37 protein-coding genes and 3 tRNA genes are annotated in these 45,621 nt (G+C 54.5%); 8 read left to right on the forward strand and 32 right to left on the reverse strand.

Features of this window, described 5'->3' with window-relative positions:
* Positions 1 to 180: 180 nt before the first annotated feature.
* The 5 genes from IK012_RS13325 to IK012_RS13345 form a co-directional block, all read right to left on the reverse strand.
* On the reverse strand, positions 181 to 6,930 hold the full coding sequence (locus tag IK012_RS13325) for a hypothetical protein (RefSeq protein WP_290955412.1): 6,750 nt from the start codon (positions 6,928 to 6,930) through the stop codon (positions 181 to 183).
* 9 nt (positions 6,931 to 6,939) lie between these two features.
* On the reverse strand, positions 6,940 to 8,304 hold the full coding sequence (locus IK012_RS13330; protein WP_290955414.1) for a prepilin-type N-terminal cleavage/methylation domain-containing protein: 1,365 nt from the start codon (positions 8,302 to 8,304) through the stop codon (positions 6,940 to 6,942).
* Positions 8,305 to 8,339: 35 nt separating this feature from the next.
* Positions 8,340 to 8,840 (reverse strand): type II secretion system protein, encoded by a 501-nt coding sequence (locus IK012_RS13335; protein WP_290955416.1) that lies wholly within the window; start codon positions 8,838 to 8,840, stop codon positions 8,340 to 8,342.
* An 8-nt stretch (positions 8,841 to 8,848) separates the two neighbouring features.
* On the reverse strand, positions 8,849 to 9,412 hold the full coding sequence (locus tag IK012_RS13340) for a prepilin-type N-terminal cleavage/methylation domain-containing protein (protein WP_290955417.1): 564 nt from the start codon (positions 9,410 to 9,412) through the stop codon (positions 8,849 to 8,851).
* Positions 9,413 to 9,639: 227 nt separating this feature from the next.
* Positions 9,640 to 10,143, reverse strand: a complete 504-nt coding sequence (locus IK012_RS13345; RefSeq protein ID WP_173378417.1) for a hypothetical protein — start codon at positions 10,141 to 10,143, stop codon at positions 9,640 to 9,642.
* Between the two features lie 109 nt (positions 10,144 to 10,252).
* Between IK012_RS13345 and IK012_RS13350 the strand changes: the two genes are divergently transcribed.
* A tRNA-Leu gene (locus tag IK012_RS13350) sits at positions 10,253 to 10,335 on the forward strand.
* Between the two features lie 21 nt (positions 10,336 to 10,356).
* A complete protein-coding gene (locus IK012_RS13355) occupies positions 10,357 to 10,782 on the forward strand; it encodes a hypothetical protein (RefSeq protein WP_290955419.1) in 426 nt (141 codons plus the stop codon).
* Here IK012_RS13355 and IK012_RS13360 read toward each other — a convergent pair.
* Genes IK012_RS13360 through IK012_RS13385 form a run of 6 tightly spaced genes read right to left on the reverse strand, consistent with a single transcriptional unit; the run spans position 10,779 to position 16,292 of the window.
* Positions 10,779 to 10,904, reverse strand: coding sequence for a hypothetical protein (locus IK012_RS13360; protein WP_290955421.1), 126 nt, complete (start codon positions 10,902 to 10,904; stop codon positions 10,779 to 10,781). The genes IK012_RS13355 and IK012_RS13360 overlap by 4 nt on opposite strands.
* Positions 10,892 to 11,413 (reverse strand): hypothetical protein, encoded by a 522-nt coding sequence (locus IK012_RS13365; RefSeq protein WP_290955423.1) that lies wholly within the window; start codon positions 11,411 to 11,413, stop codon positions 10,892 to 10,894. Before IK012_RS13365 ends, IK012_RS13360 begins: the two co-directional genes overlap by 13 nt.
* 6 nt (positions 11,414 to 11,419) lie before the next feature.
* On the reverse strand, positions 11,420 to 13,117 hold the full coding sequence (recJ, locus tag IK012_RS13370) for a single-stranded-DNA-specific exonuclease RecJ (protein WP_290955425.1): 1,698 nt from the start codon (positions 13,115 to 13,117) through the stop codon (positions 11,420 to 11,422).
* Positions 13,117 to 14,241 carry a DNA polymerase III subunit delta' gene (locus IK012_RS13375; protein ID WP_290955427.1) on the reverse strand — a complete coding sequence of 375 codons (1,125 nt, stop codon included), beginning with the start codon at positions 14,239 to 14,241 and terminating at the stop codon, positions 13,117 to 13,119. The genes recJ and IK012_RS13375 overlap by 1 nt, the downstream gene beginning before the upstream one ends.
* The gene (locus IK012_RS13380) at positions 14,238 to 15,482 is read right to left on the reverse strand and encodes a peptidoglycan DD-metalloendopeptidase family protein (RefSeq protein WP_290955429.1); all 1,245 of its coding nucleotides are present in this window, start codon (positions 15,480 to 15,482) and stop codon (positions 14,238 to 14,240) included. Before IK012_RS13380 ends, IK012_RS13375 begins: the two co-directional genes overlap by 4 nt.
* A 3-nt stretch (positions 15,483 to 15,485) precedes the next feature.
* Positions 15,486 to 16,292, reverse strand: a complete 807-nt coding sequence (locus IK012_RS13385; protein WP_290955430.1) for an ABC transporter permease — start codon at positions 16,290 to 16,292, stop codon at positions 15,486 to 15,488.
* Between the two features lie 125 nt (positions 16,293 to 16,417).
* On the opposite strand from IK012_RS13385, the gene IK012_RS13390 reads away from it, so the two are divergent.
* From IK012_RS13390 to IK012_RS13405, 4 genes are all read left to right on the forward strand, one after another.
* The gene (locus tag IK012_RS13390) at positions 16,418 to 17,437 is read left to right on the forward strand and encodes a YbbR-like domain-containing protein (protein ID WP_173344408.1); all 1,020 of its coding nucleotides are present in this window, start codon (positions 16,418 to 16,420) and stop codon (positions 17,435 to 17,437) included.
* A complete protein-coding gene (gene tsaD, locus IK012_RS13395; RefSeq protein WP_290955433.1) occupies positions 17,434 to 18,441 on the forward strand; it encodes a tRNA (adenosine(37)-N6)-threonylcarbamoyltransferase complex transferase subunit TsaD in 1,008 nt (335 codons plus the stop codon). Before IK012_RS13390 ends, tsaD begins: the two co-directional genes overlap by 4 nt.
* Positions 18,442 to 18,530: 89 nt before the next feature.
* On the forward strand, positions 18,531 to 18,977 hold the full coding sequence (locus IK012_RS13400; RefSeq protein WP_290955435.1) for a hypothetical protein: 447 nt from the start codon (positions 18,531 to 18,533) through the stop codon (positions 18,975 to 18,977).
* 9 nt (positions 18,978 to 18,986) lie between these two features.
* Positions 18,987 to 19,925, forward strand: a complete 939-nt coding sequence (locus IK012_RS13405) for a biotin--[acetyl-CoA-carboxylase] ligase (protein WP_290955437.1) — start codon at positions 18,987 to 18,989, stop codon at positions 19,923 to 19,925.
* 179 nt (positions 19,926 to 20,104) lie between these two features.
* On the opposite strand, the gene IK012_RS13410 is transcribed toward IK012_RS13405, so the two are convergent.
* The 5 genes from IK012_RS13410 to IK012_RS13430 all read right to left on the reverse strand — a co-directional run bounded on the left by IK012_RS13410 (position 20,105) and on the right by IK012_RS13430 (position 25,045).
* Positions 20,105 to 20,335, reverse strand: coding sequence for a hypothetical protein (locus IK012_RS13410; RefSeq protein ID WP_173378431.1), 231 nt, complete (start codon positions 20,333 to 20,335; stop codon positions 20,105 to 20,107).
* On the reverse strand, positions 20,322 to 21,215 hold the full coding sequence (locus IK012_RS13415; protein ID WP_290955440.1) for a UbiA-like polyprenyltransferase: 894 nt from the start codon (positions 21,213 to 21,215) through the stop codon (positions 20,322 to 20,324). The genes IK012_RS13410 and IK012_RS13415 overlap by 14 nt, the downstream gene beginning before the upstream one ends.
* Positions 21,209 to 21,832, reverse strand: coding sequence for a UbiX family flavin prenyltransferase (locus tag IK012_RS13420; RefSeq protein WP_290955442.1), 624 nt, complete (start codon positions 21,830 to 21,832; stop codon positions 21,209 to 21,211). The genes IK012_RS13415 and IK012_RS13420 overlap by 7 nt, the downstream gene beginning before the upstream one ends.
* Positions 21,829 to 22,542, reverse strand: a complete 714-nt coding sequence (locus IK012_RS13425) for a ubiquinone/menaquinone biosynthesis methyltransferase (protein ID WP_290955443.1) — start codon at positions 22,540 to 22,542, stop codon at positions 21,829 to 21,831. Before IK012_RS13425 ends, IK012_RS13420 begins: the two co-directional genes overlap by 4 nt.
* Positions 22,543 to 22,714: 172 nt before the next feature.
* On the reverse strand, positions 22,715 to 25,045 hold the full coding sequence (locus tag IK012_RS13430; RefSeq protein WP_290955445.1) for a CotH kinase family protein: 2,331 nt from the start codon (positions 25,043 to 25,045) through the stop codon (positions 22,715 to 22,717).
* 371 nt (positions 25,046 to 25,416) lie between these two features.
* Here IK012_RS13430 and IK012_RS13435 point away from each other — a divergent pair.
* Positions 25,417 to 25,489 (forward strand) — tRNA-Phe (locus IK012_RS13435).
* Positions 25,490 to 25,574: 85 nt separating this feature from the next.
* Here the strand turns inward: IK012_RS13435 and IK012_RS13440 are convergent.
* Positions 25,575 to 26,738: an HD domain-containing phosphohydrolase gene (locus tag IK012_RS13440; protein WP_173378436.1), complete on the reverse strand. Its 1,164-nt coding sequence runs from the start codon at positions 26,736 to 26,738 to the stop codon at positions 25,575 to 25,577.
* A 96-nt stretch (positions 26,739 to 26,834) separates the two neighbouring features.
* Between IK012_RS13440 and IK012_RS13445 the strand changes: the two genes are divergently transcribed.
* Positions 26,835 to 26,915 (forward strand) — tRNA-Ser (locus IK012_RS13445).
* A gap of 170 nt (positions 26,916 to 27,085) precedes the next feature.
* Here IK012_RS13445 and IK012_RS13450 read toward each other — a convergent pair.
* From IK012_RS13450 to IK012_RS13520, 15 genes are all read right to left on the reverse strand, one after another.
* On the reverse strand, positions 27,086 to 27,811 hold the full coding sequence (locus IK012_RS13450) for a ComF family protein (protein WP_290955448.1): 726 nt from the start codon (positions 27,809 to 27,811) through the stop codon (positions 27,086 to 27,088).
* A 65-nt stretch (positions 27,812 to 27,876) separates the two neighbouring features.
* A complete protein-coding gene (gene rodA, locus IK012_RS13455; RefSeq protein ID WP_290955450.1) occupies positions 27,877 to 29,130 on the reverse strand; it encodes a rod shape-determining protein RodA in 1,254 nt (417 codons plus the stop codon).
* The gene (mrdA, locus tag IK012_RS13460) at positions 29,127 to 30,980 is read right to left on the reverse strand and encodes a penicillin-binding protein 2 (protein WP_290955452.1); all 1,854 of its coding nucleotides are present in this window, start codon (positions 30,978 to 30,980) and stop codon (positions 29,127 to 29,129) included. Before mrdA ends, rodA begins: the two co-directional genes overlap by 4 nt.
* Positions 30,973 to 31,464 carry a rod shape-determining protein MreD gene (gene mreD, locus IK012_RS13465; RefSeq protein WP_290955454.1) on the reverse strand — a complete coding sequence of 164 codons (492 nt, stop codon included), beginning with the start codon at positions 31,462 to 31,464 and terminating at the stop codon, positions 30,973 to 30,975. The genes mrdA and mreD overlap by 8 nt, the downstream gene beginning before the upstream one ends.
* Entirely contained in the window at positions 31,454 to 32,284 is an 831-nt protein-coding gene (mreC, locus tag IK012_RS13470) for a rod shape-determining protein MreC (RefSeq protein WP_290955456.1), read from the reverse strand. Before mreC ends, mreD begins: the two co-directional genes overlap by 11 nt.
* 19 nt (positions 32,285 to 32,303) lie before the next feature.
* Entirely contained in the window at positions 32,304 to 33,326 is a 1,023-nt protein-coding gene (locus IK012_RS13475) for a rod shape-determining protein (RefSeq protein WP_173378442.1), read from the reverse strand.
* Positions 33,327 to 33,377: 51 nt separating this feature from the next.
* Complete coding sequence (locus tag IK012_RS13480) at positions 33,378 to 33,758, reverse strand: hypothetical protein (protein WP_290955457.1); 381 nt, start codon at positions 33,756 to 33,758, stop codon at positions 33,378 to 33,380.
* Positions 33,759 to 33,824: 66 nt separating this feature from the next.
* The gene (locus tag IK012_RS13485) at positions 33,825 to 35,117 is read right to left on the reverse strand and encodes a hypothetical protein (protein WP_290955458.1); all 1,293 of its coding nucleotides are present in this window, start codon (positions 35,115 to 35,117) and stop codon (positions 33,825 to 33,827) included.
* A gap of 122 nt (positions 35,118 to 35,239) precedes the next feature.
* Complete coding sequence (locus tag IK012_RS13490) at positions 35,240 to 36,175, reverse strand: AgmX/PglI C-terminal domain-containing protein (RefSeq protein WP_173378445.1); 936 nt, start codon at positions 36,173 to 36,175, stop codon at positions 35,240 to 35,242.
* A gap of 3 nt (positions 36,176 to 36,178) precedes the next feature.
* Positions 36,179 to 36,727, reverse strand: coding sequence for a biopolymer transporter ExbD (locus tag IK012_RS13495; protein WP_173378446.1), 549 nt, complete (start codon positions 36,725 to 36,727; stop codon positions 36,179 to 36,181).
* A gap of 2 nt (positions 36,728 to 36,729) precedes the next feature.
* Entirely contained in the window at positions 36,730 to 37,623 is an 894-nt protein-coding gene (locus tag IK012_RS13500) for a biopolymer transporter ExbD (protein WP_290955464.1), read from the reverse strand.
* Between the two features lie 39 nt (positions 37,624 to 37,662).
* Positions 37,663 to 38,283 carry a MotA/TolQ/ExbB proton channel family protein gene (locus tag IK012_RS13505; RefSeq protein WP_290955466.1) on the reverse strand — a complete coding sequence of 207 codons (621 nt, stop codon included), beginning with the start codon at positions 38,281 to 38,283 and terminating at the stop codon, positions 37,663 to 37,665.
* Positions 38,284 to 38,475: 192 nt separating this feature from the next.
* A complete protein-coding gene (locus IK012_RS13510) occupies positions 38,476 to 42,318 on the reverse strand; it encodes a tetratricopeptide repeat protein (protein WP_290955467.1) in 3,843 nt (1,280 codons plus the stop codon).
* A gap of 80 nt (positions 42,319 to 42,398) precedes the next feature.
* Entirely contained in the window at positions 42,399 to 44,636 is a 2,238-nt protein-coding gene (locus IK012_RS13515; RefSeq protein WP_290955469.1) for a tetratricopeptide repeat protein, read from the reverse strand.
* 11 nt (positions 44,637 to 44,647) lie between these two features.
* Positions 44,648 to 45,621 (reverse strand): OmpA family protein (locus tag IK012_RS13520; RefSeq protein ID WP_290955471.1); only part of this gene is annotated, 974 nt, incomplete at its 5' end.

A 45,621-nucleotide genomic window follows, 5' to 3' on the forward strand; every position in this document is an offset into this window, starting at 1 on the left:
ATTCATTTTAAATCCTTTGAAATTGTTGTGATGCAGTTGGCAGACCGCATTTCAATAATAGTCAAAGGATTTTTTTCATGACCGCCAGAAGGCTTTTACGGAACTACCGGCGTAGCCGGTAGTTTTCTTATACACAAAAAAAGCTCCCCGAAGGGAGCTTTTAAAATTTTCGTTTATCAATTAATCTTGATAACCTCCAAATGCGCAATTCAATGTTTGCGCACCAGTGGTCGAATTCACGCACACATTACTGACGAACGTCGTTTTGGTGTTTGTGTAGGTGATAGGGACATTCAATTTTGCTTCTACGGAGTAATCACCACTCGTTTCCTTAGAATTGTACGTGATAACAATTCCTTGCGTGCTGCCACAACGAAGCAAAAGTTTCGGCAAATAATGTTGGTTGTTCCAAGTTCCCGTCAAGGAGAGGCACGAACCAACGGCGACATCCTTTGCCTGTGGGAAGTCTTGTCCATTGGCAATTTCAAACTCCACAGTGGTTGACGTACTAGAAGTACTACTGCTACTTGCAGCAGCCACATCCACGTTCCATTCGCACTTGAACGGTCCAGCAGTCTTTCCATTGTTTTGCAGTTTAACCTCGTAGGTATACTTCAGCGATCCCGAACTACTCGGAGTTACCGTTAAATCCGAATTGAACCTGCTTGCACCGTTGTAGCAATCGCCTCCCGACACGTTATTTCCCGTCAATTTACAATCTGTCGGATCCCCTACAGCATCGCTTGCCTTGGAGGCCTTCACCGTAAAGTTTCCACCCAGCGTAATATCATCCGGATCACTGGAGCAAACAATCGGGTTGTTCACAACCAGCGTACCACGGCACATTTCCTGCGATCCAATCTTTACAGAATACGTGTACGTACCAGGAGCCTGCGTGAGGTACGCATCATCCATCGACGGACAATCATTTTTCGAACAATTCTTGGAACTAATTCGTTCGTTTCCGACATAAAGGACCCTTTCCAGAGTCTCGTTATTGCCCAACGTGCTTTCTCCCGAAGTCGTAATTCCCCAGGAAGTCCGCTTGACAGGGTACGTTTCAACTTGGTTGGGACATGTCACCGTAATCATTCCCGGAACCGCAGAAGAACTGCTCGAAGTCACCGCAGAAGAAATCGGACCCGCGGAAGACGAAGACTGCACCGTACCGGAACTCGTACCAGCCGTCACCGTGAATTCCTTATAGCATTCGGTAAATTTCGCCGTAGCACCGGCATCATTCTTGAAATAAATCCTGTGGCTGCTATTGACAGCGAAGGAATTCGCACCCGTGTTAAAGGCATTACGCTTATTAAGCGGAATACTTGTAAACCCGGTCGTAGTTCCCGTTCCCTTATAGACTTCTTCCGAACCATCCAGAGAAATGACCCACTTGCAGTTGCCGCCAGCACAATCACTCAGCTTGTACTGGAAATCAGGCAAGCCGGTACCCGGCTGAACCACGACAGAACTGGCTCCGCCACCCCATCGGCATTCAGCCGTAATCGGGCGAATCGTCAGTTCCGGAGTCGTGCACGGAGAATTTTCTATCGGCTGGCCATCAGTCCCGAGAGCTTCAACAGTAAAGACATACGCCTTTTCCGTTCCAAGGCCACCCTCATACGGATTATACGGTTCCGTATTGAATGCAATTCTTCCCATAGGATCAGGCACGCGACATCCGCCACCAGGCAAAAGTCCTCCCATCACACCAGTATTCTCGCATTCATATTCCAACTCCAGGCCCGAAACTGACGAGCCATTTTCCTTCGCGGTAATCTTATACGACTTCACGCCTTCGTGATGCTTCACGACAACATTCACCTTGAACTTGCCACCCACATATTCGGCCTCCTTGCACTGGATACTCGTAACGTTGTCGCAAGCGCTCTTAACTTCCTTGATGGTCACATTGGAACCGCCATGATTCCTTATAATGACCGCTGTTACCTTTTCAGGGTCGAATCCGGTACTGGTCGCAAGTTCTTCCACATTGATCAAGGCCGCATGTTGCGCCCTAGTCACCGCAGAACCGCTGAACTTAGGCGACGTATTGTAATATCCCGTCTCGCTACGGAGATAGACTTCCAGTTCTTCGCCATTCGGGTTGTCCATCGAAATATTGATGGATGCCGACCTGAGATTGGCAACCTGGTTTGCTTCCAGGGCAAAGATTTCGTCAGACGAAATCGAGCCAGTGCTGTACGGAGGAAGAGTCCTTCCGCCGAGATCGTCGCTAAAGAACAAGTAGTTGTTCCTACAGACATTTATCTCGCCGACCCAGAACTGGCCGCAAAGAGCCTCTTCGGCACGCAAGAGATCCAAATCCGTCGTTGACAAGAATGTACCGAAGCACTGCTGTATCTTTACCTTGGCCATCTTGGTTTCGACACCGTTTTCTATCGTTCCGTGGACGCCACCATCCTTGAACTTATAATCCGGCATGCACTTCTTATATTCCGACGTTCCAGGAACATTGCATGCATCGTCTCCGTTGTAATAGTAGTCGGGAGTACAGCCCTTCTCGTCGAACCAGCTGGAAAGTCCAATCCACGGTTTAGCCTTCTGGTTCTGCGGCACGATACCGCCCAGATATGCGGCACTGAAGGAACACTTGATTGTCGGATACGTGTCCCAGCATTCCGCATTGTAAGATTCACTCTTCCACCCGACATCGTACAACTTGAAATCAGGATCGGCAAGGCTGAATCCAACATATTCGTACTCGGGGCCCGTAAGGGCAGCATATCCTTCGATATCAGAAAGGATTATCGTCGCCTTAGCTGTCGCATATCCGCCAAGCTGGCCTTTCACGACCGTAACAAGCAGGACCTCTTTCGTTCCATCTTTCTTCAACTCTGCGCTCAAGGTGAAGATATCCGTGTTAGAGATTGTACCCATCGCCTGTCCACCCATCATCGGTCCGCCCATTCCCGGTCCCTGCCGCGTGTTGAGCAATGTCTCCGTAGTGCAGACATCCCCGATGCACACCTTCGCCGCCAATTTTCCGTCCTTATTCGCATAGACGTTCAGCATTATATATGACGACGCATCGTTGTTCGAATGCAGCAAGAACCCGGACTTGTCCACATTGGCAGAAGCGTCATTGTCTCCGCGTCCCTGTTGCGGAAGCTGGAACTGCGCACGCAACGTGCCAAAGTGACCGGCCTGAACCGTACTCAAGGCCCGCAGAGCCGCAAAATCAGACTGTTTCTTATTTCGGTTATATTCGCGATCCAGCCAGATCTTTCCATCTTGGTACTGAAGCTTGTTTCTCAAGGCTTCGTCACCCAAAACGATCCACTTTGCCTCATTCGTATTGGCGGCATTGCCGACACGGCAATCGTCGGTATTCTGGCAGTAATCGAAGCAGTATTTCCAATCTTCGCCATAGCCTGTGCATTCCCTAGAAGTCAGGAATTCATCGAAGAAGCAATGTTTGTCGTTCTGGCCGAACCACGCGACAATTTCATTATCGCCGTTCACCTTTTCGATAGAGAAGGTATTTCCCGTGACCGCTTCCGCCGTTCCACAATTTACGCTGGTCGTAGGATCACACTTCCAGTACGAGAAGTCCGCCCTGTCGCCGGTACTGACTGTCAAATGGATATCGTCGCCCGTAAACAGTTCATAGTCACATCCGGCATCAGAATACAAGCAACCTTGGTCCGTAGAGAACCTTGACGATGCAACATAGATTGTCTTTCCAAGAAGATTGTCGCCTGCGAACTTCACACGCACATGGACCTTCTGGGCCTTCAGTTGCGCATACAGCGGAGCTTCGCCACCCGACGTCAAATCCGTCTTGGACAAAAAGTTCTTGTCTTCGGGAGGAATGACAGCCTCGCAGCCTACCGGCACCCCGGCCGCAAGCACGTTCAACTTCAAATCACTCGAGATTCCGCAATCCCAGGATTCATTGATATCGTAAGCGGTGCAGTTGTTCGTTATGGGGCTGTTGAATCCCACTGCAGCCACCCAAGACCTATCGTCTTCGACTTCGCAATCGGGCCAACTCGCCTGCATCATCTTGTAATACGTTCCATCCGTTTCGCATTCCTCGGTGCCCGAGCCCGGACCGCCACAATACTGCATCAAACCTTGACGGTTCACCCTGAACGAGCTCGACATCGTGAACTGTTCCTGGTTTGTCGTACCAATAGTACAGCCGGTGCATTCCAGCATCTGGAAAACCGCCGAGCCATTTTGAGCATCATCCGTCGTCACCCGGAACAACTGCTTCAGAGAACCGCAATCCGTCTCGTTGGCATAAAGTTTGAACGTACACGACGGGGAGTCGTTATCACAGGTTCCTTCATACGTTGCCACCGGAGTTATTATCCAGTTTGCCGGCATGTCGGTCGGTTTTGATATCTTGACCTTGAATTCTTCACCCGAGCCCACCTTGCACTTCACTCTCGCATAATCCGTAGAGTTCGCCCCAATCTCCTTAAATTGAGTTTCGAAATTCACTTCCGGCTTTGAACCCAATTGTTCGCCAGTCACATATATGAAGAACGGGACATTCTCGCCATCGTCGAAGTAATTACATTCATGCAGTCCCAAAGGCAACTTCGAAGCCGTAGCCGGGTTTGCACGATCATAGAGAAGGGTCGTCTTGGGAATGCTGGTGCAGCCGCCCACCTTTGCCACATTCTTCGTCTTGGTGGAGCCATTCAAGTTGACCAGGTTTATGTAATCTTCCAACTTGCCATAGGGGTCGACAGGCAAGAAGATAATTCTCGGCAAAATAATGAACGACGGTTCCAATTCAGCCTCGTCAGCCGCACTCGGAAGTGGTTCGTTATTTTCGTACATGGATTCCAACGTAATTTTCAGCTGCGGAGCCGAAGCGATGAAATAATCATCTTGGCCGCCAGCCGATGCGACACCATGGCTCGTTGCAATGGAACCATCCGAAACAAGACTCGTGAATTCCGGATTCTCAGTAACAAATCCAGCAGTGACCAAAGCCCTAAGAACGTCTTCCTTAAAGTCCAGCCTGTTTCCGCCCTGGAACTTTTTCATTTTCTTGCCTTCGGCCAAGAAAACCGTTCCCTGGATATTGAAATCATTCAATTCATTGATATCGTCATCGGAATAGATGAAGTAATTATAGACCCAGTCCGGATTCTCCACATGGCGTCCCTTCAATTGGGCGTTGCCGTCGGTACCATGCTCCAGATAGAACATGACCACAGCATCGGGCTCCGTCGCCGGCAAATAAGTATTTCCAACAGGAGTCGACGCATATATGACAAATTTTCCGTCCAACTTCGTCGTCTTGGGCTCATCATTCTGGTTGTACTGCCATTCTATCGGCAAGAAGCCGTTGTACAGTTTTCCATCATCTTTTGCCATAGCATAGCAGCTATTCAGCTTTTGAATGGTCTCGTCATTCATCAGCCAATTCTTGGACATACCGCAATACGTATTGTTCTTTTTGGCCTCGGTTTTCCATGCCGTCTCGTTTCTCAAAAGGAGTTCCTGCGGAATAGTTCCATCGCTCCTGATTATTTTCCCGTAATTATTCATTCTGGAAATACGCTGCCAGTATTTGTCGCTCACGTTTTTCAGAACATTGTCAGTCTTGGACCATTCATGGATGCGGTCGGCCTTAATGCGGCCAGCATCTTCAGGAGAATGGAAAGAAAAATACCTGTCTGCACTGTTTCCAACATTAACATTTGATCCCGCAGGCTTATGACATTGCGAGAAGAACCCTTCGCAATACCCACTAGGACAGCGCGCAGTTTTTTGACAACTCAAATCATGATTAGCATTGTCACAAGCATTCTGGCAGTACTTAATATCATTCGGGAACGAATCGTAAAGGTAAATTTCACTTCCGAGATTGATTTTCCTTTTTCCCTTTTCATTTTGACCAGAAATATTTGACAAATACGACTTTTTGCCAACACCCGTTCCATAGTCGCCACCCGTTCCATACGAGTTCTCGCTAACATCATTATTACCAGACCAATTGAATACGGCATCCCTCTTGAAGACCAGGTTCTTCCCAACCGTGAATTTCTTTGTACCCGGGTTGTCTCTTACAATCGCGCCACCAACCGTCAAATTACCGCTAACTTCGATAGCGCACTTTCCCAAAATTTTTCCGTCGACAAGCAAGTCTCCGTGCACCTTCAAAGACTGGTTGTCCGCGCAAGAGATGTCACCCCCAATATAAACGACAGCCGTATCAACTCCGGCCAAGCCGAATTCGTACCCGCCATTTTCAGATTTAATATCGCCCTTTACGTACAAATCACCATAAGCATGCAATGTTCCGCCAAAGGCCGCATTACCAGACACGACAAAATCCTTCGTCAATGTCGGCGTGTTGTTCTGATCCTTAAAGTCACCATGAATAATACCCGACTGCAAGGTATCCGTATTCGTCAAACCAGTCGTAGCACCGGCAAAAGCCTGATTGAAGTTCAGCGTGCCCGATTCTTCGGGTATCTGCACCCGGTAAAGGCCATCCACATTGAAAATCGCTATCTCATTATGAACCGCATTCCCGCTCGCCTTTCCGGAAGAAAGTATTTTCAACTTGAAGTTGTGAGCTGCTCCCGTATTCACGCCGGCAAGCCATACATCGTAACGCTGGTTCGCCCTTGCCCACGGAGCGAGCCTGTCATTCAGCTTAATCTTTTTCCCGGTATCCTTATACTGCTTAACCAGGGCGCCCACATCGTTCGCATTGAACGTCATCCATGCGCGCACATTCTCGATACCGGCCATGGAACTCTGGTACGCCTCCTGCTTCTGCAGGCGCGAGCCCGAAGAACGGCCTTCGGAAGTCAGCCACTTGTACGTGGCGGTCGCGGCGATAGTCGCCACCAGCATGAAAATGAGGACAGTAACAAGCGACACACCCTTTTTCAGATGCAGGCCGTTATTCCCATATCGCATTTCTGATTTCATAATTTCCTCCTAATCTTTCCGGCCATTGCTCGGAATAGGAACAACAAGGGAGTCAGTACCTTCTTCCCCGTTGCGCTTAACACCAAAGACAAGCAGCAATGCTTTTGCGTTTGCCCTGTCCTTGAGATTCAATGTGTCTGCAGGATAATCAAACTTGTAGTTCGCCGATTCCACCTTCTTCAGGCGCAATTCCGAAATCGTCACCTTTCCATTTACCGCCAAGGGCGAGTAACTCACAAAGGTAAAAGCGATGCACAGTCTCGTCAGCTTTTTGGGGACGCTGAAGCGCACCAATCTCACGCCCGAGGCGCTTTCATCCGTAGGAGGATAGAAGAAGAAATCTTCCAGTTCTGCAGGCCTCGAACCGTCCTTGGTCGAACGGAAACCGACGGACATCTGGTCCCTGCCGGGAACGAACATTCTCATTTTTTCAAACGTACCCGCATCCGCCAGCGAGAACGAAAGTTCGTATTCCGTCCTGGTTTCAAGCGTAATTTCCTTGCACTGATTTCTCCAACCCGTTCCGGAAGGATCCGCATTCTCCGTCGCCACCACCTGATTCCGAAGCGTCCCGGAAGCATTCTCACTGTTGTTGGCTTTATCGTAATTCGTCGTGAAACCCGTGAGTTCCGCAATCTTGTAATCGTCCGCGGGGGTTATCGTGGTTGCCATGTAGTCCGCTTCGCCGATACGCGACACCAGGCGGAATTCCTCGGGGCAAACACCGCTCAAATCGCAGGGAGGGAATACCTGGGCCGGTTTACCCGTGGAAGACACTCCCGGCAAACCCGCTTTCACCTTGAACTTGGAAATGCCCGTCGCGATTTCTACAGCGCGGCCTCTCGCTTCGGCGGAGGATCCGCTCTTGCAGTCATCGGCATCTTCGGTTCCCGTAACCGTACGGCAGCTGCGCTTGAGCGTATCGCCCTGCACGAACCAGTTCACTTCTTCGACCGCCACGTAATGACCTTGATCGTCATAGCGAATACGGCGCATTTTCAGATCACTGAACCCATCCGTCATTTTCACATGGAACGACGAAAAGTCCTTCTTGTCGTCATCCATATTGGCCGGATCCATGTACACGCTGTCGTTTATCGAACTGAATACGTCACCACCGAAATCGCTACCCATTTCCATCGAGCTCTTCGCGCCGGTCTGCGCCGCGTCGGTCTTGAACAACGATGCGACATTCTCGGCCACCTCGGATGCCTTGAGCATGCTCTGGGTGCGCACGCGCATCTTTGTGGAATTGCTGAACGCCTGGCCCGCCACGATGACCACGATACCCACGATGGCGATATACACCAAAAGTTCGATGAGCGTGAAGCCCGCCTTGCGGAGTAATGCCTGGCTGTGACTGGCCTTTTTCATCTTTTCCTCTTCTGCCGTAAAAATTCCGCTTTCACCTACCGGATAACCGTAGACATGTTGATGGACTGCCTGGACCCCTTGAACTGCCAGGAAACTTGAACATTCACCTGCTTGGCGTACACATGGCTCACCGTCTCGAGGTTAGATCCATTTGTCGCAGTATATTCCGTCGTCGGCGATACGGTCACGGTTGGGGTATAGGCTATAGTCGTCTGGCCACCGCCGACCTTGCTGCCGCGTTCCCAGGAACGCTGGATCGGGTCCCACGTCCACACGTAGTTTCCGTTCTGGACATGCTCATCACCGGCAGCGGCGCTTGTCGGATCGGGAATGGAGGCTATCCCTATGCGGTTCAGGGAATCGATGACCTGCTGCGCCACCTCGATGGCGCCGTCTCTACCGCGTATACGCAAAAGCGCCTCGCGGTTACCCGTCTGCATATGGAGGATAGCCATATACAAAAGGCCCAGAACCACCGCGGAGACAAGCACCTCCGTGATTCCAAAACCTTTCTTGTTCTTCAGTTTCTTTTCCATAACACCACCTAAAATTCAAACCAGGAATCGGCCGCACCGCTATTGTAATTCAGTTTGTAATACATCGCGAACTTCGTCGGGGACTTGATGGATACGGCATACCTGTCGGAACTGGCATAACGCATCATGAGGCAGCCGTTGGGAATTGGAGAGACCCCGATTTTCGGGACCAAAGTCATCTGGCTCGACGGACTCGTCTTGGAACCTGGCTGGTCCGGGCAACTCTTGTCCGTCACGAAGGAATTCGGCGATTCAAGCTTCATTTCGGCAACGACAGCGCCCAGGTTGGTGCACGCCCCGTTGGATGCGTTCACGGCCAGGCACTTGTACAGCTTCAAGGTCTTCTTGTCGCTTTCCACCTTCACGCTCATCGTCGAGTTCAACCGCGTGGTTTCGTTCGCCGCGCGTTCCATGAATGCAGTCACGTTGATACCGGCGTCCTTGATGCGGCTGTTAGCCACGGCAGCCCTGAGGCTTGCCACCCCAATACCGGAGAGAATCCCCATGACGGCAACCACCACGAGGGCCTCGACCAACGTAAAACCGCTTTTTTTCGAACACACGTTCAACATACCTTGTCTCCTGCAAAACCGCAACTTATTGATATGCAACAAGTTAGCAATTTCCCAGTTTTTCTAAATACCACATAACACGCAAAAGGCGTCATTCGACGCCCCTGCTCTCTTCGAAAATATATATAAAATCATCGAAAGGGGTAAAATTTTATTTACCCGTGTGAGGAAATTCGCTTCAAACCGTCAATTTTGGCTTTTTTGAAGAAATTTCGGGGTTTTGGCCCCTATTTTTTGAGTTTTCCGAAGGTGGACTTGCCGTTGTAGCAGGCCACTGCGCCCTTCGAGCATTTCACGGGGTAGTCCGACTGCTCGTTCACGAAAACTTCCTTCGCGACCAGCTTCGCATCGGCGGTCGTGTCCTTGCGGTACGTGATGGTGTACTGGATATCGGAATCCCTAGTCCATACGACCACGTCGGCATCTATCCAGTAGCTGCCGCGGCCGCCCGAAAGATGGAACCCGTAGGGAATTTCCTTGATTTTGAAGATGGATTCGGGCGGTTCGAAGTCCAGATCCTTCCAGGTGGCGGCAAGGCCCTCGGAGCGCATCCAGAACCAGCCGGCAGGGTCGCCCCCGCTGGTAGCGTCTTCCATGGCCATGTTCACGCAGGTCACGTAGCTGTCGCGGACGGAAGCCAACTGCTCCTTGAAGTAATCATATGTATCGCCGGCGAATGCGGAGCCGGCAGAAAACAGGAATAGGGCTACTGCAATTGCAAAACGTTTCATGCCCACAATCTAGCAATTTGTCTTCACTCGGGGGTAGCGCCCTGCGCAAATAAGGCCCCGAGCCCTACCCCACATGCCGTTATTTTTTGTATATTTGGCGAGCACACCTGCCCGGGTGGTGGAATGGTAGACACTGGGGACTTAAAATCCCTTGGGGGCAACCTCGTGCGGGTTCAAGTCCCGCCCCGGGCATTACAACCAGTGGGGCAAACCATGATAGAATTTTACCCGAACAGCATCTACTACCCCCGCGAAGCGGTAGAGGAAAAGCTCGCAAAAGGCGAACTCGAAAGGACCGAGAAGCACCTCATGGGCTGGACGGAACGCCACCGTGGCGAAATCTGGGATTGTGCCCGCGACGATTCTGACAACCCGAGCGACGAAATTCTGCTCGACAACCTGCGCGCCCTGCTGCTGTGCAAGGGCAGCCTCCAGCCTGCCGCCGAAATGGGCGACATGATCAAGGAAATCACTAAGGAAGTGTGGTACAGGAACGAGGACACGACCGAAGCCCCGGACCTCGTCGCCGACGACTGGAGACGCAAGTACCTCACCAAGTGGCGCGAAGCCCGCATGTTCGAAGCGTTCGTGCTCATCGAGAAGCGCGCGCAGGACCTGCTGAAAATTCTGAAGGCCTAGTGGATGCCCTTGCCCCTGGCGGGGCTGCGGCATGACGACTGGATTGAACCGTTTACAGGTGGTTCCTGGATGAGCCGGAGGGCAATGCGGGTCTGCGGGCTGCGCGGGCCTATTTCACCCATTTTGATTTGAAGCGGACGGGAAGCCAGAGTTCCGTATATCCCGATTCGCTCTTCCGGTAGCGCCAATAGGCGTCGATATGGCGCCTCAGCGACTCGCCCAGGGATTCATCCTCGGCGTTGGTGAACTCCATCTCCTTGCAAGCGAAATTGCCGAGCGAATCTATCGCAAGGCGGAGCCCTACCACCACGTCGTCGGAAGGGCGGTACTTTTTAAAATAGGGCTGCGCTATCCAGTGGAGGCCGGCCGACCTGGCTTCAAAATAAGTGGCGAGTTTTTCGATGTCGCGTTCCGCGCTGTTCGACAGCACCAGGATGTCCTCGACCGCGGGCAGTTCGACCCGACCGTGAAACGGCTGCGGCTCTTCTTCGGGCTCGATTTCCTCGACCACGGGTTCTTCGGGAGGCGGTTGCGCTATCCGGCCAAAATCTCGGGAGCCCTCATAAATGATATAAGCCGCCGTGACGGCGACCGCGATAAAAGAAAAAAGATAGGGCAACAAGCTGCGCATGCAAATCTACTCGATAGACTTGATGCAGAGCTGCATGGTCTTCTTGTTGTTGAAATAATTCCACGTGGGTTCGAACACCACAGATGCCCTGCGGGTCTCCTTGAGGCGTTCCTTGCACTTGCCGAGCCCGAACGCGATCGCCGAGAACACGGGGCTACCCGCCTGCGAGATATCCATCTGGAGGTGCCCGCCGCGGAGTTCCTTGACCTTGTGGACGGTGACATCCTCGGCCCTGAACACGGGGTACGGGAAGTTGCCTCCGAAGGGTTCCATCTGGTCGAAATAGTCGAGCACGGTCTTGTATATGCGGGTGCGCGTGCCTTCGACCACGAGTTCGCGCAAGGCGACCACGATGTCGTAACCGCGGGCCTCGCACTGCGCAGGCATCTCGCCGGTATAGCCCTGCTCTCTTGCAGAGGCGTCCAGGCGCCTGCGGAGTTCGTCGATTTTTTCTGCGGGGAGCGAGAAGCCGGCGGCGTTCGCGTGCCCGCCCCAGCGGTCGAACAGGTCCCGGCTTTCGTAGAGCGCCCTGTGCCAGTTGAAGCCTGGCACGGCGCGTGCGCTAGCATGCGCCACGCCGTCCACTATGGAGAGGACGGCGGCAGGGCGCGAAAATTCCTGCGCGAGCTTTGCGGAAACAATCCCGATGACGCCCACATGCCATCCGTGCCCGTCCACCACGAGCACCTTCGGGATGTCGTCTCCATAAATTTCCTTGACCCGCTTCACCGCCATCTCGGTAATTTCCGCTTCTTTCTGCTTGCGCTTCGTATTCCAGTCCTTGAGTTCCGTAAGCAGTTTCGGGGCGCTGGAATTGTCCGGGCAGAGCAGCAGCTTGAGCGCGGGGTCTGGTTTTTCCATGCGGCCGGGCGCATTCAAGAGCGGTGCAAACTTGTACATCACGTCGATTCCGCCCACGCAGCTCCCGGGCTTCATGAGCGAGGCGTACAGCGCCTGGATTCCGGGCAGGCGGCTTTCTTGCAGGCACTTGAGGCCCCTCTTGGTGAACAACCTGTTCTCAGGAGTCATCTGCACGAGGTCGGCCAGCGTGCCGAGCGCCACCAGGTCGAGCATTTCGGCCGGAGAGGGCATCCCGAGACGTTCGTACAGCGCGCATATGAACTTATACGAAACGCCCACGCCGCAAAGTTCGGGATTGGAGTAGGAATCGCCTTCCTGATGCGGGTCCAGAAGAACGTCGCACGGAGGGAGCGCGTCGCCCGAAGGCTGGTGGTGGTCGATGACCATCACGTGCATTCCCAGTTCCTTCGCATGGGCAATCTCGTCGTTCGCGGTGATGCCCGTATCGACGGTCACCACGTAGCGAGCGCCCGATTCAAACATCTCGTCGACCGCGGAAATCGAAAGCCCGTAACCGTCGCCGAAGCGGTTCGGCAGGCGCCAGTCCGTCTCGATTCCGAGCTTCGCGAAACTCCGCGACAAAAGCGTCACCGAGGTCATCCCGTCCAGGTCGTAGTCACCGAAGATGAAAACCATCTCTTTCTTTTCGCGCACGTCGAGAATCCAGCGCACGGCATCTTCCATGCCCTTGATGCCCCACGGCGAAAGTTCCGCGTCGCCACCCTCGTTCATAATGCGGCTCGCGGCAACCACGTTGCACACGCCCCTGGAGACAAGGAACCTTGCCACCAGATGGGGAATCTTCAGTTCCCGCGCGAGAGTTGACGAGACGGTATCCAGCATTACTTGGAGCCCTCGAAAAGTTTTATCGCAAGCGACTGCAGGCACATCATGGGTGCCGTGCGGCGGCTCGCAATTCTCGACATGGTCTCCTGCACAGTCGCAAGAGCGATTTCAAGCGCGGTTGCATCGATGCGCGGAAAGGCGTCCATGTCCAGTTTCGCCATCGTGTCCGGAAGGCGGAGCGGTGCGCCCGACTCCCTGCGCATGATATCGGAAACGAGGAACGAGAGCACTTCCAAAAATCCGTTCGCCTCCGCCACCTCGTCGAGGCCGGCCTTCGCGAGCGCCTCGAAAAGTTCGCTGTAATCGTTCCGGAGGCTCTTCACGATAAAATCCGAAGCGAGCGCGCACAGTTCACGCGCATGCTCCACATAGTAGAGCGCCTTTCCCGGCGACCCGACCGCAAGCCCGATGACATCGCCGGTAACGCTTTCCTCGTCGGCGTCGGGCCCGAGCATGCGCAGGGTCTCCTCGCGCACTTCCGCATCGCTCAGGGGCAACAGGTGCAACGCGAGGCAACGCGAACGGATCGTCTGCAAGAGGCGGTCTCGGGAAGAAACAGTCAGTATGAAGTAGGTATCGGGCGGAACTTCCTCGAGCGTCTTCAAGAAGGCGTTCGCCGCGGAATCGTTCATGCGGTCGGCCTCGGCCACGATGACCACGCGGACGCGGTCGCCCTTCATGGCAAACGAACCCGTCATCGTGCGGATGAGGTTCACCGAAATCTCACCGCCCGCGCTGAAAATATCGATGCGGTACGGGTTCGCGACAATCTGCTCGATGTATTCCTGCTTGATATCCTGGATGGTGCGGGCAGTGCTGCCGGCAGAGACGCTGTCGGCGCTCCTCGTCTGCACTTCCTTCGCTTCCATCGGGAACACCCAGTTGTCGGTTACGCCCGGGTCCGAAGCCATCTTGCAGCCGAAGCAGTGCCCGCAGGGGCGCTCGTTGCCGTCGGTACACTGCAGGGCCTTCGCGATTTCCATGGCGAGAGCCTTCTTGCCAATGCCTGCGGGGCCGTCGATAAGGATGGCCTGCGGGAATCGGTTCTCGCGGAGCGCCGCCATCACGCGAATGCGCTGACGTTCCTGGGACGCGGGACCATTTAACCGATAATTAATCATTTGCTTTTCAACCACTGAAGCGGGTCCACCGTTTGGGTGCCCTCGCTAACTTGAAAGTACAATTTAATTCCATTTAAGCTCGCGATATCGCCCACCTCGCCAATTTCTTCGCAATTACGCACTTCTTTTCCTTCCTGGACGCGGATGGATCGCATGTGCCCGTATACGGAATACGTACCGCCCTCATGTTCGATAATCACAGAGGGCCCGCGGCCATCGATTTCGGCGACCATCGCGACCGTACCCGCGGCCGCAGCACGTATGGACTGCCCGCGCTTCCCGCGGATTTCCACGCCGAGGTTCCTCGTGGCGATATGCAGCACCGGATGTTCCTGCAGGCCGTAGTTGCTGATGACCTGGCCTTCGAGCGGCATGCATTTCGGTCCCTTCACGGTGCCCGCGATAGTCTTCTTCGGCTTCTCGACGACCTTCGGTTCTTTCTCTTTCTGCTTTTTCTTGCGGGCGGCTTCTGCCTTGCGTTTCTCTTCGGCCTTGCGCGCGGCCTCGAGTTCCTTCTTGCGCTTCTGCTCGAGTTTCTCGATGAGTTTCTGCATCACCTTCTGGTTGCGTTCGAATTCCTGGAGGGCGCGCTGCTGCATCGCCTTGTCGTGCTTGAGGTTCAAGAGCATTTTTTCCTGGTTGCCCACCTGGCTCACCAGTCCCTTTTCTTCGCGGGACTTCTTTTCGCGCAGACGGTTCAGTTCGGCAAGATGTTCTTCTTCGTTGCGCTTCTTCTCGTCGCGTTCCTGCATCATCGACGTGAGCGTTTCCACCAGTATGCGGTCTTCGTTGAGCACATGGTGCACCCAGTACGCCTGACGCTCCGGGTTCCCTTCGCGGGTAAGCAGCTGGTACAGCACCTCGGCATCGCTGTACCTTCCGTTCACGTAAAGCTTGCGCACCCTCTTCTTCATCGCTTCCTTGCGCACCTGGATTTTCTGGTCGAGCGAATCGATATCGCGCGAAAGCTGGTTCACCGCATTCTGCACGAGCGTCTCGTTTTTCGAAAGTTCGGTAATGTAGATGCGGGTCTGGTTCAGGTTCTGGTCCAAGAGCGAAAGCGTATTGAGCACGCCCTTCTCCTCGGTTTCCAGCAGGGCGAGTTCCTCGCGCTTTTTCGCGAGGTCGGATTCCAACTTCTTGAGCGCAGTCCGCTGCTCCTTGATTTGCGCGTCCGTTTTCTTGGGGGCGGCAAGCGAAACACCGACAAGCAGGCAAAGCAAGGCGACAATCAGGCGCATCGGCTAATCCCGTTCGTTCCGTTTTGCAAGCAAGAAATCCTGGACGGTGCGGTAACTGAAGTAGGCCGAAACGAGCGTCACCAGCAGCACGACCAGGCAAAGCAGGCTCCCGAGCCCGCCGACGTTCGCCGCGACCAGCGGGATTGCCTGAGCGACAGATTCCACGACAGCAAGGAGCAGCACGACGGCAAGGCCGCTCCCGACAAGCCCCTGCATCATCCCCTCGAGCACGAAGGGGAACTCGATAAAGAACGGGCTTCCGCCGGCATACTTCATGTTTTCGACAAGGAGCCTGCGCGACAACAGCGAAAGCCGCACCGAATTGCAAATGATAAGCGAAAGCGTCACCAGCAGAAGCAGGCTCAGGCACACGGGCCAGAACACCATCTTGAACTTCCATTCCGACACGCGGGTAGCCCAATCCACGGGCGCCTGCACCTCGTCGAAATAGCCCTCGCGCGATATGGCGGCGACAGTCTCCTCGAGGTCGGCCGGATTGCGGCTTTCCTTCACGAGAGTCATGCGAAAAAACGGAGGGATGGGGTTATCGTCCACAAGGTCGAGCATCTCGCCGGGGAAATGCCTGCGGAAATCGGCCAGGGCGGAATCGGCGCTCACGAACTCGACCGATTCGATACCCCTGAAATGCTCCATGCGCGACTTGATTACGGCGACAGAATCCTCGCCCACATTTTCGGGCAAGAACGCCTCGATGGTATAGAGCGTCCCTTCCGCAGAAAGCACGCGGAATACGGCCCCGAGCACGGTCAGCGACGACGCCAGAAGGAGCGAACATAGGAAAATCGTCAAAAGCGAGGGCAGAATAACCGTGCGGTGCTGTCTCCACCCACGAAAAGATTCCGATATTAGATACCTAAGTTGTCCGAACACGACCTGAATATAACTAAATTTTAGGAGGTCACATTAGGGCGCCTATGAAACATATCGCATTAAAGATTACGGCATTCATCTTCGGGATTGCACTCTGGCTCTACGTCGTCTCGCTCAACACTTTCAAGGTGGAAATCGACGTTCCCGTTCGCCTCGTGAGGCTTCCCGAAATGTTGGCCATCGCGTCCAAGCCGCCGCGCTCCATGAACGTGACCCTCGAAGGCGAACCTTTCGACCTCATGCGACTCCGCTCCAGAATCAAGGGCGGCGACACGACCACCGCAGCTATCATCATCGATTTGCAAGATGCCGAACTCGGCGCCACACGCAAGCTCATCGGCGCGCAGAACTTCTCGGCGCCCGGATTCCCGAACATCAAGTTCATAGAACCCGACAACCAGCGCCTGTTCGTAGACCTCGACCTGGACACCCGAATCGAAAGGAACGTGCCCATACATTCCATGGTCACCTTCGACGCTGCTACCGGCTACCTGCAGACGGATTTCCCGAAACTCGAGCCCGACTTCATCACCGTTTCCGGCGCAAGGAACGTCATCACGCGCATCATCGAAATCCCGACGGACACGCTCGTGTTCGATTCCCTCAAGAACGACGCCAAGTTCACCGTCCCGCTCGATTTCAGCCAATTCCCGGCGCACGTATCGCCCGCGGATTCCGTCATCAACATCTCGGTAAAGGTCCAGAAGATTGCGAAAAAGTCCTTCCCCGACATCCCAGTGCAGCTTATCGGCATGTTCGACAAGAAGACCTTCGAACTGAAACCGAACAAAGTATCAGTCGAGATTACCGGTGGCGACCGCACGCTCGATTCTATCAGCAAAGGAAACCTCGAACTCTTCGTGGAATTCAACCGTTTCCAGATCGAAGACGTGGACAGCCTCGCCCCCACCGTCAAGCTTACCCTGCGTGCGAACGTGAACCGCGAAAAATCCATCAAGGCGATTCAGCTCTCGCCCGACAAGGTATCCCTTTACGAGAACAAAATAATCGTGCCGACGGTCGTCGACTCGCTTGACGAAGACGTCGAGGAGAAGCTGCCATGATCTGGCTCGGAATAGAATCGAGCTGCGACGAAACCGCATGCGCCGTACTGCAAGACGAACCGCTCAAGGTCATTTCGAACCCGCTATACAGCCAGATTGACGAACACGCCCTGTACGGTGGCGTCGTGCCCGAAATCGCCGCACGCGCCCACCTGCAAAAGATTGCCCCCATCGCTGAGGCTGCCGTGAAGGAAGCAGGAATCGACCTCAAGGATATCGACGCGATTGCCTACACGACGGGCCCGGGCCTCATGGGACCGCTCCTCGTCGGAGCAAGCTTTGCACGGGGCCTCGCCCGCGACCTGCAGGTTCCCGCCTACGGAATCAACCACCTCGAAGGCCACCTCGCCGCCGCATGGCTCAGCAACCCCGACATCGAGCCCCCGTTCCTCACGCTCACCGTCTCTGGCGGGCACACGGAACTCGTCATGGAGGAACCCGGCTTCAAGTACACGAGCATCGGGCGCACCCGCGACGACGCCGCGGGCGAAGCATTCGACAAGTGCGGCAAACTGCTCGGGCTCAAGTACCCCGCGGGGGCGACCATCAGCAGGCTCGGCCAGGGCAAGAACCGCAAGTTCGTGGAATTCCCGAGGGCGCTCCATTCCCGCGAGAACTGCGAATTCTCGTTCAGCGGTTTGAAGACCGCAGTACTGCGCTACACCGAGACACACGACCCGGAATACATCCAGGAAAACCTCGGCGACATATGCGCCTCGCTCGAAGACGCCATTGTCGGGAGCCTCGTCGAAAAGACTATCAACGCGCTCAAGAAGACGCGCATGAAGACCCTCGTGATGGGCGGCGGCGTTAGCGCGAACGCCTGGCTCAGGACAAGGTTGCAAGACTACTGCAGCCGGCACGGCATCCGGTTCTGCGTCCCGGACAGGAGCCTCAGCACCGACAACGGCGCCATGATTGCGGCAGCCGCCATACGCCGTGCGCGGCAGGGCATGCTGAAATCCATCGATGTCGTGAAGCCCTGGATGCCTCTAGCCCCATAAAGTTCTAATTTAGTCGCAAAAAAGGGATTTTCCTCACAGACTTTTGCGCGGCTCTTTTCTTTTTTGAATCCTGAAACTATATTATGGGTATGTTTACGAGAATACACAAAATTCTCCTTTTTACCGGAGTGCTCACTGGCGCCCTGTTTTCAGCCGTACCCGCTGCCGACAAGGACATAAACAAGCCCGTAAGCGATGCCGAAATTTTCCGTCCCGAGAAGCGTGAGACGAGGGTTCAGCTCGTCGATTCGAGCAAGAGCAATTCCATCATGCTCAACGTTGACATTTTCGGGAGCCTCGACGTGCAATCCTACTACATCCTGTGGGATAACGTCGACCTGTCTGAAGACCTCAAGAAGATGATGACCACGCGCGACTTCGCTCGCGACGAATTCTTCATGCAGAACATCGATCGCGAGCAGTTCGAACAGGAACGCATGCTGCAGCTGTTCGAAGACCGCAAGCGCGACTTCTTCGCCATATTCCCCGAAGAGGCGCTCAAGGAACTGCAAGAAAAGGAAGAGGAAGACAAGTAGACTGGCCTGTTGAGCCAACATGTCATTCTGAGCGGAGCCGCAGGCGAAGTCGAAGAATCCAGTACAAATTCCAGTATGTTTTCCCGCGAACGTGATTTTAATGAATGGAACCTGTGCGGGTTCGGCGAGGCGCCCGCGTTCCTCTACGAGAACATCGAAAGCACGCACAGCCTCATGAAGTCGCTCGCCACCGCAGGGCAAATCCCTCCGGGCACGCTCATCGTCGCAGATTCCCAGAGCGCAGGCCGCGGGCGACACGAACGCACGTGGAACTCCCCCGCCGGCAAGAACATCTACTTCAACATCCTCATCCCGTTCGAGGGCATTCCGCTGGCATCCGCACCGCAAATCACGCAGGTAGCAGCGCTCACCTTCGCCGAAATATTCCGCGACCTGCAAGACAGTTCCAACGCGCAGGGGCTCGGCAATAACGAAATCGGGAAAGTCGCCGTCAAGTGGCCCAACGACATTCTGTGCGGCAAAAGCAAATTCTGCGGGATCCTCGCGGAACTAGTTTATATAAAATCCGCCGCCGGGCAGGTCGCACCCGCCATCAGCATGGGCGTCGGAATAAACGTGAACAGCGACGCCAGCGACTACATAAGCCTCGGGCGCCCCGTCACCACGCTCAAGGAAATCGCGGGCCGCGAAATAAACCGCGAAAAGTTACTCCAGATGCTCATCGCATGCCTGGAACGCGCCCTCGGGCAGTTCAGGGCCTTCGGGATAACCCCGTGGGTGGCCGCCTGGCGCAAGATGGACCAGTTCATCGGCGCGCGCGGCACCATCGTCGCAAACAACCACTGCACCGACGACAACCGCGACGGCGGCGCAGGCGTACAAAAGAAAACAGGCCGCATCGCCGACATGCGCGACGACGGAAGCCTGCTATTCGAATGCGACGACGGAACCACGGAAGTCGTCTACAGCGCCGATTTGGAAATCTAAATCAGAAGCATTTTCAGCAACTCTTTTCCTAGCTTATAAAAAAAGAGAAGCCCCCTTTGTGGGGGCATCCCTTTTTTCTTAGGAGGAGAACTTTGTATTCTAAAGATACATCCTTATTCAGGATTTGTACACAACTTTTTTGTCCGGCCGACGCAAGTGTGATTTGGAACAAACAAGCCTTATTTCAGCTTGCCCTTGAAGTACATACTCCCGGCCAGCGACACGGCGAGCACCACAATCATCGCGGTAAGGCCCATGTCCGCGAGGCCCTCATATTGCCCCGCAACGCCCGTCTCGATGAGAATCACGAACAGGAGCGCAAGCACAGCGCCCACGGAACCCATCTGCTGGAACATCTTGACCTTGTCTTCGGTCGTAAACTTGCCATTCGTTTTTTTAATAAAGGACATTGACGTCTCCTCCCAAGCAAATCCATACGATGAGTCCGGCCATCACGAGCACGCTTATGGCGACATTCGCCAAGAAAAAGTCGCGGTTCATGGCGTCGAGATCGTCGGACTTGCGGAACAAATGTATATAGAGCACGGCGGCGGTCATGAGCCCGGTCACAATCCACCAGGGGATGCCCATGTTCCACACGAACCCGAAGGCGACACAGAGCGCGAGCATCGCGATGTGGCTCCAGAAGGCGATCTGCAAGGCGCGCTTGCGGCCAAAACGCGCGGGCACCGAATGGAGTCCCATCGCGCGGTCGATTTCTTCGTCCTGCGTGGCGTAAATGATGTCGAAACCGCCCATCCAGAGCATGAGAATCACGAGCAGGAATATCGGGAACACCGCAAACTCGCCGCGAATCGCAATCCAGGCACCGAGAGGGCTCATGCCGATGGCAAAGCCCAAAAACCAGTGGCACAGCCAGCTGAAGCGCTTCCAGTAGGAATAAGAAAGCAGCAAGAGCCACACGGGCAGGGCGAGCATGCCGGCAAGCGGCTGCAGGAGCCAGGCGAACAGCACGAACAGCGCACCGTTTATGGCGAGGAAGGCGATTACGGACTTCTTGCTCAGGCGCCCCGCGGGCAGGTGGCGCCCGGCCGTACGCGGGTTCTTCGCGTCGATTTCGGCATCGGCGATGCGGTTGAAACTCATCGCGCTGTTGCGGGCGGTCACCATGCAGCCCACGATAAGCAGGACAATACGCAGGGCCTCGGCCGCAGTCATGTCGCGGAAGCCGTTAGCGGCCACCCACATGGAACCGAGCGCAAAGGGCATCGCGAAAAGCGAGTGGCTGAAGCGCACCATGTGGCCAAATTCAAGAATTTTTTTTAGCATATAACCCTTCCGACGGTATTTTCCGGCACGAAGTCCACAGGTATCCCATGTTCCGGAGAGCCTCCGTCCCACGGCTTCACGATATCCGCACCCTCCGGAAGAGCGCCCAGGTGCTTCAGGACCTTCGCGACCACAGTATCGACCAGATCCTCGACAGTCGCGGGCCTGCTATAGAACTGCGGGGACGCCGGAATTACCACCGCGCCCGCACGGGTCACGCGTTCCATGTTTTCGATATGGATGAGGTTGTACGGCATCTCTCGCGGGACAATCACCAGCGGGCGGCGCTCCTTGAGGCAAACATCCGCAGAACGCACCAGCAGGTTGTCCGAAGTTCCCGCAGCGATGCGCCCGAGCGTCCCCATGGAACACGGCACCACCGCCATGCCCGCATAGTCGGCAGACCCGCTCGCGCATTCCGCAAAAAAATCATCCACCTTGTAGAGCTTGTCGGCAAGGCCGAAAAGCTCATCCTGCCCTTCGTATTCCACGACCTCGCGACCCGGCGCAGTCACTATGAGCGAGACATTGTGCCCGAACTTTTTCAGGTGCATCGCCGTGCGGGCCGCATAGATTGCACCGCTCGCGCCCGTCACCCCGAGGATATAGCGGCTCATGCGGCACCTCCCGCGGGTGCGTTTTCACCCGAAACAGAGCGGCGCAAAAGTACACGGTACGCCACCCCGAAAAAGCAGGGTTTCACGTGCACGAGTTCAAACCCGTTCTTTTCCGCCAGCGCGACAAAGTCCGCCACCGGCAAAAAGCGTATAATCGAATTCACGAGGTACTCGTAAGCATCGCGCTTGCTAAAGAACGCGCCGAGCACCGGGATAAACAGGGGCGCAAGCCTCCTGTAGAAAGACTTGTTGAACGCGTTCCGCGGCGAAAAGAACTCGAGCACCTGCAGGTAGCCTCCATCGGAAAGCACACGCGCGGATTCCCGCAGGCCGCCTTCCGCATCAGGGAGATTGCGCATGCCAAACCCGTTCAGAACCACATCGAACGAGCCGTCCGCAAACGGCATCTTCATCGCGTCGAGCTGCACGGGAACGGCCGACGTCTTCTTGCCCGCGGCCCCCTTCAGCATGCCGTACGAAAAATCGCCTAGAATGGCGACATCCTGCGTGCCGTTGAATTTCTCGTAAGTCGCGGCAAAATCGCCCGTCCCGCCGCACAAATCGAGCAGTCGCCTGCCGGGGCGCACCTTCCGCAGTTCGCGGCAGCAGCTCCTGCGCCATAAAATATCCTGGCAGCAACTCAACGCATGATTCAAGAAATCATAGCGGTTTGCAATTTCGTCGAACATTTTGCGCACGGGACTCTTCATGCGCACAAATTTAGAAATTTCAATCTGTGAGCCGAAGGCGGTTCGTATTAACGAACCGTCGTAGGCGAGAGCGAGCGAGTAACCGGAGGTCTTGAAACCCGAAACGTCGAGCGAGCGGTATGAAAAGCGCGGACTTAAAAGCCCGCGCAAAAATTTCGAACCAGTCGGTTTATTACTTGAATTTCGCAGTAACCGTCACGCCGTCCTTAATCGTCACACGGCAGGTGGTTTCCGGCTTGCCTTCCACGGGTTCGCAACCCGACCAACCGTCAAACACGGAACCACCCGAAGGCACAGCGGTCAGTTCCATCTGGATATCCTTAAAGAACTTGCCCCTGTAGTTGGTAGAAGTCGACGTGCTGCCCGGGAGCTTCATCCCTTCCATCAGCACAGCGCCCTTGCTCGAGGAGATAGTCACCTCAACCATATCACCGAGGTCAAATTCGCTCCTGTACTGTTCCAAAATCTCGCGGTCACGAGCTTCAGCCCAATCCGTAAGGTTCGAGTTAGAGACCGTAAATGATCCGTAGCCGCGCTCCTTCTGACCATTTTCCTTAAGGTCTCTTTCGGCTTCAGCTTCATCAATGGAACCTGCCATCTTGGCACGCACCTTCTCGACCACATCGCGATTCAGGTAATTTTTCAGCATCACCGCAGAATGGTTGATGAACAGGCGCTTGAAATCCGGGTTCTTGATTAGGCGATTGTAAAGCACATGGAAGCAGTGGGCCTTATCGCCGGTGAAGTCCTTGTCGCTATCCGTATGGCACTTTCCAGCAGGACGTCCACCCTGCTTGACCCACTTAAACATGTTCGTGCCCTCTCCGAAACCATCTACGTTCCAACCCCAGACAAAGCCATGGTCCAAGTCGTAAACCATGAACTTCCATGTCTGATCCGGGGTTCTCCAGGCACGCACATTGTTGTTCGGCCAGTCACCATTGTGGATGTATATTTCAGCAGCCATGTAGTCTGCGAAATTGCCGACATCCATCATCGTCTTGATGTATTCGTACTTGTCGTTATTTTCTCCGCTGAAATCGTTTGCGGCAGCGTAATCCAGCAAGGCGATGTAATCATCGGTAGTGCCGTTGCTTGCCGTAACCTTTTCGGTAAGGTGCTTGACCATATTCACGGTCGAAGCGTCTATACCATAGTTCGATTCAACGTAGTTCTTGTTGAAGCGTTCACGCATGTCGTGAATACCGAAGTATTCGCCATTGTAGTACACCACCACCTGGCGGCTGCGCTGGTAATCGACACCGCTTCCTTCGAGGATGGCGCCACCCAAGGCATCAGCAAAATAGTCGCTCACAAAGCGGTTTCCGTTGTTGCGGAGGTTAAATGCCTTGTACTTGTCATTTTCGCTCTTGCGGGTATCGAACAGCGAGTAATGCAACCAACCATCCTGGTATTCTTCACGCATCACGATGGCGACAGACTTCTTGCGTTCCAGACGGCTGTAGTTACCCATCATCGAAATACCGGCTTCGATTTCCCAAGTAGCCTTGGCTGTAGAACTACCCTTTTCAAAGTATTCCACGTGCACCGGGAATTCGACATCTTCATAAAGTCCAGAAGGTGCGGCATCCGGATTGTCGGCATTCGTGTGGCCGGGTTCCGGCTGAATATAGTGCTTGTGGAAGAACTGCGGGTCTACGCTGATAGCCACCACCGGCATGCGGACCGACTGGTTGATAAAGAACGTCTTAGTCACCACTTCCGTCGTGAGCGAACCATCCTTGAAGGCGGAGCAGCGGAACGGAGTGCTCTTGTTGAAGGTAATCGGGCTGTTGAATTCCGGCGAGGACTTGGTCGGCTCAGAACCATCCTGCGTGCAGCGAAGCTTGACTCCGGAGGGCACGGACGGCGGATTGATAGTCACAGGCTCGTTACTGAAAGCGTTGCCCAACTGGCTCAAATCGATGCGCGGTGCAATGCCGTCATAAGCTGTAGAATTCGTATTGGGAGCCTCGGGCGTCGGCTTTTCGAAATACTTCCAGATGCCGCCGTCGGTAATACCCCAGCTCATGTTGCCAACCGTAATGGCGGGATACCTCACGGAGTCGCGGATACCGTATTCCCTGTCAATCAGGTAGACCGCACCGCCATCCTTTTCAAGTTTCCAGTTCGTATGGAGGCGATTATGCCTGTTTTCGAAATCAGCCTCTCCGCTGACTTCGACACGGTTCTTCTTGTCACAGTATACGATGCGGAAAGACTTCGCTGCAATCAGCTCGTCACCGAACACCCACTTGCGAGGTTTTTCAAGGGATTCAACGAGGGAATAGTCCTTCAAGTTCGCCGATTCACTGCCGGCATTGTAAATTTCAACCCATGCCGGATCGTCGCCGTCTTCGTCAAGCCAAGTCAAGTTCACGGGCGAAATTTCGGTTATCACGAGCGCAGATTTACCAACCCACTCAGGCGTCGTATCCTTGGGCGGACGGACGTAGATCGTGTCGATAATCGTATCGCCATTCACAATCTTATGTATCGGCAAAGCGGTCGTCGAATCGGACGAACTCGAAGAGCCTGGCTTAGCCGATCCTTCACTGCTAGAAACTACTCCACCATTACTCGTTCCGGCTAAAGAGTCTGAACTAGGAACCAATACATCCGTACCACTATCGCAAGCAAACAATCCAAGAAGCAACGACCCTAGAGCGAAGATCCGGACAAGATTTTTTTGACTCATATAACAGCCTATAAAGAAGTTAACCACAACGAGACGCAAGCGTCTCTTCCGAACCCAATCAAAACATCCATCCTTAAATTTAGAAGAATTTGAAGAAAAAACAAAATTTTTTCGGTAATATTCTATTTACCCTTGACAAAAGTCACTTTTTCTTCTATCTTTGCGTCTACTAAATTGGTTCTGTAGCTGAGTTGGTAGAGCAGTGGACTGAAAATCCGCGTGTCGTTGGTTCAACTCCAATCGGAACCACGAAGACCCTCGATGAAAATCGAGGGTTTTCTTTTTTTTACGAAAGCAAAAAAATGCCCAATAAAGGCCAAATTTGCGGAAAAAATCAGAATCTGGGGGTATTGGCCTCGGCCCTTACCTGGCGGAGGCATGCGAAAATATCGTCCCAGTGCTCCACGAGCGCATCCACCAGCTCCGGCTGGAACTGCGTACCACGCTGCTTTATGAATTCCTCGCGGATTTTTTCTTCGGGCCAAGCAGCCTTGTAGCATCTCGGGCTCGCAAGAGCGTCCAGAACGTCCGCAACGGCGCAAATACGGCCCGCCAGAGGGATTTCGTCGCCTTCAAGGCCTCTCGGGTACCCGCAGCCGTCCCAACGCTCATGGTGGGACCCTGCAACCACGGCCGCGAACCGCAAAAGATCGCGCTTGGATTTCAGGAGGAGTTCCTCGCCCTTCAAGGCATGGGACTTCATCACCTCGAATTCGCCCTCGGTAAGCCTGCCCGGCTTGTTCAGGATGGCATCGGGAATGGCAACCTTCCCCAGGTCGTGCATCGGGGTGGCAAGCCTTATGCGGACGGCCTCTTCTTCGGAGACCCCGTAATAACGGGCAAGTTTGTACGAAATTTCGGCGACTCGCTGGATATGGTCGCCCGTCTCGTGGCTCCTGGATTCGGAAATATCGCCCAAAACGTGAATCAGTTCTTCCTGGGTAGCCTCGAGTTCTTCCTTGGATTCCTCGACTTCCGACGTAAGGCGGGCGGATTCCACCGTCTTGGCGGAATAGACTGCGGTAAGCGTAAGCCGCTCGAGATCCTGCCTAGAAAACACCTTCTGCTCGCCCTGCTTGTTTATGGCCTGGAAGACCCCCATCACCTTGCCCTGGGAATCAAACAAGGGAACGGCCATCACGGACGTCGTGCGGTAGTGCGTCTTTCCATCGCTCCTGCGATCGAACCTAGGATCAAGGTAGGCATCATCGACGAGCACCGGCAGCCCGTTCTTCACGGACCAGCCCACAAAGCCAGCCGCAATCGGGATGCGAAGTTCGTTCACCCCGTGCGCAACCTTTGTCCACAATTCCCCGCGGTCCTCGTCTATAAGCCACAGGGAACAGCGGTCGGCCATGACGATAGAACGACCCATGTCGGCCATAAGCACGAGCAGGTTCTCCATCTTCCTTTCCGCAGCGATCTTGGGCATATACGAGAAAAGAAGGTCAAGGACCCGCTTGTTCTCCAACACCTCGCTTTCGGAAATCGTCACCATGTAGTAAAAAATAATTAATGTTTCTCAAAAGTGATAAGCAAGGGGGCAAATCAATTGACGATTCTCCTCCAGTTTTTTATCGTTGGCATACTCCATGGAGGAATAGGCTAATTGGTAAGTCAGCGGTCTTGAAAACCGCCGCCGTAAGGCTTGGGGGTTCGAGTCCCTCTTCCTCCGCTACTTGAGCCGCTTCTCCACATAGTGGATAGCAGCAGCTAGGCAACAAGTTGCCAAGTTTTGTATAGCGGCAGTTACTAGTCAATAGTTACTAGTTAATAGAATTACGGGTTTCGAGAAGCATCTCGAAGCCTTTTTTTTACTAAAAAAAGGAATTCGGAACTACAAATTCAACCGCCATAGGCGGTATCCCACTCTATTTTGCAATCCGCGACGAAATCCATGACCGCCGTGACGGGTTCGTCGTAGAGGAGCGTGCAGACCTTCGTATCGAGCGGAAAATCGCGCCCGAAGGCCGAAATGCACGAAGACGTCGTAGCGCCAGTCGTATAGACGTCGTCCACCACGAAAACCGTCCCCCGCGCGGGCAGCTTGCGCGGCAAGTTCGCCTCGAAGGCGCCCGCCACGTTCCACTTGCGCTCCTCCCTCGAGAGTTTGGTCTGCGACACCCTGAAGTCCCTGCGCCTAAGCCAGTTGCACATGCGGCCCCCGGTACACGAGCAAAGCGCCGCCGCAATCCTCTGCGCCTGATTGTAGCCGCGTTCACGGTAGCGCGAACTGTGCAGCGGGACTGGGACAAAATAGAAGGGCTTGGCGAACAGGGCCATGGACTGCGCCACCCCGCCCGAACCGACGGCAGACGAACGCTTCACCAGGTACGACGCCATCCCCGAAAGCCCGCCGTACTTGAGCGCATGTACGAGCCTGCGCGTCAGGGGGCGCATCGGGAAAAGGCACATGGCGTCGGGCCCCGGGAACGAGTAGTCGAGCGATTCGCGCGAAAGTTCTTCCCTGCAGGCGGGGCACAGCCACGGGTCGAGCCGCTCGGAAACGCTACCGCAACCCAGGCATTCCATGCCGAAAAGAAAACTAGAACAACGACGGATAATTTCCATATCGAAACCGTCCTCCTATACATAATACGGTTTCGAGCCGAAAATAAGCCGAATCTATACTTTTTTTATTGGCGATTGCCCTGGTAGCGCATGCAGAGGATGCCCCCGACCAGCACCATGCAGGTCATGGCGAACGAACCGCCATACGAAAGGAACGGGAGCGGAAGCCCGGTCACGGGCATGAGCCCAACCGTCATGGCGATATTCACGATGATGTGGAAAAGGAATATCGTACAGGCGCCCATGGTGATGAGCGTTATGAACGGATCGGTAAACATCTTGCACGTCGAGCTCGCGCGCCACAGGAAGAGGGCGTAGAGCACCAGGATGAAGAAGCATCCGGCAAACCCGAACTGCTCACCCAGCACGCTGAAGATGAAGTCGGTATGTTCTTCGGGCAAGAACGCGAGGTTCGTCTGCGTCCCCTGGCCGAATCCCTTGCCCGTAAGGCCGCCCGAGCCGATTGCCGTCAAGGACTGCAACACCTGGTAGCCATCGCCCAGCGGGTCGCTCATCGGGTCGAGGAACGTGTTCACGCGCTTCTGCTGGTGCGGTTCGAGCATGTTCCACACCATGCTGCTCGCATAACCCGCAAGGATGTTCGCGGCAAGGAAAAATACGGTCAGCACCTTCGGCAGCTTGCGGCGTACAAGCGCAAAGACCACGGCGCAAATCAGGAGCCCCCACAGCACCTGGAACAAAATCGTCTGCGAATGCGAGAACAAGACCGAAAGCACCGGACTTGCGAGCAGGAACATGTCGGTAAGCGTGAGGCCCGCGAAAAAGAACGCGACATACGTGACCGCGATAAACACGAGCGCGGTACTCAGGTCGGGCTGCTTGAGGACAAGCGCGAAGGGAACGATGAACAGCAGGAACGGAACCGCAAAAGTCTTTATCTTGTACAGGCTCACCGGATGGTTCGAAAGCCAGTACGAAATCGTGAGCAGGTAGGCAATCTTCGCGAACTCGGATGGCTGCAGCTTGAAGAACCCAAGGTCAATCCAGCGCCCGGCACCCTTCGTCACGTCGCCCACCGATGAAAGCACGATGCACAGCAACACGAGCGAAACGATGTACAGCGGCGCCGAGATGCGCTTGAGCCAGTCGATCTTCAGGAACACGATGCCCGCGGCAAGCAGGCACCCGCCCAGGAAGTAGATAATCTGCTTGAACCAGAAGGACTCGTACACGGGCGTTTCCGCATTCGCAGTAGCCGAATAGACAAGACTCACACCGCACACCATGAGCGCAAGCGTGACGCCCAAAAAGAGCCAGTCCACCTTCAGTGACCTAGGGAGAAAGCGTCCAGGTTTCATTGCTTGTTCGCCTCCTCTTCTTCAAGCCCGAAATAAGCCATCATTACCTTGCGCGCAATGGGAGCAGCCTTCGCGCCGCCACCGCCCGCGGCCTCGAGAATCACGGCGACCGCGATTTCGGGTTCGTACAGCGGAGCGACCGCGGCATACCAGGCGTGCGTCTTCTCGCCCTTCTTCCATTCGCCAGAGCCGGTCTTGGCGCCCACGCGGATTCCCGGGAGCGCGCCGCGCTTACCCGTTCCACCCGGATGGTTCACCACGGAATCCATGGCGGCAAGGAGCACCCTGTGCGTCGAGGGCTTCATCGTCCCCGGGCGGATAACCTCGGGCTCGTAGCGGCGCACGACGTTTCCCTGCCGGTCGCGGAGCTCCTTCATGAAATGCGGCCTGTAGACGCCCTTGTTGGTCGCAAGCGAACCGATGAACGTCGCCTGCTGGAGCGGTGTCACCAGCTGGCCCTGACCGATGGAGAGGTTCAAAATGAGACCGCGCGCCCAGCGCCATCCCAGGCGCTTGTTCCTATGGTTGAACGAAATGGAATCCGGCAACCAGCCGCCCTTCTCGCCGGGAATGTCAATTCCCAGCGGGACCTCGCCATAGCCGAACCTGCGGGCGAACTCGTTTATACGCATCATGTCGATTTCGAGGCCCGCCTGGTAAAAGAACACGTCGCACGAAAGGCGCAGCGCATGCACCACATTCAGGTTGCCGTGCACGCCCCAGCACTTCTGGTAGCGCGCGCCGTACTGGTAGCCACCCGTACACGGCTTCGGGTAGTACTTCGATTCCGAAAGGATTCCGCTCTCGAGCCCAGCGCCCGCAGTCGCGAGCTTGAACACGGATGCCGGCGTATACAGGCCCGAAATCGCGCGGTTGGTGAGCGGACGCATGGAATCGAGCGCCACCTGCGCCCATCCCCTGTTGCGTTCGCGCTTCTTCAGCGAAAAGATATTCGGGTCCAGCCTCGGGGAACTCACCATGGCAAGGATTTCGCCGTTCCTCGGGTCAATCGCCACAAGCGCGCCCTTCACGCTGTCGGGAATGGCAGCCTCCGCGGCCTTCTGCAATTTCAAGTCTATCGTCGACACCAGGTGCAGTCCCGGAACAGGCGCGCGGCTTTCCACGCCCTTCACTTGCCCGACCTCGCGGCCCGACGCGTTCACTTCCACGAGCTTCATGCCATTCGTGCCGCGGAACTCGGTATCGTAGCCCTGTTCCAAACCCTTCTGGCCGACGCGGTCACCCTGAGAATATTCGGCGAACGCGGGCAACTTCAACTGCTCTTCAGAAATTTCGCTCGTATAGCCGAGCACATGCGAAGCAAGCGTGCCGTAGGGGTACTCGCGCCTGGATTCAATCACGGTAACGACGCCCGGGAGTTCCGAAGAATGCTCTTCGATAATCGAGACCTGTTCGGGCGACGCATCTTCCAAAATGCGGATGGGGCGGTTCTTGATCCACTTCGTCCTCTGGAAAGCGGTATCGAGCGAAAGCGAATCGAAAAGCCTCACGCCGTCCTTGTCCACGATATGCAGGAGCCTGTTGAAAATGGAGTCGCGAGCATCTTTTTTGCGCGGCAGGTGCATCGACTGCAAAGCAATCTGGTAAGAGGGCCTGTTGCGCACCAGAATCTCGCCATTGCGGTCGTAAATGAACCCGCGCTCGGCAACAAGTTCCACACGGCGCAGGCGGTTATTTTCGGAACGCTGCAAGTTCTCGTCGTAGTGCGTATACTGCAGGGAATAAAGCCTGATCAAAAGAACCGTGAACAAAATAATCACGGCGGCCATGAATACCAGCACGTTCCAGTTCCTGGTCTGGACACCATCGTTGTCCTGGATACTAAACATGCTTTTTCGGCTTCCCGATGGACAAGTGGAAAACAACCGCTCCCACAACCATGGTGTACAAGCACTCGGGAATCGTCTTGGAGAAGAACAGGTTCGTGACCACCTCCTTCTCGAGACCCGTGAGGAAGAAATACAGCATGTCGCACAGGAAGAACCCGAACCCGAGCACGCCCACCTTCGCAGGCAGGTTGAGCGTCAAGAAACGTTCTTCCAGCTGCCCGACGAGGAAGCCCAGAATGGTAAACGAAATCGTATTCGCGCCGAGCCATTCCACGGGAGCGTAGACATCCTGCGAGAAGCCCGCGATGAATCCCCAGAGCACGCCGGCAGCCGGACCGTGCTTGATGGCAACGGAAATAATGAAAATCAAAATGAAGTCGGGCCCAGCATCAAAAATGGCAAGCCACTGCGCGACGGTCGTCTGCATCACGAAGCACACGAGGAACAGCAAGCACACGTGGAGCCATTTCCAACTATTGTTCATCGAGCAGCTCCTGGATAATCCATTCCGGTTCTTTTTCCATCACGAACACTTCCTCCAGCGCAGTAAATTCCTGGAACGGGGAAACATCCATCTGGCGCATCACATCGAGATCGGACTTGCGCACCGCCTTCACAATCCCAACGGGAATGCCCTTGGGGAAAATACCGCCGAGGCCCGAAGTAATGAGCGTATCGCCTTCTTCGACGCCCGCATGCGAAGGAATCATCGCCGTAAGCAGGTGGCCATCCACAGATTCGAGGAAGCCCACCACGCGCGATTTCTTTTCGAGTACAGACAACTTAAGGTTCGGGTCCACGAGGAGCTGCACGCGCGAATGCGTGTACGCTGCCTTCGTAATTTTTCCGACAAGACCGTTCATGGAAAACACAGGCATGTTTTCTTTTACGCCGTGCATCGTACCGCGGTTGATCACGAGAGTCGTAAGGAACCTGCCCGGATTGTGGCCCACCACGCGCGCCGTAACAATGGGGTAATCCCACTTGTCATCGAACCGGACCAACGTGTGAAGTCGAGTCAGTTCCTGCAGGCCTTCGCTCGCATAATAGGTTTCCTGGCGCAGGCGCGCATTTTCTTCCTTGAGGTGCTCGTTTTCCGCAAGCACCGAACGGAAGGATTCGACCGAAGACACGACCCACTGTGCCGGATAGAACACGGTACCAAGCACAGTCGACACAATGCTCTGGCGCACGGTCAACGGTGCCTGCCGGATCAAAAAACCGAGCAGCAGAAAGAAGACAAAGGCGACAACGCCATGTCTCTGGGTAAACAGGTCTACAATGAAGCGGAATGCCCTAAGCATCGGACCCGAGTATCACCTCTTAGTTGGAAGAAGCGATCAGCACCGGACGGTACTTGTCCAAATCCTCGAGAATGCGGGCAGCGCCCTTGCATACGCACACAAGCGCTTCGTCGATAACGTTCACGGAAAGGCCTGTTTCCTTGCGGATACGTTCATCGAAGCCGCGCAGCTGGGAACCGCCGCCCGTCATGATGATGCCCTTGTCGTAGATATCCGCAGAAAGTTCGGCGGGCGTAATGCTCAGAGCCTGCTTCACGGCCTCGATAATGGCGGTAACAGGCTCGTTCAGGGCTTCGCGGATTTCCGTGCTCGAAATCGTCATCGTGCGCGGCATGCCGGCGATAAAGTCATGGCCCTTCACTTCCATGGAAAGTTCTTCTTCGAGCGGGCTTGCAGAACCGATCTGAATCTTGATCTGCTCGGCCGTGCTCTCACCCACGTGCAGGTTGTACATCGTGCGCAGGTAACGGACAATCGCTTCGTCCATCTCGTCACCGCCCACGCGCACGGAGGCATTGCAGACCGTGCCGTTCAATGCGATGACCGCGATATCCGAGGTACCGCCGCCGATATCCACAATCATGTTGCCCACGGGATCTTCGACCGGGATGCCCATACCGACAGCCGCAGCCATCGGTTCGTGCACCAAGTGCACTTCCTTCGCACCGGCCTGGCGGGCCGCATCAATAACAGCGCGCTTCTCCACTTCGGTAATGCCGCTCGGGACACCCACCACAACGCGGGGCCTCACCATCCACAGCGGGTACTTCTGCACGCGCTTGATGAAGGTCTGGAGCAACGTTTCCACCAGTTCGAAATCGGCAATCACGCCATCGCGCATGGGGCGCACGGCGCGCGTCTCGCCCGGAGTCCTGCCGAGCATCTTCTTGGCCTCGAAACCGATAGCCGACACGCGGTTGTTCTTGCTGTCCACGGCGATCACCGTGGGTTCGTTGATGACAATGCCCTGACCCGCAACGTGCACCAGCGTATTCGCAGTGCCGAGGTCGATACCGATATCACAGGAGAAAAGTCCGAACAAAATACTTCCTTTGAAAAGGTGAATTCTAACAGTGGAAAATATAAAACATTTTTATTTCTTTGTTGCAGAACGTTCCAGCGAATCCTGTCCGTATTTCAGCGCCTTAAAATAGCGGTCCCACTGCCTTGCGTGCACGTTGTAACGGTACTTGCGCTTCTCGTGCATCTGGATATCCTGGTAGATGAAGAAATCCACCTCGGCGTATGCCGAATAAACGGCAGCCGTGTCGCCGGCGAACAGCCTGAAATCCTTGATGCGGTAATAGGGCGTATCGAGGATGCCGCTCCTGTCACCGGAGGCATGTATCGTCTGGGCGACAATGAACTTCAGGTCTTCCTGAACGTAGGCGTTCAATTTATTTTCAATTCGTTCCGTTCTTTCGGAACAACCTAACAAAACTAGGGCCAAGGCCAGCAGAGGCAAGTATTTCATGCCCTTAAAAATAAAAAAGAAATGCTCCCGCAGGGGAGCATTCCTCAATAGTCTGTCCTAGTACGACTAGAAGGAGTAGGTCGCAGAAATTCTCGAGAAGATGCGGCCTTCACCCTGGAACGGGTTCCTGAAGAGGAGGTCTTCGGCCACAGTCACGTCGATCTTCAGCTTTTCTTCGATGTTGATGCCGAAGCCGAAGCCCACGTGGTCGTCGGCAGTGCCGTTGGCGAGCGGGTTCGTGCTGAAGAAGTTGCCGTCTTCCGAGCAAATGCCGCGGCGGCCCTTGTTGTCTTCATGCTGGTCGCAGTCCGTGTAGAGGATGGACTTCTGGCCACCCACGCGGATAACGAACCAATCGTACCAAATGTTGCGTTCGATACCGAAGCTGATCATGCCGCCGATGTCGCGACGCTTGTCCCAAGCCGGATCTTCGACGTCCATGGAGTTATAGACCGTCTCGCCAGTCTTGTAGTTCACGGTCCAGTCATGAGCCTTCATCTGGTCCCAGATGAAGTCGGCACCGAGCCAGAAGAAGCCGCGATCGAGAGCGACGTTGATGCCCACACCGACCTGGGCGTGCTTGTTGTTGATGCCCGGAGCTTCGATGAACTTTGCGGAAACCGCGGGTACCAGTTCGCCGTCAATCGCTTCGAGGGTGAAGAACGCACGGGACTTCGCGAGGAAGCTGAAATCGCCATCGTCGAAGAAGTGCTTGTGGTCCGGACCGAACTGGATACGGGCGAGCGCGAAGGAGAACTCGAAGTCGATATTGCTGCCGAACTGCAAGTTCAAGCCGGCGTCTGCCTGCACGATAGAAGCGTAAGCGTTCGGGTCAACCTGATAAGTGCCGCTTTCCGTCTTGTCGCCGCCGTCCTGGTGGGCGATGTAGATGTGCAAGCCCCAAGCGTCGCCGTTAGAAAGCGTACCGCCGAGGAAGCCGTCGAAGTTCGTCACGGTCTCGGGCACCTTGGATGTGTCGCGCACGTTCTCGCCAATGACCTTCGTGGGCAAGTAGCGGAAAAGTTCGGAGTTGATGCGGCCGAAAAGACCACCGATGGAGATACGCGGATCAGGATTGTTCTCGTCACCGAGGGAGATGGAGAAGATACCACCAAAGTTCGGGTACATCGGATCCTGGTTCTTGCCCGTTTCGACATTCTGCGTGTACGGACCGAATTCGCCGATGAGGTAGTTCGGATAAAGGTTGATGTTTGCTGCGTTATCAAAAATGCTCACATCATCCATGATGTATGTGGTATTTTTGCCCATGGATTCGATACGGGCGAAGGTAGCAAAAGCAGAACCCACCCCGAGAACTCCAAAAGCAGTGCCGACGGCAATAGCTGATCTCAACTTCATTTGAGGACTCCTATAAGAAATTCTGTTATTAAAGTTAGTTTTATAAAAGCAAAAACGCAAGAAAAAAATGAAAAAAGACCATGCTTTTTAAGCATGGCCCTTTTTCAACAACAGAGTAACGATTATTCAGAGAAGGTGAACGGAATCGTAACGGTCGTGTTACCGGATTTCACCTTGCTGAACGTCCAGTTACCGACGGCGTTCTTGATCTGAGCATCAAATTCGCCGTAGCCGGTCGTGGAGGAAGCAATGGAAATACTGATAACTTCACCACCCGGAGCAATCGTGAACTTCAGAGTAACCTTGCCCTGGAATCCCGGTTTCTTCTTCAGGAACTTGTTGTAGATGTGGCGCAGACCAGGCGTACGCTGACGCACGACCTTCATGATGTCCGCAGCGGAACGAGAACCGCCACCGGCACCCATGTCGATATCACGGGCAGACGGGGTCTTGATGTTACCCTTGGCCTTGGTAGAGATACCGCCACCGCCACCTCCGAAGAGGCCTGCGAGGCCGTCACCGATACCACCGGCACCGCCTTCTGCGTAACCTTCGTTAAAGCCACCATCGGCCTTACCGCGACGACCACCGAGGACGGTCTTACCCGTCGTCTGAAGACCAGCCACGTCCTTGAGCACCTTGTCGATGTCCTTGGTGAACTTCTGGTTCTTCATGAGGTCGTAAGCAGCAGCACTGGCAGTCTTGGTCTGAGCAGTGAGGAGCTTCAACACACCACGAGTCTGCGGAGCGTTGGGCTGACCCTTACCGCGCGGCTTACCGCCACCACCGGCCTTCTTACGAGGCTTCTTGGGCTCTTCTTTCTTCTTCTCTTCTTTCTTTTCTTCCTTCTTCTCGTCCATAGACATCTGGGCGGTAAGGTCCGGGCCTTCGGAAGAGTCGAAGATGACTTCATCGACGACGACTTCGTACATGGAAGCCCAGAAGGAAAGAGCGAGAGCGACAAGCACGGAACCGCCAGCGATGGCGCCCATCTTCTTGTCAGATTCAGGCATAAGAGCCGCAACTAACGGATCTACAGGAGTATTTTTCTTAGCCATAGATTATTCCTCCCCTCCGTTCTTTTCGAGAACGGCAAAGGAAACGTTAGTATAACCGCTCATCTTCTCGTAGCCAGTTTCGCCTTCGGAAGAGGTGCAGGACGGCACGCCAGCGATACCGCAAGTAGCCATCACCTTATACATAGCGTCGTAAGGGATGCTCTTGTCGATCTGGACGACAACACTACCGGCTTCGTCGGCAGGCTGGCCCTGGCGCAAGCGCTGGTCCACTTCGGTCTTACGTTTCCCATAAAGGGTAGTGAGAACAGGCTGAACACAGAGATCTTCCTGAGCAAGCACGTCCGGAGTCGGAACGACTTTCTCATTGTCGACCACCACGTATTCCTTATCGATCACGACCGTCAGAGAAACTTCTGTCGGCTGGACCTTGGACGTGGAGACCGGAAGGATCAGGTTTTCGGCCTGGGTCAAGAGCTGACCTTCAGCGTCCATGTTCTTGATCATGAACACCAGGATGATGGTCATCATGTCCATCATGGAGGTGATTGAGAACGGGACGTCGTCAGCGTATTTACGAGTTCTTCTAGCCATGATTAACCTCCCAACTTTGCAAGGTTGATCTTGCTGAAGCCCGCTTCCTTAGAACGGTCCATGAGCTGGATGATCTTGTCGAACTGAGTATCATCGTTAGCCACGATGATAATGTTGTCGACGTCTTCCAGGTCGATGAACTGCGTATGGATTGCGATCAAATCCTTTGCGATAAGATCGTAAGCGGAAAGCGGGTAGATAAGGTTCTTCGCTGCAACGTCCGGTTTGAGCGTACGGGCAGAGTTCGGCGTGAGCGTAGCGAGAGCCGTACCAGCAGCAGGCTTCTTCAAAGCCGGCGGCGGGGTGAGGCCCATGGCGCCTTCGCCAGGGAGAGCGAGGAAGTTGTTGTTGCCGTCAACATAGGCGCTGTCGGCGACCGGTTCTTCCGGGGTGCCCCCGTTCGAGTAGAGAGCCCAGATCACGCGACCCGGATCTTCTTCAGACTCTTTCTGGATAGCCCAGAGTTCGATAGCTTCGATTTCGTAGAGATACTTCTCTTTATCCATCTCGCTACCGTCCTTGCACTTCGGGCCATGTCCACTTTCAACTGTAGCCTTGACATCCTCAACGGCATGAGTAATAAGCTTGGCATCGGACTTGCAGCGGAACGTCCACATTTCCTTGAAATAGACGTTCGGCTGGAAACCGCCACGCGCACCAATAACGAGGTATTCGCTAGTGATGGCGAGCGACAAGTTCAAAGCCTGCTCATCCGGCGGAGGTGTTTCATCGTTCGGGTTAATCATACTGCGTTCGGGCAGGTTAACCTGAACAATTGCCAGCTTGGAGAAAGCAGCCATGGAGAGAAGCATAGGAATCAGAATTGTGAACAAGCCCATCGCCGGCAACAGGTCCGGTTCTTCAGGCTTTGCTGGTTTCTTGATTTCTTTTGCCATTTTTTAAAACTCCATTTAAAGACTAAACTCTCTGAGTTATTAGACGAGGGAGTTGATAATCTTGAGGCCCTTTTCTTCCATTTCCTGGATGAGGCGTTCGGAGTTCATGTTGAGGAAGCCGACGATGACCAGAAGAGGCACGGCGGAGAGAAGACCTTCAAGCGTCGTACCCATAGCGATAGCGATACCGTCGGAAAGAGCCTTGGCACGTTCAGAAGCGGGCTTGTTAGCCACGGCGTCGAAGGTGTAGATCAGACCGTAAATCGTACCCATAAGTCCGAGCAACGTGGAGATGGAGGCCATCACGGAAACAAGGCTAATGTAACGAGTCAGACGCGGAGCTTCAGTCAGGAACACGGCGTCGCAAGCAGCCTGCATGCCTTCGCGGCCACCGGCGCGGTTAGCAACGATAGCGGACATAACGCGGGCAACCGGGAGGTTGGTAGCATTGGCGAGGCTCAGAGCCTGGTCAAACTGCTGAGAAGAGATGAGCTTACCGAAATCAGCGAGGAACTTGGCGCGGCCCTTGGAGCTCTTCACCATGATGTAGATGATACGTTCGATAGAGATGCCCAGGCCGATGATGAACACGGCAAGGATGATCCACATGAACTGCCAACCATCGGATTCGGGGCTGAAGGATTGAAGCATTTTAGCCATTTTAGAGTACTCCTTTAGAGTGTTTGTTTTTTGTGTTAGTTTTTGAAATCTTTGTTCATATTTATTTTTTTTTGAGCAATTTGGGAGGGTCTACAGGGTAAAATTATATTTACCGCTATAAAAACCCCTTTAAATGCTCAAAGAATAAGGGGGAACCCATGAACGAGGTTCCCCGTAAAATATTTTTTTCCGCTATTTCTTCTTGCCTTTCTTCTTGGCAGCCTTCTTCTTAGCCGGTGCGGCCGGTTCAGCTTCAGGTTCTGCAGCAGGTTCAGACATAGAAGGTTCGGCTTCCGTAGCAGCAGACATACCGGAGGCAAGCTGCTTCTGGAGGTCGGCGAGTTCAGCACGGAGCTTTTCGGCTTCAGCCTTGGCATCCTTGATGATTTCGCGGAACGTATTGATGCGTTCTTCCGGAGTCATGACTTCAGACTTCGAAATCTGTTCGATACGAGCCTTCGTCTTGAAGTAAGTCGGGTCAGAGAACAGCGTAGACGGGTCGAACTTTTCGATCTTCGTGGCGAGAGCCTCGTTGGCTTCGTCAAGAGCCTTCAGAGTTTCGAACAGTTTGGCAGTCCACTGGTTGTCGATGCCGTAGTGAGCGGAGGCCTTGATACCGGTTGCGCACTGCGGGACAGCGAGTTCCTTAGCGGCATTCGACTTGTTCTGCAGTTCTTCACGGTAGGCTTCGAGGTCTTCGTGAGCGGCTTCGATAGCGTCGGCCTTCACCATCTCTTCGTAGATGTATTCCTGGACGATAGCGGCGGAGTCGGGCAGCGGTGCATTGGCGAAAGCATCGGCCACTTCGACGAACACGGCGCAACCCTGGTAGAACATTTCGATGTAGCCTTCTTCGGCCTCGATCACGTCCTTGTTGTAGAAGCCCTGGTCGCGGGCAAGGTCGATGTTCTTCTGGAAGATCGGGCGTGCCTGTTCGTAGTAGCTCGGCAGCTGCTGCACGATGGTAATACGTTCGGCAAACTTTTCTTCTTCCTTCTTAGCATTCGTTTCCTGTTCGCGAATCTTGGCGGCCATGGTCACGAAGAGCATACCCATCTTGTTGGTAGAACGGAAGGTCCACTTTTCAGATGCGTAGGCGGCAGACTTGGAGTAGTGGCCCATAGCCTTCTGGAGGATTTCCACCAAGGTCTTAATGGTCTTGGCCTTGTCCTTTTCCTTACCCTTCAAGACAATCGGGTCCATCTTGTGGAATTCGTGTTCACCCATGTAGAATGCGGCTTCGGCCGGGATGCCCGGGTCGGCGTTCTTGATCTGAAGACCGAACTTGTCGTAGTTCTTGAGGGTGGCTTCGTAGTCGGCGATAGCCTTGTCTTCTTCCTTGAGTTCCATGTAGGCACGGGCTGCACCGATGTAGGCGGCAATCAGCTTTTCCTTGTCTTCCTGGTACATCTTGAGGAAGGTGTGGTATTCCTGAGCGGCGAGGTCCCACTTCTTGGCGTTAGCATAGGCCATCGGGATGGAGAATGCAGCGTCGAGAGCGTAGGTGCTCTTCGGGTAGTCACGGACGAGGTCCTTGGAGCAGCGGATGGCTTCGTCGGTCATCTTGGCTTCGTCGTAGCTCAAGCAGGCGCTGTACAGGAAGCTCGGGGTCTTCTCGTTCTTCGGGTAGCGCTTGTAGGCGAGTTCGTAAGTAACAGCGGCGTTCTTCTTATCCGGGATGGAGTCGTAGACCGCGGCAGCGAAGCCGATAGCCTGGAAGGCCATGGAATCCTGCGGGAAGTTGTTCGTAATGAAGAGGAACGTGGTCGCAGCCATCTGCGGCTTGTTGTCCTTCTTGTAAGCAGAAGCTGCACGGAGCACACCCTTGATGGTGAGCGGAGAGCTAGAGTACTGCTTCGGGAGAATCATGAAGGTTTCAGCAGCCTTGTTGTACTGGTTCGCATTTTCAAACGCGGCAGCGGCTTCGAAGATGGCCTTGTCAGCAATCTCGACCTTCGGGTAACGCTTCACGAGAGCGAGGTAGGCGTTGGCGCCCTTCTCGTACTGGCCATCCTTAACGGACTTTTCAGCCATCTGGTAAAGCACGAAGGCGATAGCCTTTTCGGTTTCCTTGGCCATGGAGTCGTTCTTGGTGGCCTTCACCTGCGTGTACTGCTTCAACAGCCATTCGAATTCGCCGAGAGCTTCATCGAGCTGGTTGGATTCGAGGAGAGACTTAGCAAGCATCTGGCTGATGAGCAAGATGTACTGGTGGTTCGGATACTTCTTGCGGAGTTCACGCAACACGGTAACCGCGGTGGAGAACTGCTTGGCATTGTAATGAACGAGGGCAGCGTTGTAAGAGAGTTCCGCGGCTTCCTTGTTCTGACCGAACTTCTGCATGTACTTGTCCACCTGAGCGAAGTAGGCCTTCGTTTCGGGGAGGCTGTAAGCCTTGATAGTATCGCCGTTAGCCTTGGTCTTCAAAGCAGTTTCGCGGGCCTGGTCCATCATGAGCACGGCGTTGTAGGCAGCTTCTTCCTTCTTCAGGAGGGCAGCGGAGCCGAGGGCGCGGCGGCCATAACGGGTGGTATCGGTATCCACAATCCAGTTGAACATCTTGGCGGCGTTCGCATGCTGACCCATTTCCTGGTATGCGGCAGCGAGGTCGATATGCACGGTGTATTCATCCCAAGTCGGCTCGTTCTTGTAACGGGTCAAGAATGCTTCGTAAGCCTTGATAGCTTCGGCGTAGCGCTTCTTACCGCCCTCGATATCACCTTCCTTGGTGATCTTAGCGGCCTGCTGGTGATGGTAGTGCGGAATTTCGAGCATAGCGCCACGGATGGCCTTGTCGGCGTTCGCGACGGATTCTTTATACTTGGTGTTCTTCTTGCGCCAAGAGGAGTTCTTGTCGTAGCGCTTCACCACAACGTAGCGGTACTGCTGGGCTTCGTCGAACTTCTGCTGCACGAGCAAGATTTCAATCATAGCGATATCAGCAAGCGGAGCGTCGATGTAGTCCGGGTTGATCTGCATCAAGCGCTTGAAGGACTGGACGGCTTCTTCGTTACGGTCGTGGTCCTTGTTCTTCATACCAATGCGGTAGTACACGGAATCCTTGAACGGAACCTTCTTGTCCTTCAAGAAAGCTTCAGCTTCGGCGACACCACCACCTTCCAAGTCAGAGAAGGAGGCCGCCATGAAGTCCATAGCTTCAGCGCGCAAGTCGTTAGGATATTTACCCTTGTCGGCGCCGATGATATATTCGTAGTACTTGTAAGCAGCTGTTTCGTATTCAGCGATGTTGTAGTAAGATTCCGCCAAGTGGTACATGGCGAGAGCCGCTTCCTTACCCGTGAGGTTCTCGAAGCCGGTCACCTTCTTGTAGGCGCCGATAGCGTCGCGGAACTTGCGGTTCATGAAGTGGTATTCAGCGATACGGAGCCATGCCTTCGGCACGAGACCGTCGTTCGGGAAGTTCTTGACGAGGCGATCGCGGAGCTTGAATGCCTTTTCGTCTTCGCCACTAGCTTCCTGCACGGCAGCGGCCTGGTAGAGCACCGCCGGAATCTTCGGAGCCTTCGGGTACTTGTCGATGTACTCGAGGAAGTAGCCCAAGGACTTCTGGTGGTCAGCCTTGGGGTACTGGCCGATATTGGCACACTTGGCCGGCTTGTTGTCGCGGTCGGCACACCAAGCCACATCTTCTTCGTACTGTCCCTGGATGTCCAAGAAGCGCTTTTCTTCGAGCATGAACTGGTAGTGACCCAGCTGCTGGAGAGCACCGGCACAACGGTCGGACTTCTTGCCCTTACAGGTTTCACCCTTAGCGAGTTTTTCCCACTGTTCGATGGCCTTCACCATGCCATCTTCGTTGAGGCCGCCAGAGCGGCAAGCTTGTTCGGCCTGGTTCTTGAGGACCTTCGCCTGACCCATGCACTGCTTTCTCTGTTCAGAGTCCTTCGGCATGGCTTTGCACTTTGCGGCCAGTTTCTTGACTTCAGCCGTCTTGTCCTTACAAGGATCAGAGGCAGCAAAGGAAGCTCCAACAAGAGAGCAAACAACTGCACCAATAAGCCAGAAATTTTTCATCGTTCTCTTTTCCACCTATTTTTTTTATCGACAAAGACCCAAAATCCTAGGATTTCGGGTCTCATCCTCATTTATTTTCCTTATTCATCCAATTCCAGATCGTCCAAGGCATCCAGTTCCTTCGCGGATTCGGCGTTTCCGGCAGCGCCCTGACCCATCTTGGTCTTGACGGTTGCCAAAGTAAAGCCGGCGTCTTCGAGGATGCGCTTACGGTTGGATTCGAAGCGGTCGCTCTGGATGGCTCTCTGGGTGAATGCTGCGTAATCTTCAATTGCCTGGTTTGCCTTGTTGAAGGTCGGCTGCAATGCTTCGCGCTTGCTCTGCACACGAGGAGTCGGGAGCTGACGAGCAAGATCGAGGGCCTTCACCTGGACGGAGTCGAATTCGTCCTGCATGGCGTCGTAGGCCTGGCGGGCGCTATCGCGAGCGGCGACAGACACAGCCGGCTGTTCGGTCTTCTTTTCAGCCTGTTCCAGAGAAGCAGCGGCGTTCTTGTAATCCTTCTTCATGAAGTAGCAGTAACCCTGAACGAGGTAAGCTTCTGCAACGAGGAAGGATTCCGGAAGGTTGGAAATGATCCACTTTGCAGGCTTCATGGCTTCGTCCGGCTTGTTAACCTTGAGGAAGGACCATGCAATACCGAGCATAGCTTCGTCGTACACCGGAGAACCGGGCTTGACCTGGCCGTACATCTGAGCGGCCTGGGCAATGTCGGCCTTCTCGCCAGAGAAGTAGATATGGCCGAGCTTCACGCGGGCAGCATCCTGCAAATCCTGTTCGGACTGGTTGGAGTACTGCTGTTCGGTAATGTCGCGGAAGCAGTTTTCAGCTTCTTCGAACTTGCCGAGGTGGCTGTAGGCGATACCCATGGTGTAACGGGCGTAGAAGTAGTTCGCGTTACCCGGAAGGATGGCGGCGAGCAGGTCGACAGATTCCTGGTAGAGGCCCTGTTCGAACTTGATCTGACCGGCAACGTAGTCGGCGTCAGCCTTCACGTCGCTTTCACCGAACTTCTGGGCAATGTTCTGGTACTTGGCCATGGCTTCAGTGTACTTGCCTTCCTTATAGTCGATGTTCATCAACTGGAAGTGGTACTTGGCCTTCTGGTCACTCTGCGGGTAGCGCTTGATAGCGTCTTCGTACACGGACTTTGCAGCCTTGTGCATACGGAGGTTTTCGAAAGACTTTGCCTTATAGAAAGCGGCCTGGTCCACGAGGTGGAATGCGGGGTACTTGGTCTGAACCTTACCGAAGGCATAGGCTGCTTCGAGGAACTGACGGTTCAAGTACAGACGCATAGCGGCGCGGTAGTCGTTTTCCGGTTCGATCTTCAAGCGGCGGTAGCGTTCTTCACCGATCTTCTCTTCACGGGTGTCACCGAAGCGAGAAGTAATCTTCACGGCCCAGATGAATCCGCGGTTCTTCTTGGCGTAGAGGTCGTCGTGCGACATTTCGAGGTCAAGAGAGAGGTAACGGAAGATGCTCACGTCCTTCACGTTCACCGTAGCGCCAGCCACAAGGTAGCCTTCCTTGGTGAAACGAGCACGCACGCCCAAGTGCGGGGAGAGGTAGTAAGTCAAGGTGAAGCTCGTCTCGATGTTGAAGCCTTCGCCACCTTCTGCGTCATCGTGCAGGAGGTCGATGATGGAGGCTTCAATCTTCGCTTCGAGGCTCCTGTTCAGACCACGGTAGAACAAAGAGAAGTTCAGGTTGGTCGGAATCTTGTAAGCTTCATCTTCAGTGAAGAGAACGAACATCGGGGCATCGTCGCTGGTGGCGACAGCCGGCGGGAGGATGTTCTGCAAGGCGACACCCACGAGGAGGTAGCCAAGCTTAGAAGAAGCGAGCGGGTTCCAGCTCAAGCCGATATCGGAACCGACAGTCAACTGCTTGACATCGTCAAACTGGTTGATGTAGAGCACCGAGATATCGATACCCAGAGAGAGGAACTGCATTAAGTTGTACGCATAGCCGAACATGAACGCATATTCGCCGTACGACTTGCCGCCGTCAATGGAGGCACCGTTCTCGAAGAACGAGAAGCCGAGCGTGTGCTTGTAATCCATCGGGAAGGTCAAGCTCAAGTATTCCTGGCTTGCTTCGCCGCTGATGGAACTGAAGAATGCTGCGCTGAACTCGAGCTGTTCCGTTTCGGAAATGCTCGCCGGGTTCACGTACATGGCGGTGTTGCCACCGAATTCGGCGAACCAGTCGTTCTGCTGATATTTATGCGGAGCGTAGGTAACTTCTGCAAAAAGAGAGCTCGCAGCCACAGTAAGTCCGAGGACTGACGTCTTGATGAAACTAGTATGCATCATCACCTACTCCTTTACTTGATATCCGTGCGGGTGAACTCGATACGACGGTTCTGCGCACGCCCTTCTGGGGTTTTGTTAGAGGCAACCGGCTTGGTATCACCCATACCGGAGGTCACCATACGGCTTTCGTCAATGCCATTTTCAACAAGGAAGTTCTTCACTGCAGCGGCGCGGTCGGCGGAGAGCTGCATGTTCTTATCCTTGGAACCAACGTTGTCGGTATGGCCGACAATTTCGAATGTGGCTTCCTTGAAGGTTTCCATGATGTCGACAACCTTCATGAGGGAGATGTAAGAATCCGGAGTAATCGTAGCCTTGCCAGATTCGAAGTTCACGCCTTCGAGCACGAACACCTTCTTAGGCGGCTGCGGAACTTCGTCCGGGCAGCCATCGTCGTCCTTGTACCCGTTCTGGCTTTCGGCCTGTTCGGGGCAGCGGTCGACACCCTGGCACACATGAGCAAAATTGGAGAGCATACCCTTAGCTTCGACCCACGGATCGCAGAGACCGTCACGGTCGTTGTCCGCATCCGGGCAGCCGTCGTCGTCCTGGTAGCCGTCGAAGTCTTCAGCTTCTTCGGGGCAGTTGTCGATACCCGTGCAGACGCTTGCGTACTTGTCGGAAACGCCTTCTTCGGAAACCCACGGATCGCAGAGGCCATCGGCATCGCTATCCGGATTGCGGGTTTCTTCAGCCTGTTCTTCTTCCTTCACGACCTCGACAGTCGTAAGACCGATATCCAACTTGCCCTTGCCACGCTTGAGCATCGGCGAGGTGGACTGGCAGTAGAAGTTCGGCTTCGAGAGCGAGTGGTTCATGAACTTCGGATCGAGGGAAACGTTGGTGCGGTTCACCTTGATGAAGTGGTTGAACGGGTAGTAGTTCTTGTAGATGTTGTTGTACTCCACCTTCGTCTGGCCGGCGGCCGGGTCGGCGAACACACCGTAGTAGTGGTTCTCCATGAAGATGTTGTTACGGGCGACCA

The organism is Fibrobacter sp. (assembly GCF_017551775.1).
Lineage (GTDB): Bacteria > Fibrobacterota > Fibrobacteria > Fibrobacterales > Fibrobacteraceae > Fibrobacter.

Excerpts from the sequence above, each read along its gene's own strand:
- IK012_RS13480 (WP_290955457.1), bottom strand. The coding sequence starts at position 33,758 with ATGAAATACTTGCCTCTGCTGGCCTTGGCCCTAGTTTTGTTAGGTTGT.
- IK012_RS13450 (WP_290955448.1), bottom strand. The coding sequence starts at position 27,811 with ATGGAAATTATCCGTCGTTGTTCTAGTTTTCTTTTCGGCATGGAATGC.
- IK012_RS13360 (WP_290955421.1), bottom strand. The coding sequence starts at position 10,904 with ATGGGTGAAATAGGCCCGCGCAGCCCGCAGACCCGCATTGCCCTCCGG.
- IK012_RS13485 (WP_290955458.1), bottom strand. The coding sequence starts at position 35,117 with ATGAAGTTGAGATCAGCTATTGCCGTCGGCACTGCTTTTGGAGTTCTC.
- IK012_RS13380 (WP_290955429.1), bottom strand. The coding sequence starts at position 15,482 with ATGCGCCTGATTGTCGCCTTGCTTTGCCTGCTTGTCGGTGTTTCGCTT.
- mreC (WP_290955456.1), bottom strand. The coding sequence starts at position 32,284 with ATGCTTAGGGCATTCCGCTTCATTGTAGACCTGTTTACCCAGAGACAT.
- IK012_RS13495 (WP_173378446.1), bottom strand. The coding sequence starts at position 36,727 with ATGGCTAGAAGAACTCGTAAATACGCTGACGACGTCCCGTTCTCAATC.
- recJ (WP_290955425.1), bottom strand. The coding sequence starts at position 13,117 with ATGCTGGATACCGTCTCGTCAACTCTCGCGCGGGAACTGAAGATTCCC.
- mrdA (WP_290955452.1), bottom strand. The coding sequence starts at position 30,980 with ATGTTTAGTATCCAGGACAACGATGGTGTCCAGACCAGGAACTGGAAC.
- mreD (WP_290955454.1), bottom strand. The coding sequence starts at position 31,464 with ATGAACAATAGTTGGAAATGGCTCCACGTGTGCTTGCTGTTCCTCGTG.
- IK012_RS13325 (WP_290955412.1), bottom strand. The coding sequence starts at position 6,930 with ATGAAATCAGAAATGCGATATGGGAATAACGGCCTGCATCTGAAAAAG.
- IK012_RS13355 (WP_290955419.1), top strand. The coding sequence starts at position 10,357 with ATGATAGAATTTTACCCGAACAGCATCTACTACCCCCGCGAAGCGGTA.
- IK012_RS13515 (WP_290955469.1), bottom strand. The coding sequence starts at position 44,636 with ATGATGCATACTAGTTTCATCAAGACGTCAGTCCTCGGACTTACTGTG.
- tsaD (WP_290955433.1), top strand. The coding sequence starts at position 17,434 with ATGATCTGGCTCGGAATAGAATCGAGCTGCGACGAAACCGCATGCGCC.
- IK012_RS13505 (WP_290955466.1), bottom strand. The coding sequence starts at position 38,283 with ATGGCTAAAATGCTTCAATCCTTCAGCCCCGAATCCGATGGTTGGCAG.
- IK012_RS13440 (WP_173378436.1), bottom strand. The coding sequence starts at position 26,738 with ATGGTGACGATTTCCGAAAGCGAGGTGTTGGAGAACAAGCGGGTCCTT.
- IK012_RS13420 (WP_290955442.1), bottom strand. The coding sequence starts at position 21,832 with ATGAGCCGCTATATCCTCGGGGTGACGGGCGCGAGCGGTGCAATCTAT.
- IK012_RS13375 (WP_290955427.1), bottom strand. The coding sequence starts at position 14,241 with ATGATTAATTATCGGTTAAATGGTCCCGCGTCCCAGGAACGTCAGCGC.
- IK012_RS13510 (WP_290955467.1), bottom strand. The coding sequence starts at position 42,318 with ATGAAAAATTTCTGGCTTATTGGTGCAGTTGTTTGCTCTCTTGTTGGA.
- IK012_RS13425 (WP_290955443.1), bottom strand. The coding sequence starts at position 22,542 with ATGAAGAGTCCCGTGCGCAAAATGTTCGACGAAATTGCAAACCGCTAT.
- IK012_RS13345 (WP_173378417.1), bottom strand. The coding sequence starts at position 10,143 with ATGAAACGTTTTGCAATTGCAGTAGCCCTATTCCTGTTTTCTGCCGGC.
- IK012_RS13500 (WP_290955464.1), bottom strand. The coding sequence starts at position 37,623 with ATGGCAAAAGAAATCAAGAAACCAGCAAAGCCTGAAGAACCGGACCTG.
- IK012_RS13365 (WP_290955423.1), bottom strand. The coding sequence starts at position 11,413 with ATGCGCAGCTTGTTGCCCTATCTTTTTTCTTTTATCGCGGTCGCCGTC.
- IK012_RS13330 (WP_290955414.1), bottom strand. The coding sequence starts at position 8,304 with ATGAAAAAGGCCAGTCACAGCCAGGCATTACTCCGCAAGGCGGGCTTC.
- IK012_RS13340 (WP_290955417.1), bottom strand. The coding sequence starts at position 9,412 with ATGTTGAACGTGTGTTCGAAAAAAAGCGGTTTTACGTTGGTCGAGGCC.
- IK012_RS13415 (WP_290955440.1), bottom strand. The coding sequence starts at position 21,215 with ATGCTAAAAAAAATTCTTGAATTTGGCCACATGGTGCGCTTCAGCCAC.
- IK012_RS13490 (WP_173378445.1), bottom strand. The coding sequence starts at position 36,175 with ATGGCTAAGAAAAATACTCCTGTAGATCCGTTAGTTGCGGCTCTTATG.
- IK012_RS13400 (WP_290955435.1), top strand. The coding sequence starts at position 18,531 with ATGTTTACGAGAATACACAAAATTCTCCTTTTTACCGGAGTGCTCACT.
- IK012_RS13410 (WP_173378431.1), bottom strand. The coding sequence starts at position 20,335 with ATGTCCTTTATTAAAAAAACGAATGGCAAGTTTACGACCGAAGACAAG.
- rodA (WP_290955450.1), bottom strand. The coding sequence starts at position 29,130 with ATGAAACCTGGACGCTTTCTCCCTAGGTCACTGAAGGTGGACTGGCTC.
- IK012_RS13335 (WP_290955416.1), bottom strand. The coding sequence starts at position 8,840 with ATGGAAAAGAAACTGAAGAACAAGAAAGGTTTTGGAATCACGGAGGTG.
- IK012_RS13390 (WP_173344408.1), top strand. The coding sequence starts at position 16,418 with ATGAAACATATCGCATTAAAGATTACGGCATTCATCTTCGGGATTGCA.